We start from the raw sequence: 57,671 nt of genomic DNA on the forward strand, positions 1-57,671 counted from the left end.
GCCCTCCCGCCACAATACGGTTTTGTCGTTTTAGAGAATAACTCCAGCACTGTCTTGGTTCATCCCTTACGGATTTCATCCTTTGACTTTGGTTCTGGAGATTTTTTATGTCTGCTATTTTTGCACGTTCCTTTGCAGCCGCTGCGCTGTCCGTTTTTGCTTTCTTTTCTGTGGCTCACGCCGCTTCCCACGAGATGTCTCATGAGATGTCGATGACTCCGGCTGGGGCCGCCGAAATTTATCACGGTCACGGTGTCATAAAGAAAGTGACCGCCGATTCCATTTCTATCGCCCACAAACCTATCGCTGCTCTTAACTGGCCCGCAATGACGATGACCTTCAGCCTGCCTGATGCGGGTTCATTGCCGACGGTGAAAGCAGGTGACACGGTTGATTTCACCTTTAGCCAGCAGGCTGAAGGGTACCAACTCGCCTCCGTTACGCCGACTAAGTAACCGAGGCCGCCATGAAACAACATTCCCTGAGCTTATGGCTCGGCGGGGTGCTGGTTGCTGCGTCTGTCTCTGCCGCTCATGCGGCAGAGTTCAGCCTGCAACAGACCCTGGCCGCGGCCGTTCACTATTCCGCAGAACTTTCTGCTAACCGTAATCAGAGTAATGCCCTGAATGCGATGGCGGATTCTGCTCGCCAGTTACCCGACCCAAAACTGAAATTTGGCATTGAAAACGTCCCGGTACAGGGCAGCAACAGCCACCGTTTTACCCGAGAAGGCATGACCATGCAGCGTATCGGTATCATGCAAGATTACGTCAGCGAGGATAAACGCGACCGCAAAGCAGAAACGATTCTGGCTCAGTCAGCCAGCAGTGTCGCAAAAGCTGAGGTGATTCGCGCGACGCTGCAAAGATCGGCCGCCCAGGCGTGGCTGGATTTAGCGTTGTCACAAAAGGTCCTGACGGCTGCACAAAAACTGGTCGCAGAAACCGAGCGCCAGATTGGCGTGCAAAAAGCCACGGTGGCCAGCGGCAGTTCACCGGCATCCAGCGTCATGGATATTCGTATGACGCTTTTAGGCATGCAGGACAAAGTCACCCTCGCACAGCGTGATGTGACGCTGGCTCAGACTCGTTTACTGCAATTAACCGGCGAACAAATTGATAACGCACGTGGCTCGTTACCCCGTTATCAGCGCCTGCCTGCGGACCCTGCTGTTCTTGAGCAAAGCGTCGGGCTGCATCCTGAAGTGATTGAAGCAGCGCGCGAGGCTGATGTTGCCAAAGCGCGTTCGGCTCAGTCTGCGGTAGCCGCGAAGCCGAATGTTGGCGTTGAGGTGTACTACGCTCATCGCGCTGATGATTACGACGACATGGCGGGCGTGATGTTTACCGTTGATTTACCGATGTTTAAATCTCAACGCCAGGACAAAGATCTGGCGGCTGATATGTCGCGATCAATGGAGGCTAACGATCAATTGGCTTTAGCGAAACGCGAGCGCGTGGCTCTGGTTCGTACGCTGGTGGCGCAATATCAGGCCGCTCAAACCCTCTGGCAGCGCCAGCAAGAAGAAATTCTACCTCTGCAACGCCAGCGCCTTTCACTGATTGAAGCGCAATACCGCTCCGGGCAATCCACGCTTTCCGATTTGCTCAATGCCCGCCGCACGCTACTTGATACCGAACTGACCGCGAATAGCGCGGAGAAATCCGTGGCTGAAACCTGGGCCGCTATTCGCTATCTGACGCCACAGGATGAAAACCAATAATGAAAACAATAACGAAGCTCTCTTTAGTCGCACTCGCCATTGCGGGCGCACTCGGCGCGGGGTATTACGCGGGCAAGCAAAGCCACGGCACCCTCGCTCCAGCGGCTCAATCTGAACGGAAAGTTCTCTATTGGTATGACCCGATGACGCCCGGTCAGCGTTTTGATAAACCCGGAAAATCACCGTTTATGGATATGGACCTTGTGCCGCGTTACGCGGATGAAGCCACGGAAGAAGGCGGGGTGACAGTAAGCGCTCGCCAACAGCAGAATCTGGGTATTAAAACGGCGCAGGTTGAGAAGAAAGTGCTGGATTATCAGTTTGATGCATTTGCTACGGTTTCAACAGACGAACGCAGCGTGCAGATAATCCCGGCCAGTGCTAATGGCGTGGTTGAGAAGCTGTTTGTCAATGCGCCACAGCAATTCGTTAAGGCGGGTGAGCCGTTGGCTCAATTATGGATACCAGAGTGGACGGCGGCTCAACAGGAGTATCTGGCCGTGCTCCAGTTGGGCGACAGCGCGTTAACGTCTGCCGCGCGTGAACGCCTGCAACTCCAGTTTATGCCTGCGGAGATTATTCGTCTGGTGGAGAAAACGGGAAAGCCGCAGACGCGTGTCACCGTGCGGGCAAAACAGGCGGGTTATATCAATAAGCTGGATACGCGAGAAGGCGCGCAAGTTGCGGCTACTGCGCCGCTATTTGAAATTGCCAGCCTCAAGTCGGTGTGGATTGTGATTGATTACCCACAAACTCAGGCACAGGTGCTGCAAGTGGGAAGCGAAATTCAGGCTTCATCGGATAGCTGGCCGGGAGAGACTTTCCACGGGCGTGTGAGTGAGTTGCTCCCCAATATGGAAACCACTACACGCACGCTGAAAGCGCGCATTGTGTTGGAAAATTCGCAAATGAAACTCAAGCCGGGCATGTACCTCAATGTCACGCTGGCGAACTCGCCTGTCCTGCCGCCGGTGTTGGCGATTCCTGAAGAAGCACTGATTGAAACCGGAAGTGCCAGCCGGGTATTAGTGACACAGAATGACGGCCATTTTAACCCGGTTAACGTGGTGGTGGGTACGGCTCAAAATGGCTGGGTGGAGATTAAACAGGGGCTGAAAGAGGGCGACAAAGTTGTGACTTCTGGGCAGTTCCTGATTGATTCCGAAGCCAGCTTGCGCAGTGCTTTACCAGAGGAAAAAGCGGCATCCTCTACCGCGCAGGAATACGAGGGAGAGGCTGTGGTGAAAGGGATCGCTGATGACGCAATCACGCTTTCGCATAAGCCTATTCCAGCGCTCAAATGGAGTGCAATGACGATGGATTTTGCGTTGAAATCCGCAACGGATGCTAAGGGCATTAAAGTCGGCGATAACGTGATGTTTAGTTTCACCATGGATGACGAAAATGGTGCAGTTATCACTCATCTGATGCCAATGGCGGGGGCGATGAAATGATTGCTACCGTGATTCGTTGGTCACTCAAAAACCGGCTGCTGGTTTTACTGGCGGCAATCATGATGGCGGCGTGGGGGATTTGGTCACTGCAACGCGCGACGCTTGATGCGCTGCCTGATCTCTCTGATGTGCAGGTGATTATTCGTATCAACTACCCAGGTAAAGCGCCGCAAGTCGTTGAAGATCAGGTTACTTATCCACTCACCACCACCATGCTTTCAGTCCCCGGGGCTAAAACGGTACGTGGCTTTTCGATGTTTGGAGATTCGTATGTTTACATTTTATTTGAAGATGGCACCGACCCTTACTGGGCGCGTTCACGGGTGCTCGAATATTTAAGCCAGGTGCAATCGCAGCTTCCCGCAGAGGCCAAAGCGTCGTTGGGACCAGATGCCACGGGCGTTGGCTGGGTGTATGAATACGCGCTGGTGGACCGAAGCGGGAAACACAGTTTGGCAGATTTACGGGCGCTGCAAGATTGGACGCTTAAGTTCGAGCTAAAAACGGTTCCGAACGTGTCGGAGGTCGCAAGTGTTGGCGGCATGGTGCGGCAATACCAGATAGTGCTCGACCCACAACGGATGCGGGCGCTGAATATCACGCATCAACAGGTGATAGATGCGGTGCAAAGTGCCAACCAGGAAGGGGGCGGTTCGGTCATCGAAATGGGCGAAGCTGAATACATGGTTCGCACCGCAGGATATTTAAAAAACCTCAATGACTTCAAACAAGTCGTTATTACCACACGTGAAGGCATCCCTGTGTTACTGAGCGATGTGGCCACGTTGCGTATGGGGCCGGAAATACGCCGGGGTGTAGCTGAGTTTAACGGTGAAGGTGAAGTCGCTGGCGGCATTATTGTCATGCGCTATGGCAAAAATGCGCTGGATACCATCAATGCGGTAAAAGCCAAACTTCAGAAAATCCAGAAAAGTTTGCCCACGGGTGTCGAAATTGTTCCGGTCTACGACCGCTCGCATCTGATTGAAAACGCAATTGAAACGCTTTCCCATAAGCTTCTGGAAGAGTTTATCGTGGTAGCGATTATTTGTGCCTTGTTCTTATTCCACTTCCGCTCAGCGCTGGTGGCGATGATAACGTTGCCGCTGGGCATATTGGGTGCATTTATTGTCATGCATTACCAGGGCGTGAATGCCAACATCATGTCGCTGGGGGGGATCGCGATTGCCATAGGCGCAATGGTCGATGCGGCCATCGTGATGATCGAAAACATGCACAAAGTGCTGGAGCAGTGGCGGCACGACAACCCGGATAAACAGCCAACAGGCGCTGATTACTGGCGTCTGTCTGAACAGGCTGCAGTGGAAGTCGGGCCTGCGCTGTTTTGTAGTTTGCTGATTATCACGCTGTCGTTTATTCCGGTGTTTTCCCTTGAGGCGCAGGAAGGGCGAATGTTCTCGCCGCTGGCGTTTACTAAAACCTACGCCATGGCGGTGGCCGCAGGCCTGGGGATCACTCTGGTACCAGTTCTGATGGGCTATTTTATCCGTGGAAAAATCCCGGATGAAAAGGCGAACCCTATTAACCGCTGGCTGATTGCGGCTTATGAACCGCTTCTCGACAAAGTGCTAGTGCGCCCAAAAACTACGTTGGTCATTGCCGGGTTAGTGCTGGTGGCGACGCTATGGCCGCTCAGTCGACTCGGCAGCGAATTTATGCCGCCGCTTGATGAAGGTGATTTGCTGTACATGCCTTCGACATTACCTGGTATCTCTGCCCGTGAAGCCGGACATTTACTGCAACAAACCGACAGGCTCATCAAAACGGTGCCCGAAGTGGCGACGGTTTTTGGTAAAGCAGGGCGGGCAGATACTGCGACCGATCCCGCACCGCTAACGATGATTGAAACGACGATTCGTTTTAAACCGCGTGACCAATGGCGACCAGGAATGACGATGGACAAACTGGTGAGTGAACTCGATAGCGTGGTGAAAGTACCGGGCATCGCCAACGTTTGGGTGCCACCGATCCGTAACCGCCTGGATATGCTGGCAACGGGCATCAAAAGCCCGGTGGGTATCAAAGTTAATGGCAACAATATCGCTGCTATTGAGCAAGTTGCCGAGCAAATCGAACGGGTGGTGAAACAGGTTCCGGGTGTGACTTCCGCGCTTGCGGAAAGATTAGGTGGCGGACGCTATGTGGATATCAATATCGACAGACTGAAAGCGGCTCGTTATGGCGTGTCGGTCAAAGAGTTGCAGTCGTTAGTGGCGACGGTGATTGGCGGGCAAAACATTGGTGAAACAATAGAAGGACGTGAGCGCTATCCCATCAATGTTCGTTACCCTCGAGAAATGCGTGATAACGTCCAAAAACTGAAAAACCTACCTGTTATTACGGCAAATGGCAGCCAGATTGCACTCTCTGAACTGGCCGATATCAGCATTACCGACGGACCGCCAATGCTGAAAAGTGAAAACGCGCGTTTATCTAATTGGGTTTATGTCGACCTGCGCGGGCGAGATTTAAAATCGGCGGTGGAAGATATGCAACGTGCCGTTTCACAACAAGTTAAATTACCGGAAGGTGTTTCATTATCCTGGTCAGGGCAATTTGAATATTTAGAACGAGCGAGCGCTAAATTAAGAATAGTCCTACCATTTACGCTTGTTATTATTTTTGTCTTACTTTACGTGACATTCTCGCGCGTGAGCGATGCATTATTAATAATGGGTACCTTACCATTCTCACTTATCGGCGGAGTCTGGTTGCTTTATTTACTGGGATATAATTTGTCGGTCGCGGGCGCTGTAGGGTTTATTGCTTTGGCGGGAGTCGCCGCTGAATTTGGTGTCATTATGGTGCTTTATTTGAATCAGGCGATTGCACGGCATAAAGCACTGGACCCTTTGGGTGGCAAGCCGATGTTAATGCGGGCATTGCATGAAGGTGCGGTGCTGCGCGTAAGGCCAAAAGTGATGACGGTGGCGACGATCATGGCGGGTTTACTGCCTATCATGTGGGGTGACGGTACTGGTTCTGAAGTGATGCGCCGAATTGCTGCGCCGATGATTGGCGGAATGATCACGGCACCGCTATTGTCGATGCTGGTGATTCCTGCAATGTATGTTTTATTAAAAAGAGATAAATAATAGTAAGTTACCCCACCATCTTTTGATTTTCAGATAATGGCTGGGGTAATGTTTTTATCGGCCATTAATTCGACGAAGTTAAACATCTTTAGGAATTTACTACGCGTTTATTTAACTATTGTTCATATATAATTTGTTAGGTTGTATATTGATTTTTGAAGTGGAAATTAATGTGACTCTAACAAAAAGAATTGTCATTTCCTGTATTGTTTTCTTTTCATCGCTAATGATAATGCCAGTCGCACTGGCTAATCAAAGTAGCGTTTTAGGTGATGCCTGGAATACTTTAACGGATAACGTTTCACAAACGTGGAATGAACCGCAACATTATGATTTATACGTGCCTGCCATCACCTGGCATGCGCGATTTGCCTACGATAAAGAAAAAACCGATCGCTATAACGAGCGCCCGTGGGGGATTGGTTTTGGTCAGGACCGTTGGGACGATAGCGGAAATTGGCACGGTTTGTATCTGATGGTATTTAAAGATTCCTATAACAAATGGGAACCGATTGGCGGCTACGGCTGGGAGAAAATCTGGCGTCCGCTGGCTGATGATAACTTCCGTTTGGGACTCGGCTACACGCTGGGCGCCACCGCGCGCGATAACTGGAATTACATTCCGATCCCAGTGATATTGCCGCTGGCCTCTGTGGGTTATGGCCCGGCGACGTTCCAGATGACCTATATCCCAGGAACCTACAACAACGGTAACGTTTACTTTGCCTGGTTACGCTTCCAATTCTGATGCGCGGTAATGGCTGAAATCATGCACAACATGTATCGCTATTATCTGACTTTCAAAAATAAGGGCTACTGCACAGTTTTTAAAAGAGGTAGCAATTTTTAGCACTTTTTCTCAAATCGGGACTGGACAAAATCCACCACAATTGGTGTACTGATGTCCGACACAGCATTTGTGTCGTTTTTCATGTAAAGGTAATTTAGATGTCTAAGATTAAAGGTAACGTTAAGTGGTTTAACGAGTCAAAAGGCTTTGGCTTCATTACTCCGGAAGATGGTAGCAAAGACGTGTTCGTACACTTCTCTGCAATCCAGAGCAATGGTTTCAAAACCCTGGCTGAAGGTCAGCGCGTTGAGTTTGAAATCACTAACGGTGCCAAAGGCCCATCTGCTGCAAACGTAATGCCTATCTAAGGCTTTACCAGTAGAATATAAAAACCCGCTAAGGCGGGTTTTTTTTGTTTTAAATTCAGGAAAATAGATAAATTTTCACAAAGCACATCACGATCATCGTGCTCATCAGCACAGCCGTCCACCCTGCAACACGTTCTTTCATTATTATGCCCCACGCTAATTTTCAACCAGAGTGGCAGACATAAATTAAGCTAACCTTAACGCGAGGTTAATTATTGGCCGTATGCGAGAGAAACTATCCAAAATGCGAGAGCGGTCATGGTGAGTGAGCCTGCGAGATTTAGCAGTATGTTTAGCGCAGCCCATGCAAGTCGACCATCCTGAAGCAAGAAAACCACTTCTGCGGAGAAGGTCGAAAAGGTGGTCAAACCGCCACAAAAGCCGGTAGTGATTAACAATTTCCAGACGGGATCGAGGTGTGTCATGCGAGTAAACAGCGCCAGACCCAATCCGATAATAAATGCGCCCACCAGGTTTGCGGTCAAAGTTCCAACCGGAAGGGCAGCATGCACAGGGTTAAGTCTCATACTCAAAAGCCAGCGCACAACGCTCCCCGTTCCGCCGCCAATGAATACGGCTAATAGCATTTGCAACACAGTAGTTTCCTGTTCGTTCTTATTAAAGTGTTTGAGTGTAACGTCAGCACGGAAAATTTCACACTGGGTATAATGATTTATTCGCAGCCTGGAGAGAAACCACATGAAAGTTGCAATAGGGCAATTTGCCGTGAGTCACCTTTGGCAGGAAAACGTGCAAACATGTCTTCACTATATGGATGCAGCTCATGCTGACGGGGCAGATTTACTTGTTTTACCTGAGGCGGTACTGGCGCGTGACGATAACGACCCCGATTTGTCGGTGAAATCTGCGCAGGCAGTCCATCATGAGTTTATTCAGCCACTTTGCGAGCAAAGCCGCAATAATCAATTGACGACGATTCTGACTCTGCACGTCAAAACGACAGCAGGGCGGGCTGCAAACACCTTACTGGCGATTCGTAAGGGCGAAGTCATTGCCCGTTATCAGAAACTTCATCTTTATGATGCGTTTAATGTACAGGAATCGCGTCTTGTTGATGCCGGTGATACGTTGCCACCGTTGATTGAAGTTGCAGGATTTAAAGTGGGATTGATGACCTGCTACGATCTGCGTTTTCCAGAGATGGCATTAAACCTGGCGTTGGCGGGGGCGGAGGTTTTAGTCCTACCCGCAGCCTGGTTGCGAGGGCCTAATAAAGAAATGCACTGGTCAACGCTTCTGGCAGCACGCGCGCTCGATACAACATGCTATGTTGTGGCCTCTGGCGAGTGCGGTAATAAGAATATCGGGCACAGCCAAATTGTTGATCCGCTTGGTGTGGTGATGGCGGCAGCCAATCAGCGACCCGCTTTGTTTTATGCTGAACTGGAAAGCCAATATTTAAGTGAAGTACGAGCTATGTTGCCGGTGCTAAAAAATCGGCGTTTTGCTTTACCGCATTTGTTATGAGTGATTTTTAACCTGATCTTGATCCAACTTGTTACAGGTTGCTATTGTATCGCACGAGAAAATGACCGTTAATTGTCTCAGTGTATTATTCGCCGTATTCACGGCACGCATGATTAAGAAGGTTGTTATGGGCGAGATTAGTATTACAAAGTTGTTGGTTGTCGGTGCGCTGATTGTTTTGTTATTTGGCACCAAGAAGTTGCGCACCCTCGGTGGTGATCTTGGCGCGGCAATCAAGGGCTTTAAGAAAGCGATGAATGAAGACGAAGCAGGTGCAAAGTCTGCCACCAATACTGATGCAGTCTCTGATCGTATTACGCATAAAGACTGATCAAAACACAGCTTTCGAACAGATATAAAAAAACCGGCATCTCAAATGCCGGTTTTTTTTGCGAGCTGCAAATTAAAAGTAACGATTTGTTACATCGTTATTTTACTTCCATCCCCTTTGCCTGCAGATCCGCATGGTAAGAAGAGCGAACAAACGGGCCACAAGCTGCGTGAGTGAAGCCCATCGCCAGCGCTTCGGCTTTCATCTCTTCAAACTCGTCAGGGCTGACATAACGCTGAACAGGTAAGTGGTGACGGCTTGGCTGCAAATACTGCCCCAGCGTCAACATGGTGACGCCGTGGCGGCGTAAATCACGCATGACTTCTACGATTTCAGCATTTGTTTCGCCTAAACCGACCATCAAGCCTGATTTAGTCGGGATATCCGGATGCGCTTCTTTAAAACGCTCCAGTAGCTTCAGCGACCAGTTATAGTCAGCGCCAGGACGAACCTTACGATAGATGCGAGGTACGTTTTCCAGGTTGTGGTTGAACACATCTGGCGGCGTAGCGGTCAGAATTTCCAGAGCTTTGTCCATCCGTCCACGGAAATCCGGGACTAATGTTTCAATTTTAATGCTCGGATTTTTTTCACGGATTGCGCTGATGCAATCAGCAAAGTGTTGCGCGCCACCGTCGCGTAAATCATCACGGTCAACAGACGTGATAACCACATAGCGTAACGCCATGTCAGCGATAGTTTGAGCAAGCTTGCCGGGTTCGTTGGCATCGGGTGCGACAGGGCGACCATGAGCAACATCGCAAAACGGGCAGCGACGGGTACAGATTGCGCCAAGGATCATAAAGGTCGCGGTGCCGTGGTTGAAACATTCTGCCAGGTTAGGGCAGGAAGCCTCTTCACACACCGAATGCAGACCATTCTTGCGCATTGCCGCTTTGATACCCTGAATTCGGGTCGAATCAGATGGAAGTTTGATCTTCATCCATTCTGGTTTTCTTAACAGCTCCTGGCGCTCAGTCACCACGTTTTTAACCGGGATCAGAGCCATTTTATCGGCGTCGCGGTACTTGACGCCGCGCTCCATTACAATGGGTTTACTCATATCGTACGTGTTCCAGTTGCTGAAAAAAAATCAGGCTAATCGAATGTTTTATTTATCAACTATTTTTTAATAGCGCGCGCAGTATATCATCACTGGAGGGGATAAATCAGCCTGACTGAGCAGTAAACGGGGAAAGAATTGTAAATGAGTTGTTGGTTTGTGCGCTTTTCTACGTTAACGAACTGAATGTCGACCTCATGCCGGAAGGCGAGAGGTCGATTTCCTATGCTTGCTCAAACTCATCAATGATAGTGTCTATAACTTCCTGCAACACCGCATCACGTGAACTGAGTTTATTGATATGCATGGTAGTCGTGACACTGATTCTGGTAAGCGCTTCACATTCAATCTTCTGAAGCTCGAAGATGTGAGAGTACATTTCATAAATTTTCATTGGCATGAAACCAATGAGGTCACTGGTACTTAACATTGAAGCAATGGTTAAGAAATTATAACTGCTAAAAGTGATGTGACGATTCGGTAAAATTTCGTTAATTAACTGGCGTAAATCTATTAATAGAGCATCCTGCATAATTAAAAAACTGTAATTCATGTTGTGAATATCACCACCTTTAACTATTGACGAAGCAGTAGGGTGATTCTGACGGCAAACCGCCACAATTGAATCGGTATAAAGTTTATAACTGCTAATACCAGAGCTGTGATGGGAATGCGTATCGATGGCTATATCAGCCTGAAATTGTGATAATTGAAGCTCTGTTACAGGGACATTGCGAATGGTTAATTTAGGATTGACTTTCAGAATAGCGGAATAAATTCTCGGCATGAGCAGTGCGCCTACTGACGGGGTGCTCGCGATGGTGATGGTGCGCTCTTTATTGTAGTTATTGTTCACATCTAACGCGCACAGAATCGATTCAAACCCCTGGCTGATGTATTCATGCAAATGAGCCGCGTATGCAGTCGGCGTGACGCCTTGCCCTTTACGGATAAATAATGGGTCAGGAAACGTTGATCTCAGTTTCTGGATAGACTGGCTAATAGCGGAAGGTGTTAAATTTAACACCCTGGCCGCATTAACAATCCCTTTATGGATGTAGACTGCTTCGAAGACGGTCAACAAATTAAGATCGATATTGCGTAATGCTTTGAATGTTGGGTAATTGTCTTCTTGATTTCTTTCCATGATACAAAACTCCATAGCCAGCAAATAACCAGTAAAACTGAATATATATATTCAAAATTTGATGTATATTTATCCGAGTGAAATTATACAAAAGAAGAAATAAAGTAAAGAAATGTTAGCCAGATTAGCATTAAATAACTGCACCTAAAAAGATGCAGTCATCAATAAAATATATATTAAACTTGAATGTATTTGATTGGTGGATTGTTCAATAATTCAATGAATTTATCAATAAGGAGTGGTTGAACATCACTCAGTGAAACCCCCGATCGTAACGAGCTGACTTGCGTCATTTCCAGACCGGCATAGCCGCAAGGATTGATGCGTAAGAATGGACTGAGATCCATATCGATATTCAATGCTAATCCGTGGAATGAGCAACCTTTGCGGATGCGCAAACCGAGCGAGCAAATTTTACGCCCGTCAACATAGACACCGGGGGCATCCGCGCGCGGATAAGCATTGATATTTAATTCCGCCAGAGTGTTAACCACGGTTTGCTCAAGAATAGTCACCAGTTCCCGAACCCCGAGTTTACGGCGCTTGAGGTTGAGCAGCACGTACATCACTTGCTGGCCTGGCCCGTGATAAGTCACCTGGCCGCCTCTGTCGCTCTGAATAACGGGGATATCACCGGGCACCAGAACATGTTCAGCTTTCCCTGCCTGGCCCTGGGTAAATACGCGTTCATGCTCCACTAACCAGATTTCATCTAGAGTGGTTTCATCGCGGGTATCGGTGAATTCATGCATCGCCTGCGAAACAGGTTCGTAGGGTTGCAGGCCAAGTTGGCGGATTTGAATAGTATCTTGAGACAAAACATCGTCTCCGGCAGGTTGAAAAGTGAAGGGAATATATCACATGCCCGACCAGAAGGCCGGGCGTGGTGTGAATTACAGCACCATACGAACGATTTCGATGTTACCCAGTTCTTGATACAGGGTTTCAACTTGCTCGATATGGGTCGCATTAATGGTAATAGAGACAGAATGGTAGTTACCTTTGCTGCTCGGTTTTACCTGAGGGGTGTAGTCACCGGGTGCGTGGCGCTGCACCACCTCGACGACCAAATCAACCAGCTCGGGTTTCGCCAGACCCATCACTTTGTAAGTAAAGGAAGTCGGGAATTCGAGCAATTCTTTCAGATTGGTTTGCATGGTAGCTCCAGCGTTACGGCATTAAAAATAATAACTCCCGCTGAGCGGGAGTTGCTTTGATTCTTAGTATATGGGGATGGCTTCCACTCTTTCAAGTGTTCAATTATTAACCAAACCAATGATGGAACATCAATTTGATATAATCAATGATTCGGCTGAAGAAGTTACCCTCTGGCATTTCCTGAAGCACGACCAGCGGACGCTGTTCAATAGTCTTGCCATCCAGCTGGAAGTTGATGGTGCCGACCACCTGGTTTTTCTGCAATGGAGCGTGCAGTTCAGTGGTGTTAAGCACATAGCTGGCTTTCAAATCTTTCATACGACCACGCGGGATCGTCAGGTAAACGTCTTTATCCACACCCAGCGATGCACGGTCGTTGTCGCCAAACCAGGCTGGCTCTGAAGCAAATTCTTTACCGGCTTTTAGCGGCGATACAGTTTCAAAGAAACGGAAGCCCCAGGTCAGCAGTTTTTTACTTTCGGTTTCGCGGCCTTTATAGGTGCGTCCGCCAAGTACGGCAGAAATCAGGCGCATTTGCCCTTCGGTTGCCGAAGCTACCAGGTTGTAACCCGCAGCGTCGGTATGACCGGTTTTGATGCCGTCAACTTGCAGGCTGGTATCCCACAGCAAGCCGTTACGGTTTGTCTGGCGAATATTGTTAAAGGTAAATTCTTTTTCTTTATAGATAGAGTATTCGTTCGGTACATCACGAATTAATGCCTGACCAATTAAGGCCATATCGCGCGCTGAGCTGTACTGACCTTCAGCATCCAGGCCGTGCACAGTCTGGAAGTGCGTGTTTTTCAGGCCAAGAGCGGAAACATAGCTGTTCATTAGGCCAACGAACGAATCCTGGCTACCCGCTACGAAATCGGCCATTGCCACGCAAGCATCGTTGCCGGATTGCAGGTTGATACCACGAATCAGCTGAGAGACAGGAACTTGCATACCTGGCTTCAGGAACATCAAAGAGGAGCCTTTAAATACCGGATTACCGGTTGCCCATGCATCCTGACCAACAGTCACAATCGAGCTTTCGTTAAATTTACCGGCTTTCATGGCCTGGCCGATGACGTAGCTAGTCATCATTTTGGTCAGGCTGGCAGGATCACGGCGGGTGTCAGCGTTGGACTCAGCCAAAACCTTACCTGAGTTGTAATCAATCAGGATATACGCTTCTGCGTCAATCTGCGGCACACCTGGAATCATAGTTTTGATATTCAGGTCGTCAGCGTGTGCGGCGGTTATTGCCGTAAGGGTCAGGGCCGTAGTAAGCGCCAGGCGTTTAACAAAACGAAAAGAAGGGGCTGTATTCATGATTAGAACAACGACATCCGTGATGGGAATAAAAAAAGTGCCTTACTATAGCAAAAGCGGTTTTTACTGGCATCCGTCTTTGCGCATCATTTGTTAATGAAATTGACATTAACTGACGCAGAGAGGATGCCAGACACAACCGCTTACATAGCGGTTGCGTTAGTGATGAAGGATTGCTGTTGGGCTTCACTCATCAGGCGTTGTTGAAGCGCGCTTGCTTCAGTTTTGCTGGTAAATGGCCCAAGCTGAACACGGTACATCGTCCCATTACTGGAAACCTTGCCCGGTACACCAAATTGCTGGCTCAGTTTTTGCTGCCACTGCGCGGCACGAGCCTGGTCGCTTACGGCTCCAACTTGCACCACATAGCGCCCGGAGGCGGCTGCGGCTGGTGCGGTAACAGGAGCGCTTTGCTGCACAGGAGTTGCGACAACAGCAGGAGTTGGCGCAACTGCTGGAGGGTCATTTTCAATCACGCCCGGAGCCAGTGGCGTTGCTGCACCTAAGAAGCCGCTGCTGCTGACAGGCGCTCCCGTGGTGTCTTCGCTTTGCAAAGTTGAATTGCTAATCGCGCGAACATCACCCTGCGGTGCATCAACGGGGGCGGATGTTGCGCCTCCCATTCCGGTGTTTAAATCCGGACGGGCGGGCAGGGCGTAGGTTTGCTTCGCGATGGTGGTACACACTGTACCAGGCCCGGACATTGTTCCATCCTGCGCCACAATAATCGGGTCGATACGCACTTTGGTGTTGTTGGAATTGTTCAGGCGATCGGCGGCGGCGCGAGACAGTGAAATCACACGGTCATTGCCGTACGGGCCACGGTCGTTGATGCGCACCACAATCATGCGGCCATTCGCGAGGTTTGTGATTCGCGCATAGCTTGGAATAGGCAGCGTAGGGTGCGCCGCGGTTAAAGCATTAGGATCGAATGTTTCGCCAGAGGCCGTCAGGTTGCTACCCGGTTCGGCATCGTAAATCGCAGCAAGACCCGCCTGGCTGAAGTTCGCCGGGTTTTGCACGATTTTGTAGCTCTTACCGTTATTTTCGTAATCCTGGTTAACCGAAGGATTTAACGGTTCAAAGCGCGGGTCTGCGCCGCTTATTTCAACCACCGGGCCATTACACACCGCCGGTTGCGGTTGCTGGTTTACCTGCTGTTGGTCGCCGTCATCAGACGAGCAGCCAGCCAGTATTGCAGCCACTACACAGATCCCTAGCCAACGCTTAACCATTACGCACCTCATCCACTTACACGCTTTTTGATAACATTTTTCTGTGGGTATGTATCGACATGACGATACCAAACCCAGCCATTAGAACGATTAAGGCCGAGCCACCGTAACTTACCAGCGGCAAAGGTACGCCGACCACCGGTAAGATACCACTAACCATGCCAATGTTAACAAACACATATACGAATAAAATCAACATTAGCCCACCAGCCATCACTCGGCCAAATGTGGTTTGCGCACGAGCCGCAATCACCAGGCCACGCATAATCAGCAGCAGATAGAGCGCCAGTAACACCAGAACCCCTACCAGGCCGAGTTCTTCGGCAAGTACCGCAAAGATAAAGTCCGTATGACGTTCGGGTAAAAACTCAAGTTGCGACTGCGTACCATGCAGCCAACCTTTGCCGCGTAAACCACCAGACCCAATCGCAATTTTAGACTGAATAATGTGATAACCCGCACCGAGTGGGTCAGTTTCGGGATCAAGCAGCATCATTACGCGTGCACGTTGGTAATCGTGCATCAGGAAGAACCACAAAATCGGAATGAAGGCGGCGACCAGTAAAACGGCAATACCGATTAGCTTCCAGCTCATACCCGACAAGAACAGCACAAACAGGCCGGATGCAGCGATAAGAATCGACGTACCCAAATCGGGCTGAGCGGCAACCAGCAGAGTCGGCATGAAAATGAGTATCAGCGCGATACCGGTATTTTTCAGCGTTGGAGGACAAACATCGCGGTTGATGAAGCGCGCAACCATCAATGGCACCGCGATTTTGGCGATTTCAGAGGGCTGGAAACGTACGATACCGAGGTCGAGCCAGCGCTGCGCACCTTTGGATATCGCCCCAAACGCATCCACCGCTACCAGTAATATGATGCAAACGATGTACAAATACGGCGCCCAGCCTTCATAAACGCGAGGCGGAATCTGCGCCATTACGATCATCACGACCAGGCCCATCAGGATCTGGCCAATCTTACGCTCCATCATGTCCATATCCTGGCCACTGGCGCTCCAGATAACCAGCGCACTAAAGATAAGCAGCGCCAGGATGGTCACGAGGAAGATTGGGTCGATATGGATTTTGTCCCAAAACGACTTTTTATTTGGATTATCAGTCATGGTTATTGATCCTCTGCACCTGCTGGTGCCGGCGCTTCAGTAGGCAGTACCGTATTGTCATCCCCGAGCATAATGTGGTCGAGGATTTGGCGCATGATGGTGCCTACAGCGGGGCCTGCACCGCCGTTTTCCAGAATCATGGTGACGGAAACCTTTGGATTATCGTAAGGGGCAAACGCGGTCATCAATTTATGATCGCGCAAGCGTTCAGCGATTTTGTGGGCGTTGTAGGTTTCGTTGGCTTTCAGGCCAAAGACCTGCGCGGTCCCTGATTTCGCTGCGACTTTGTACGGTGCGTTGGCAAAGTATTTGTGCGCGGTACCGTTAGGGCGGTTGGCAACGCCGTACATGCCGTCTTTGGCAATTTCCCAGAAACCAGAGTGGATATCGCCAACAGGTGGCTGTACAGGTTGCTGCCACGGAACCTGCTTACCATTCTCAACGGTGCTCATCAGGAAATGAGGAACGCGAACGATGCCGTCGTTAATCAGGATCATCATCGCCTTGCTCATCTGAATCGGTGTTGCGGTCCAGTAGCCCTGGCCGATGCCCACAGGAATGGTGTCACCCTGATACCACGGCTTTTTAAAGCGTTTCAGCTTCCATTCACGCGTCGGCATGTTCCCGGCTCGCTCTTCGGAAAGATCGATACCCGTATAATGCCCGTAGCCAAACTTGCGCATCCATTCGCCCATGCGGTCAATACCCATGTCATAGGCGACCTGGTAGAAGTAGGTATCCGCAGATTCTTCAAGCGCTTTGGTGACATTCAGGCGGCCATGGCCCCATTTTTTCCAGTCACGATACCGTTTTTCTGAGCCTGGTAATTGCCACCAGCCTGGGTCAAACAATGAAGTGTTTTTGGTGATAACACCTGCGCTCAACGCCGAAACGGCCATATACGGTTTCACCGTCGAAGCCGGAGGATATACCCCCTGGGTCGCACGGTTGATAAGCGGCGTATTCGGGTCGTTAAGTAAACCGGAATAGTCTTTGCTTGAGATACCGTCGACGAACAGGTTCGGGTTATAACTCGGCATTGAAACCAGCGCCAGAATGCCACCCGTGCGCGGATCAGTCACTACGACTGCGGCGCGACTACCCGCCAGTAAAGTTTCAATATAATTCTGTAGCTTAAGGTCGATAGTCAGATAAATATCGTGCCCGGCCTGCGGAGGAACTTCTTTGAGCTGACGAATCACGCGGCCACGGTTGTTGACTTCAACTTCCTCATAACCGGTTTGACCGTGTAGAACTTCTTCGTAGTAGCGTTCGATTCCCAGCTTGCCAATGTCGTGCGTGGACGCGTAGTTTGCCAGTTTGCCGTCTTTATCCAGACGCTCAACGTCTTTATCGTTGATTTTGGAAACGTAGCCAATAACGTGGGTCAACGCCGAGCCGTATGGGTAGAAACGGCGTTTATAGCCTTTCACTTCAACGCCGGGGAAGTGGTACTGATTCACGGCAAAACGCGCAACCTGCACTTCTGTGAGGTTAGTTTTGACCGGAATGGAGGTGAAGCGATGGGAACGCGCGCGTTCTTTCTTAAAGTTAACAATATCTTCGTCGGTTAAATCAACCACCGAGCGCAGGGCTTCAAGCGTAGCCTGAACGTCATCCACCTTTTCCGGCATCATTTCCACCTGGTATATGGTGCGATTGAGTGCCAGTGGTGTGCCATTGCGGTCGTAGATAATACCGCGGCTAGGTGGGATTGGGACCAGTTTGATTCGGTTTTCGTTGGAGCGAGTCTGGTAGTCGGTGTAACGGACGATTTGCAAATTATAAAGGTTGGCGACCAGCACACCGCTTAGCGCCAAAATACCAAGAAACGCGACTAACGCCCGGCGCACAAATAGCGCAGACTCAGCTGAATAGTCGCGAAAAGAATTCTGTAATTTCATCCGCAGCTTTGTTCTACCTGACGATATCTACTCACGGTGATAGGGATGGTTGGTCGTAATGCTCCACGCGCGGTACAGGCTTTCGGCAACCAGCACCCGCACTAAAGGGTGAGGCATTGTCAGATTCGAAAGCGACCAACTTTGTTCTGCGGCAGCTTTGCATGCCGGGGCAAGACCTTCCGGGCCGCCAATCAGCAGGCTGACATCTCGACCATCCTGTTTCCAACGTTCAAGCTGCACGGCAAGGTGCGGCGTATCCCAAGGTTGACCTGGGATATCCAGCGTGACAATACGGTTGCCCTTGCCGGCGGCAGCCAACATCATTTCGCCTTCTTTTTCGAGAATGCGTTTGATATCGGCATTTTTGCTACGTTTGCCCGCAGGAATTTCTACCAATTCAAATGGCATATCCTTTGGAAAACGACGCAGGTACTCGGTAAAGCCGGTTTGTACCCAGTCAGGCATTTTAGTGCCGACTGCGACTAGTTGCAGCTTCACGCATTAACCCCAGAGCTTTTCCAGTTCGTACAGTTGACGGCTTTCTTCTTGCATCACATGAACGATAACTTCGCCAAGATCAACAACTACCCAGTCAGTCGCGTTAATGCCTTTCACACCCAGCGCGTCAAAACCTGCTTTGCGGGATGATTCTACGACGTGTTCTGCGATAGACATAACGTGGCGATTAGAAGTACCGGTACAGATAATCATGCAATCAGTGATGCTTGATTTACCCTGAACATCCAGAGCAACGATGTCCTGGCCTTTGAGGTCGTCGATTTTATCGACGATGAAATCTTGAAATTCTTTACCCTGCAAGTGTTCCCCCTGGGAGAAGTAGAGTGTGTTCGATGGTGCCCGCATAAAAACCCATTGAATAGGGCAGTTTTACTGATAAGTCGGCAATGCGGCGCTCAAAGCGGGGTATCATCCCACCGAGTGGCCTGGTTTGCATCGCCATTTTTGTAAAACTATTTTGGAAAGTCATGCTTGCGGGCAGGAAATTATGGCAGCGGAGCATAACAGCCTGGACTGTAGTGTCAATGGTTGACGACAACTGTAACCCATTCAACTCACGATGATGGGTAATAAACAGCACGATTATTAAGGGTTCTGAGCGTCGTGAAGCTATCGTTAATCTCTATGCAACTCCATGCTCCTTGCTCAATGACAAAATGCCACAGGGAGGCAGGCGGCATGTTGAGCAACGTCGCGATAAACAAACTTAGCACGCCCTGATGGCTCACAATCAGAACATTCTCTTCTGTTGGCTGCACTAAAAGAGAGGATGCGAATCCGCAAACACGCTGCGAGAAACGCTGGAAACCTTCGCCATTATTTGGCACCACGTTCTGCCAGTCATTGCACCATGCGGCGTAGTTTTCTGCATCCAGGCGTTGTAAATCGCGATGGTGGCGCATTTCCCAATCGCCAAAATTCATCTCATTGAGTCGAGGTTCGGTAATGACGGGGAGTTCGCGCTGCTGGAGAATCAACTGTGTCGTATGTTGTGCGCGGCAAAGTTCACTGCAAAGCACTTTATCGAACGCAACATCATTTAACATATTGCCGACGGCTTCAGCTTGCGAGATGCCTCTCTCCGTCAGCGGAGTTTCGGAAATACCGCTGTATAAACCCTCTAAATTTGCCTGGGTTTGCCCATGGCGCACTAACCATAATTTCATCTCATCCTCCGCAGGCATCAGTGTATCATTGCGTTTCTTGTTTTGAGGTCAGTTTTATTGGGGGATATATGGCATTGAGTAGCCAGCACGGTGGCAATATTATACAAGCGGCTGCCGCGATTGGCGTGGATGCAAACTCGCTCACTGACTTTAGTGCGAATATCAATCCGTTAGGTATGCCTGATTCCTTAAAACGGGCGATTACCGAAAACCTGGCATTGGCTGAGCGCTACCCCGACGTTGAGTACCGTGCTCTGCATCAGGCGTTGGCTCATCATCATAAAATCCCGGCAGAATGGGTGCTGGCAGGAAATGGTGAAACGGAGCTGATTTTTAATCTGGTTCAGCAACTTTCTCCACGCACAGCATTATTGTTGACGCCCGGATTTGCCGAATATCGCCGGGCGTTAACTCGGGTCGGCTGCGAGATAGTCGATTTTCAGCTTTCTGAAGAACAGGGCTGGCAGCCTGATGAATCCTTACTCAGCGCATTAACGCCCGATCTCGATTGCCTGTTTCTGTGCACGCCTAATAACCCAACCGGACTTTTGCTCGATAACGTTTTGCTTCTGGCTATCGCGCAGCGTTGCCGTGAAAACAGTATTGCGCTGATCGTTGACGAGGCCTTTCTCGACTTTTTGCCTGATGAACCCGGTTTAATTCCCCAGCTTTCAAACTTCCCTCAGCTTTACGTTTTGCGTTCGCTCACCAAATTCTTTGCCATCGCCGGGCTGCGTCTTGGTTACCTGGTCAGCGCGGATACCGTAACCGTTGGGCGGATTCGTACACTCAGAGAACCCTGGACGATTAATGCGTTTGCCGCATTGGCCGGAGAGGTGATCCTCAACGATCGTGATTACATTGAAGCGAGTTATCGCTGGTTGAGTGCTGAACAACCCCGGCTGTATAACGGGTTGAGTGAATTACAGGGGATTACGGTCTGGCCGCCAAGGGCGAATTATATCTTCCTGCGTTGCGATATTGACGGGTTAGAGTTGCAACGGGTGTTGCTGGAAAAGAATATTTTGATTCGCCATTGCGCAAATTACCCTGGACTGGATGCACGTTATTACCGGGTGGCAATTAAAAGCCAGTTGGATAACGATAAGTTACTGGATGCGTTGCGGCGCATACTTAGCGATAAAGCTGGTGCTGGCGAATAAATTCAGCCACGGCCGGGGGGAGGAGGTCATCGCAGGGAAGGTGCTGCTCAAGGCGCTGGCGAATGGCAGTCGCAGAAATATCCACCATTGGCGTCTGCGCGAGGTAAATTTTACCTGCAGGATGGCTGTGGAGTTGTTCAACGGACGTGGTCTGATGTTCATCCAGCCATTGTTGTTCTGCGGGAGTCTTCATCGACAAAGAATATCCCGGACGCTGGCAAACTAATAAATGGCATAACGTCAGCAAAGTTTCCCAGCGGTGCCAGCGTTGCAGACTTAGCAACGAATCCTGACCCACAATAAATGCCAGCGGCTGCTCAGCGCCAATTTCTGCGCGCAGTTGTTCGAGCGTTTCTACTGTGTACGAGGGAGTTTCACGCCTGAGTTCGCGGTCATCGAGCCTGAAAAGGGGATTTCCCTCGATGGCGAGTTCGACCATTTTTTTGCGCTGTTGGCTGTTTGCCAGCGGCTGCGGGCGATGTGGCGGCACGTTGTTTGGCATGATGGTCACTTGCTGTAACACGACCTGTTTTGCCAGTGCTTCAACCGGTTTTAAATGCCCGTAATGAATGGGATCGAAAGTCCCGCCATACAGGGCAGATAAACGCGATTCATTGTTAGCCATCAATAAAAATTTCCGGCAAAGCTTTATGACAAAGCAGCAGGGAAAGCCCTTCAAGCTCAGCCCAGACGGATTGCCCGTAATCTTTTTTCAGCGTCATTTCGATTTGGCTGAGCAAGCGCACAGCCTGGAAAAGCTGCTCTGCCGATAAACGATTGAGTGCTTCGGTAACGAGTGCGCGGCGGTTTTGCCATACACGTTGCTGATCAAACAAAGTCCGCAGCGGTGTCTGCGCCGACTGGCGTTTAAGATTAACCAGTTGCAGCAATTCACGCTGGATAGTGCGCAGCAAAATGACCGGCTCACTGGCTTCGAGGCGCAACTGTTGCAGGATATGCAACGCACGCTTACTTTTACCCGCAAGAATCGCATCTACCCAATGGAACGGGGTGAAATGCGCGGCATCATTAACAGCCTGCTCGACGCGAGGCAGTGTCAACGTTCCATCCGGCCAAATTAATGACAGGCGTTCCAGTGCCTGTGACAGCGCCAGTAAGTTGCCTTCATAGCAGTAGCAAAGTAGCTGGTTGGCAGCCTCATCCAGATTCAGGTTCATCTGTTTGGCTCGTTGGGCAACCCAACGCGGCAATTGTGCTTGTTCAGGCGTCTGACAAGTGACTATCACACTACGGTCAGCCAGTTTCGTCAGCCACGCGGCATTTTCCTGCGCTTTGGTGAGTTTGTTACCGCGCACCATCAGCAATATGTCGTCGTGCAGCAGGGAAACCAGCATTTCGAGTTGTGTGTTGATAGCCGCGTTGGGGCCATTTTCTGGCAACAAAAGCAGGAGTGTTTGACGGCTGGCAAACAGGCTTAACGCCTGGCAAATGGAGAACAGATCTTGCCAGTCGGTACTGGCATCAATCTGAACAGTATGATGTTCTTCAAAAGCCTGAGTACTTGCCGTTTGACGAATAGCATCCTGGCTTTCCTGAAGTAATAGCGGATCGTTACCGAGCAGCAGATACGCCGCGCGCAGCCCTTCGTTGAGCTGCGCGCGGAGTTGTTCAGGGTACAACCGAATCATTTGCTACCAGATGTGGCCGGAAGCGTTGCCGACGTACGCCCGGTGGATGCTGCAGGAGTTGAAGTTGTATCTTTAACCGGTTTTTCGGCCTCTTCAGTCTCAGCAACATCAGCCACGCGCACGCTCATCAGCTTACGGATCAGCTGTTGCGCGGCAGTGGTATACATCTCTTTGATAAGCAAATCTTGCTCAGCATCTTTTGCCAGAGCAGTCAGTGGGTTATCGAAGAATGATTTATACACTTTGGCACTGATCGGATAAATGTCGTGGCCCGGGATCAACACTTGTGCTGAAACCGTCATGACCATTTGATACTCCGCAGTACGCCCATCCTGGAAGATAGATGCGGTATCCTGGCCAATCCCACTGCCCAGCAAACGCAGCGATGGAATATCCTTGCGAACACCCGTACCGGTATCTTCCACAATCGTGACGCCGTTCAGGCGTAACTGAGAGCGAACTTCACGTGCCAATGGGCCGTTGGGATCACCTGAGTTCAGGATCAATGTTTTCATTTGATCCGGAACCTGCGTGCTGCCACGCAGATGAAAACCACACCCGGCGGTGACAAGCACCGCCAAAGTAACTAACAAGCTGACAAAGGGATGTCGCACGGTTCCTCCTGCGCTTAGCCCACAACCAGATTGAGCAGTTTGCCCGGAACGTAAATCACTTTACGTACGGTCACACCCTCAAGATATTTCGCAACCAGATGTTCCTGACCTGCGCGCTCCTGCACTTGTTCCTGCGTAGCATCTGCTGGAACAGTGATTTTGCCGCGAACTTTACCATTCACTTGCACCACAACCAGCAGTGAGTCTTCAACCATTGCTGATTCATCAGCCTGCGGCCACGGTGCATTGTCGATATCGCCTTCACCACCCAGAGATTGCCACATATCGAAGCAAACGTGCGGGGTGAACGGATAAAGCATGCGAACGACCGCTAACAGAGCTTCGTTCAGCAATGCACGATCCTGATCGCCATCCTGCGGTGCTTTCGCCAGTTTGTTCATCAATTCCATGATGGCAGCGATAGCGGTGTTAAAGGTCTGACGACGACCGATATCATCGGTCACTTTTGCGATAGTTTTGTGAACATCGCGGCGCAATGCTTTTTGATCTTCGCTCAGTGCTGCAACGTCAAGCGTTGGAGAAGCACCACGGCTAGTGTGTTCATATGCCAGTCTCCAGACACGTTTCAGGAAGCGGTTTGCCCCTTCAACGCCGGATTCTTGCCATTCCAGAGTCATATCAGCTGGTGATGCAAACATCATGAACAAGCGAACAGTATCGGCGCCGTAACGTTCAACCATGACCTGCGGGTCGATGCCGTTGTTTTTCGACTTCGACATTTTGCTCATGCCAGCATAGACCAGTTCATTGCCCTGCGCGTCAGAGGCTTTGATAATACGGCCTTTCTCATCACGTTCTACAATCGCATCAACCGGGGAAACCCAGTTCCGCTCACCGTTAACACCGGTGTAATAGAAGGCGTCAGCCAGTACCATACCCTGACACAGCAGCTGTTTGGCAGGCTCGTTAGACGTCACCATGCCCGCATCGCGCATCAGTTTGTGGAAGAAGCGGAAGTAGAGCAGGTGCATGATGGCGTGTTCGATGCCACCAATATAGATATCAACTGGCAGCCAGTAGTTAGCCGCTTTCGAGTCCAGCATGCCTTTGTCGTACTGCGGGCAGGTATAACGCGCGTAGTACCAGGAAGATTCCATAAAGGTATCGAAGGTATCGGTTTCACGCAGCGCAGGTTTGCCATCAACGGTGGTTTTAGCCCACTCAGGATCCGCTTTAATTGGGCTGGTGATGCCGTCCATCACAACATCTTCAGGTAGGATAACCGGCAGTTGATCTGCAGGCGTTGGCATTACGGTGCCGTCTTCCAGAGTCACCATTGGAATTGGTGCGCCCCAGTAACGCTGACGGGAAACACCCCAGTCGCGCAGACGATAGTTAACTTTACGCTCACCCACACCTTTAGCTGCCAGTTTATCGGCAATTGCGTTAAAACCGTTCTGGAAGTCCAGACCGTCAAACTCGCCAGAGTTGAACAGCACGCCTTTTTCGGTCATTGCAGCAGCGGTCAGGTCCGGCTCGCTGCCGTCAGCATTCAGAATAACCGGTTTGATTTGCAGCCCGTATTTGGTTGCAAATTCCCAGTCGCGCTGGTCGTGGCCTGGAACTGCCATTACCGCGCCTGTGCCGTATTCCATCAAGACGAAGTTAGCGACCCAAACTGGAACAGCTTCGCCAGTCAATGGGTGAATAGCGTTAACGCCAGTCGCTACGCCTTTCTTCTCCATGGTTGCCATTTCAGCTTCGGCAACCTTGGTGTTACGGCATTCATCAACGAATTCAGCCAGTTCAGGGTTGTTCAACGCCGCTTGTTGCGCGATGGGATGACCCGCAGCCACAGCCAGGTAAGTCACACCCATGAAGGTGTCCGGGCGGGTGGTGTAAACAGTCAGTTTTTCAGCACTATTTTCAACGTCGAAAGTAATTTCAACGCCTTCAGAACGGCCAATCCAGTTACGTTGCATGGTTTTGACCTGATCAGGCCAATGGTCCAGCGTATCCAGATCGTTTAACAGTTCGTCTGCGTAGGCAGTGATTTTGATAAACCACTGTGGGATTTCTTTGCGTTCAACTTTGGAGTCACAACGCCAGCAGCACCCGTCGATAACCTGTTCGTTTGCCAGAACAGTCTGGTCGTTCGGGCACCAGTTAACCGCGGAGGTTTTTTTGTAAACCAGGCCTTTGTTGTAAAGCTGAGTGAAGAATTGCTGTTCCCAACGGTAATATTCCGGGGTACAGGTCGCCAGCTCGCGGCTCCAGTCATAACCAAAGCCCAGCGTTTTGAGCTGGTTCTTCATGTAATTGATGTTGTCGTAAGTCCACGGCGCAGGTGCGGTGTTATTTTTTACCGCCGCCCCTTCAGCGGGCAGACCGAACGCATCCCAGCCGATTGGCTGCAGAACGTTTTTGCCCAGCATGCGCTGATAACGCGCGATAACGTCACCGATGGTGTAGTTACGAACGTGGCCCATGTGTAGTCGACCAGAAGGATAGGGGAGCATCGAGAGGCAGTAATACTTCTCTTTGCCTTCGTCTTCGGTTACTTCAAAAGTACGCTTCTCTTGCCAGTGAAGCTGTACGTTGGATTCTATCTCTTCCGGGCGATATTGCTCTTGCATGGCAGCCAGTGGTCCTGTGATGAAAGACAGCTACAGGTTGTAGCTTTAACTATTAAATTTCAGATCGGCATAGCATAGCCGATAAGACAGCGGCAAAACAGCCTTTCGACAGCCTGTGTGGGCATTTCTCATTTGCAGTTATTTACCTTGCTTGTGGGCAAACTAACAAAGTGTCAGCCGATTAAGGTCTACTATTAGAGTAGGTTACACGACACTGAACGCAGGAATCTCTTCAAGGAGGCAGGCAGACGATGAACAAGGTTGCTCAATTTTACCGTGAACTGGTGGCCTCACTCACCGAACGGTTACGTAATGGAGAGCGCGATATTGACGAACTGGTCGCCAGCGCGCGTAAACGCATGAACGAAACCGGGGAGTTGACCCGTACCGAAGTTGATGAAGTAACGCGCGCAGTACGCCGTGATTTAGAAGAATTTGCTCGTAGTTACAATGAAAGCCAGGGTGAATTTACCGACAGCGTTTTTATGCGCGTCATTAAAGAAAGTCTGTGGCAGGAACTGGCGGATATCACCGACAAAACGCAGCTTGAGTGGCGTGAGGTTTTTCAGGATCTGAATCATCACGGTGTTTATCACAGCGGTGAAGTGGTGGGATTGGGGAACCTGGTCTGCGAAAACTGCCATTTCCATCTGGCGATTTATACTCCCGATGTTTTGCCCGTTTGCCCGAAATGCGGGCATAACCAGTTCAGCCGTCGGCCATTCGAGCCTTAATTCTCACGAACCAGCGAAGGAACCGCAATGCAACGTCCGTTTCTGGCCAGAAAAATACTGGCCCTTTTCCTCACCACGCTGCTGATGCCAACGACGGTATCAGCAGTTCAAATCCTCAAATACTCCGATCACGAACCGCTGGGCGGAATGCGCACCAGCTTCATTAAAGATGTGTTCTTTGCCGAAATTGAGAAGGAATCGCAGGGCCGCCTGAAAGTTGACGCTCACTGGAACAGTGAACTGGCTCGTAGTTATGATGCTCTGGGCGTTGTAAAAGAAGGGACGGTTGCTGATATGGCAATCGTGGTGCCTGAATACACGCCGAAAGAATTCCCCTTGCAGCAGATATTCAAAAGTTTCCCCGTTGGGCCAACGGGCGCTCGTCAGGTTGAATTTTTCCGCAAGGCTTATGCCACCATTCCTGCCTTTCAGGCGGAAGTTGCCCGGCAAAATGTGGTTAATCTCTTTTTGGCAACCGGCTATCCCGTCGCATTCTTTAGCACTAAACCGCTGAATAAACTCGACGATATTACCGGTCAAAAGTGGCGCTCTGCTAGTTTCTGGCATCAGGACTTCCTGAAAAATAGCGGTGCAATTCCCGTTTCTATGCCGTGGGGTGAGGGGATTTATGATGCGCTTAAAGCGGGGAGCCTGGATGGGCTAATGGTCAACGTAGACAGTGGATATGAACTCAACGTCCATAAAACGGCGCCAAATGTTTTGATCTCTAAAGATCTGTGGCTTGGGCACGTTTATATGCTGGTGATGAATAAAGATACGTGGAACAAGCTTGTCGACGAGGATAAACAAGCGATTCAGCGAGCAGCGTCCAAAGCTTATCAAACCCTGGGCTCGGTAATGGACAGCAGTTTCGACAGTATGGTGGGTGAACTTGCTCACAATGGAGTGAAAATCCGTCAACTGAGTTCAACTGAAGTCGCTCATTGGGAGAGTGCAACCCAATACCAGCAAGTGCAGGAAAAGTGGGTTAAAGAACAAGAGAGCAAGGGCGTGAAAGAAGCTGGTCCGACGATGGATAAAGTCACTGCGCTACTGAAAGAATCGATGAAATAAAAGTGCTTTACGCAATGCCTGCACAATCACAAAAGGGTTGTGCAGGCATTTCTATGATTAGTGCAGGATTTTCGCCAGGAAGTCTTTCGCACGTTCGGACTGTGGATTATTGAAGAAATCCTCTTTGTTAGAGTCTTCGACAATTTTCCCTTCATCCATAAAGATCACGCGATTCGCCACTTTACGGGCAAAGCCCATCTCGTGCGTCACCACCATCATTGTCATCCCTTCGTGTGCCAGCTCTACCATAACGTCCAACACTTCGTTGATCATCTCAGGGTCAAGTGCTGAGGTTGGTTCATCAAACAACATCGCTACCGGGTCCATACACAACGCACGGGCAATGGCGACACGCTGCTGCTGGCCGCCGGATAGCTGTGCCGGGAACTTATCGGCATGAGCCGTCAGCCCAACACGCTCCAGCAGTTTCAGACCTTTTTTACGTGATTCATCTTTGTTGCGTTTCAGCACTTTCACCTGCGCTAACGTCAGGTTTTCAATAATCGACAAATGTGGGAACAGCTCAAAGTGTTGGAACACCATACCGACGTGCGAGCGTAACTCAGCCAGATTGGTTTTCTTATTATTCACCTGGGTGCCGTTCACCACAATTTCGCCTTTCTGCACAGGCTCCAGCCCATTCACAGTTTTAATCAGCGTTGATTTACCTGAGCCAGACGGTCCGCAAACCACCACGACTTCGCCCTTTTTCACTTCTGTTGAGCAGTCGGTTAGCACCTGAAAGTGGCCATACCATTTAGAAACATTTTTCAGGGAGATCATTACACTGTCCTTTTCTTCAAATAGCTGACCAAAAGCGAAGCGCTCAAACTGATTGCGAAATACACGGCACCGGCGAACAAGATCATTTCAACCTGGGTCCCGTCGCGCTCGCCAATCGTCGATGCGGTACGGAAGAAATCAGCCAGGCTCAACACATAAACCAGCGACGTATCCTGGAACAGTACGATGCCTTGAGTAAGCAGCAACGGCACCATGGCGCGGAACGCTTGCGGCAGGATGATCAATTTCATTGACTGCCAGTGCGTCATTCCCAAAGCCAGCGCGGCGTTGGACTGCCCACGCGAAACGCTCTGAATACCCGCGCGGATAATCTCTGAATAGTAAGCGGCTTCAAACATAGAAAACGCCACCATCGCGGAAATTAAGCGAATGTCGGTTTGAGGTGAAAGCCCCAATACTTTCTGCAAGAATCCAGGCACCACCAGGTAGAACCACAGCAAAACCATGACGAGCGGAATAGAACGGAAAACGTTGACGTAAGCACTGGCAAACCAGGCTACTGGCTTAATCGGAGACAGGCGCATCACCGCGAGAAGCGTTCCCCACACAATACCGAAGATAACCGCCGTCACCGTGATTTTCAGGGTGATGATCAGCCCCTGCATCAGGTAAGGCATGGCGGGAAGAATGGACGTCCAGTCAAAATCGTACATTATTATTTGCCTCCCATATTGCCAGGCAGGCGAACTTTGCGTTCAACCACATACATCACCAACATAATCACGGCGTTAATCAGTACATACGCCAGCGTGATGGCAGTAAAGGATTCATAGGCGTGCGCGGAATAATCCAGCAATTTACCCGCCTGAGCGGCCATGTCGACCAGACCAATAGTTGAAGCGATGGCCGAGTTTTTCACCAGGTTCATCATTTCAGATGTCATTGGCGGCACAATCACGCGGTAGGCATTCGGCAACAGAACATAACGATAGGCTTGCGGCAACGTGAGGCCCATCGCCAGTGCAGCATTTTTCTGCCCGCGTGGTAGCGATTGAATCGCGGCGCGAACCTGTTCGCAAACACGAGCGGCGGTAAACAAGCCAAGGCAAATCATCGACGACAAGAAGAATTGGACATTCGGGTCGAGTTCAGACTTAAACCACATGCCGAGATTTTCGGGCAGTAACTCAGGCACCACTAAGTACCAGGTAAAGAACTGCACGATAAGCGGCACGTTACGGAAGAGTTCAACATACAGCGTGCCAATCCCCGACAACCATTTATTCGGGACAGTACGCAAGATGCCGAATAATGATCCGACGAGGAAAGCGATGATCCATGCGCAGATGGACAGGGCGACAGTGACCTGGAAACCATTCCAGATCCAGCCCAAATAGGTGGTGTTGCCGAACGGGGCGGGCTGTAAAAATATTCCCCAGTTCCAGTCTATAGACATAACGTACTCCGAGAAAAAATTGAGGGTAGCGAGTTACGCTACCCTCGAAGATTGATGAGAAGCTTGTACCCGTATTTCAGGTCGTTGCCTGAAATTTTTGGGTACTTTCACGCCGGATGGGGAACGGCCATCCGACGCATAGTCTGTCCGAGCTTCAGTTCGTCAATCGGGAGGGCTGGGTCATCCCGGCCCCTGGTTCTAGTTAGTTTAGGGCTTTATCGTTTGGTGCTTTGAACAGAGCTTTCATGTCGTCAGAAAGTGCAAAGTTCATGTTGATGTTTTTCGGTGGAATTGGATTCATAAACCACTTATCAAACCATTTCGCCGCTTCACCAGAAGTCTGTGCCTGAGCGATGGTGTCATCCATCAACTTCTTAAACTCTGCGTCGTCTTTACGCAGCATACAGCCGTATGCTTCGCGGGATTGCGGAGTGCCTAGAATTTCCCAGTTATCCTGTTTCTTCGCTTTAGCACGTTCACCCGCCAGCAGAGCATCGTCCATCATAAAGGCAACGGCGCGACCGCTTTCCAGAGTACGGAACGAGTCACCGTGGTCTTTGGCGCTGATAATGCGCATGTCCATTTTCTTCTCTTCGTTCAGCTTGTTGAGCAGAACTTCAGAAGTGGTACCGGAAGTCACAACGACCGCTTTACCTTTCAGGTCAGCGAAATCTTTGATCGGGCCGCCTTTCTTAACCAGCAAACGCGTACCGACGACGAAGATAGTGTCAGAGAATGAGGCTTGTTTCTGGCGCTCGAGGTTGTTAGTGGTGGAACCACACTCAAAATCAAAGGTGCCGTTTTGCAGCAATGGAATACGGTTCTGAGAAGTAATCGGGATCAACTTAACGTGCAGGTCAGGCTTGTTGAGCTTTTTCTTTACGGCTTCAACGATAGCGTTGGAGTAATCCTGAGAATAGCCGACCACTTTCTGTTGGTTATCGTAGTAGGAGAAAGGAACGGAAGACTCACGGTGGCCGACCACAATAACGCCGTTAGCAGCGATTTTCTCAAGCGTACCTTGTTGAGCCGCCGGTTTAGCATCTTCGGCATGTGCGATACCTGCACCTAAACCTAATACCAGCAACGCTGAGGTTAGTTTACGTAATTGCATTACCAACTCCTTTTTTATGCCACAGGGCATTGATACCTGATGTGTGTTGTTTGTTGTTGTGTGTTACTAAAACAGGGTGAAACTTGTTCTTTTGTTAACATTTAACCTAGCTGAATGTAAAGATTTTGCTATCCAGATGTTTGTTTTTGCGAAGCGTGCCGCACCGTTTAAAGGCAAAAATGTTCCGTTGCACTACTTTGGTGCTCGTAATGTCATTGTTTGGTGCAGCTCAATGCTTCGTGCTGTCCATAGGGCGCAGGCTCAGCATTTTGTAGGCTTCTGAGGGATAATTATTTGCAAAGGTTGTGCCAGAAATGAAAAAGGCCAGCAATGGCTGGCCTTTTTAGGTGATGCAGAATCAGGATTTACGACGGGTACGAAGTGCCAGTAAAACAGAGGCAAAGCCAAATATTAACGTCAGTCCCCACAGCGGCCAGTCGCCAAAGCGTGCATATGGCGTAATACCGCGCGTTGGCGTGACCTTCGCTTCCAGAACCTGACGAGTAAACTGCGGGATCATCGCATCAATGTCGCCATTAGCGTTAATGACCGCAGTAATACCATTATTTGTACTACGCAACAGTGGGCGACCCAATTCCAGCGAACGCATACGCGCCATCTGGAAATGCTGCCACGGGCCAATAGACTTACCAAACCATGCATCGTTTGAAATGGTCAGTAGGAAATCGGTGTCCGGGCGGAAATTATCGCGCACCTGTTCGCCAAGAATAATTTCATAGCAAATTGCTGGCGTGAGCTTGATTCCGTTGGATGAAAGCTGCGGCTGTAAATATGGTCCACGGCTGAACGACGACATCGGCAAATCAAAGAATGGAGCAAGTGGGCGCAGGATAGATTCCAGCGGAACAAACTCGCCAAACGGCACAAGGTGATTCTTGTTGTAACGGTCAGCGCTGTTGTAGCTGTACTGATTCCCTTCGCCGAGCGTGATAATGGTGTTGTAAGTATCGTAACGGTTCTGCTTATTCAAACGTGCGTCGACAATACCGGTGATCAATGAGCTGTGCTTAGAGCGCAGCAGATCGTCCATCATCGTCAGGAATTGCTGCTGGTTTATCTCGAGATCCGGAATGGCGGATTCAGGCCAGATAATCAGCTGGGAATTACCCATCTGCGGCTGAGTTTTATCGAGATAAATTTTCAGCGTATTCAGTAGCTGGTTTTCATCCCATTTCAACGATTGAGGAATGTCACCCTGAACCATCGCCACGTCTACGGTGCGCTCAGTTTGTGGTTGATACCATTGAATTGAGCGCAACGGCCATGGGAGCAGCAGCAGGGCAGCGGCAATCACCGCCGGGCGCCAGTTACGTTCGTGCAGCGCAAACACCAACAGACCGCTAATAATCATCAGCAGGAAGGTGACGCTTTCGACGCCCAGAATCGGCGCGATGCCTTTCAGCGGGCCATCAATCTGGCTATAGCCAAACTGCAACCACGGGAAGCCGGTTAACACCCAACCGCGCAGGAACTCGGTGAGTTGCCATAACATCGGAGCGGCAATGGCGACGCGCCACCACGTTGTTTTTGGGCAAAGCTTACTGAGAAATCCGCCAAACAAACCGGTATATAACGAGAGATAAGCGGCAAGTAAGACGACTAAAAAGACGTTAATCGGGCCTGGCATACCGCCAAACTGCGCGATACTGACATATACCCAGTTAATGCCTGAGCCAAATAGCCCCAGTCCCCAGAAGAAACCAATCCACGCACTTTGAATCGCACGACGATTAAGAGTCAGCCCCTGAAGCCCTGCTAAAGAAACTATCGCAGCAGGCCAAAAATCGTAAGGGGAGAAAGCCAGCGTTCCGCAGGCACCAAAAAGCAGCGCCAGCAGCAGACGCACGCGCTGGCGTTGAAGGAGTAGGGCTATAGCCATCTTTGAATTAATCTTCCAGTTTCGGTTGCGGCGAGTCGTCCGGAATTCTGACATGAACCTGAATCACGCGGCGGCTATCTGCCATCGCGACTTTGAACTGATAACCATCTATTTCAATGGTTTCGCCACGAGCAGGTAGGTGGCCAAAGGCCTGCATAACGAGTCCACCAATGGTGTCCACTTCGTCATCATTGAAATGGGTAGCAAAGGTGTCGTTGAAATCTTCGATTGAGGCCAGTGCGCGAACCGTCCAGGTATGGCGGCTTAGCTGGCGGAAATCGCCGTCTTCTTCGTCGTCGTACTCATCTTCGATTTCCCCGACAATCAGTTCGAGAATATCTTCGATGGTGACAAGCCCGGAGACGCCGCCAAACTCATCAATCACTATCGCCATATGGTAGCGCTGCTGACGAAACTCTTTGAGCATCCGGTCAACACGCTTACTTTCCGGCACAACAACTGCCTGTCGTAACACTTTTTCCATGCTAAATGGCTCAGTATCGCTGCGCATAAACGGCAGCAGATCTTTAGCCATCAGAATCCCTTCGATATGATCTTTGTCTTCACTGATCACCGGGAAGCGGGAGTGTGCCGATTCGATGATCACATCGAGGCATTCGTCCAGCGTCTGGTTGTGTTTGAGCGTTACCATTTGAGAGCGAGGGATCATGATGTCGCGGACGCGTTGGTCGGCGATATCCATGACGCCTTCGAGCATGTCGCGGGTATCTTGATCGATAAGATCGTTTTGCTCAGAATCACGGATGAGTGTCAGCAGATCGTCACGGTTTTTAGGTTCACCGTGGAATAGCTGGTTGAGAATCAGGGAAAAGAATCCCTTCTTACTGGCAGGTGTGTCACTGTTTTGGGAATTGTCGTCGCTCATGGCGTTAGGTTTGTGGCCCCTCGGTTAATTAATAGATAGCAGGCAGTTAATGGCTCGCTGCCTGCACTTGATGCGTTACGGTAATCATTTACTGTAGCGACTATTCTTTCTCGGCAATGTACGGATCAGCATACCCAAGAGCAAGCATTATCTCTGTTTCCAGGGATTCCATCTCTTCGGCTTCTTCATCTTCAATGTGATCGTAGCCAAGCAGATGCAGACTGCCGTGGATAACCATATGCGCCCAATGCGCATCCAACGGTTTTTGTTGTTCTTTCGCTTCTTGTTCCACGACTTGACGACAAATAATCAGATCGCCCAGTAACGGAAGTTCAATACCTGGAGGGGCTTCAAACGGGAACGAAAGCACATTTGTGGATTTATCTTTCCCACGGTAAGTGAGGTTCAAATCGTGGCTTTCAGCGTCGTCAACCAGGCGAATCGTGACTTCTGATTCTTCCTGGAATTGCGGAATGACCGCATCAAGCCATGTCTGAAATTGCACTTCTGTAGGCAGGCCGCTTGCTTCTTCACATGCGACCTGTAAATCCAGTATTACCTGACTCATTTACTCTCCTGGGCGGCGGCGTTTATCGCCATCGCTTCTCGCTTGCGTTCTGCCGCGAGTTCATCTTTACGCACCTGTTCAGCGTTTTCCCACGCTTCATAGGCATTAACAATACGTGCCACAACCGGGTGGCGCACAACGTCTTCACTATTAAGGAAGTTAAAGCTGATTTCATCGACTTCAGCCAGCACCTCAATGGCGTGGCGCAGGCCTGATTTAAGATTTTTTGGCAAGTCGATTTGGGTTACGTCGCCGGTAATTACCGCTTTGGAGTTAAAACCAATACGCGTCAGGAACATCTTCATCTGTTCGATGGTGGTGTTCTGGCTTTCATCCAGAATGATGAACGCGTCGTTGAGCGTACGGCCACGCATATAAGCCAGCGGGGCGACTTCAATCACGTTACGTTCTATCAGCTTCTCAACGCGCTCAAAGCCGAGCATTTCAAACAAAGCGTCATATAACGGGCGCAAATAAGGGTCAACTTTCTGGCTTAAATCACCCGGTAGGAAACCAAGTTTTTCACCGGCTTCAACCGCTGGACGAGTTAGCAAAATACGGCGAATATCCTGACGCTCCAGCGCATCCACAGCGGCTGCAACCGCGAGGTAAGTTTTACCCGTCCCCGCAGGGCCAACGCCGAAAGTTATGTCGTGGTCCAGAATGTTCGCGATGTATTGCGCCTGGTTCGGCGTACGCGGCTTGATAACACCACGTTTAGTTTTGATATTTACCGCTTTACCGTATTCAGGAACACTTTCAGCAGACTGTTCAAGAACGCGTATTTCTTTTATGGCGAGGTGAATTTGCTCAGGCGTGATGTCCAGAATTTCGCCACGCATTGGCGCGGTATCAACATACAGATTGCGCAGAATATCTGCGGCTGCATTGACCAGAATCGGGCGACCCGTGAGCTTGAATTGATAGTCACGACGGTTGATCTCGATCCCCAGACGACGTTCAAGCTGCTTGATGTTGTCATCAAATGGGCCACACAGGCTTAGCAGACGCGCATTGTCTGCGGGTTCTAGCGTAATTTCACGTGTTTCGATATTCAAACTTATCCTCGGGGTCGCAAAGGGCCAGTTGAAGGTGTCGCTGCAAGAGTGCAGGCCATAAAAAGATTATTTACGGCGAGGGCTGATGGCGCAAGCCTGCTTTTCGATATTTGGGTGGATGCTTCCGAATGCAAGTGAAAACTATGAAAATGCCCATCGGGTCACGGCGTTAGCGAACCCGCGGGCATTAAGGGGAACTACGGCTGATAAATCCCGACGCCGATTTCGTTCTCTTTACGTGTGCGGGCAATCACTGACTCTGGAGATTGCGCAATACGCAGCCCCATCTCATCTTCGGTGCGAACCACTTTCCCGCGTAGGGAGTTGTTCGTCGCAACCTCAGTGATTTCCACATCAACAAATTTACCGATCATATCCGGGGAGCCTTCAAAGTTCACGCCGCGGTTGTGTTCGGAACGTCCGGTCAGCTCCATAATGTTTCTGCGTGAGGTACCTTCGACAAGGACACGCTGGATAGTGCCAACCATCTTACGGCTATATTCCATGGCCTGTTGGTTGATACGCTCTTGCAGAATATAGAGGCGCTGCAATTTCTCTTTTTCTGGCACGTCATCCACCATATCGGCGGCTGGTGTGCCCGGGCGAGAAGAAAAGACGAAGCTGTAGCTCACGTCAAAATTCACATCGCCAATAACCTTCATAGTTTGCTCGAAGTCCTGCTGGGTTTCGCCAGGGAAGCCGACGATAAAGTCAGAGCTAATCTGGATGTCAGGACGAACCGCCCGCAGCTTGCGGATAATCGATTTGTATTCCAGTGCTGTATGGGTACGCCCCATCAGATTTAATACGCGATCGGAGCCACATTGAATAGGCAGGTGCAGGAAGCTCACCAGCTCAGGCGTATCACGATAAACTTCGATGATATCGTCAGTGAATTCAATTGGATGGCTGGTGGTGAAACGAATGCGGTCAATACCGTCAATCGCAGCCACCAGGCGCAACAATTCAGCGAAGGAACAGATGCCGCCATCAAAAGATGGGCCACGATAAGCATTCACATTCTGGCCGAGTAAGTTAACTTCACGTACACCTTGTGCGGCGAGTTGCGCGATTTCAAACAACACATCATCACATGGGCGGTTCACTTCCTCACCGCGCGTATAAGGCACCACGCAGTAAGTACAATACTTGTTACAGCCTTCCATAATAGAAACGAATGCTGTCGGGCCGTCAGCTTTGGGTTCTGGCAGGCGGTCAAACTTCTCGATTTCCGGGAAGCTAACATCAACAATTGGGCTGCGGTTGCCGCTCACTTTATTGATCATTTCCGGCAGGCGGTGCAGTGTCTGCGGCCCGAAAACGATATCAACATAGTGCGCACGGCTACGAATCAGCTTGCCTTCCTGGGAAGCAACGCAGCCGCCAACGCCAATAATGATATTGGGATTTTTGCGCTTTAAGAGTTTCCAACGGCCAAGCAGATGGAACACTTTTTCCTGGGCTTTTTCACGGATAGAGCAGGTATTGAGCAGCAATACATCTGCTTCTTTTGGGTTATCCGTAAGCGTATAGCCATGCGTGCTATTCAGCAGATCGGCCATCTTCGATGAATCGTATTCGTTCATCTGACAGCCCCAGGTTTTGATATGGAGTTTTTTTGTCATCGACTTGCCATTGCTCAGTTAAAGCCAGGAATTCAGGCGGCGTATTGTAATGCTTTGGCCTTGATGTGACCAGCCTACGAAACTTGCGTAAAAATCCGGTAGAATCAGCATAGACAATTTAAGGACTAAATCATCATGTTGAACCAGTCAATCGACGTCGCGATAGTCGGCGGAGGCATGGTCGGTGCGGCCGCAGCTCTTGGTCTCGCGCAAAATGGTTTCCGGGTCGCGGTGATTGAGCATCAGGCTCCGGCAGCCTTTGACGCAACAAGCCAACCCGATGTGCGTATTTCGGCTATCAGTAGTGCCTCGGTCGGGTTGTTGAAATCACTTGGCGTTTGGGATGTGATTCGCTCAATGCGCAGTCATGCTTATCGCCAGCTCGAAACCTGGGAATGGGAAAGCGCTCATGTGAGCTTTAATGCGCAGGAGCTTGGGTTGCCGGAACTTGGCTATATGGTGGAGAACTCGGTGCTGCAACTCGCGCTGTGGCAGGCGCTGGAGGCACATTCTAACGTCACATTACTCTGCCCGGCGCAACTGGCCGGTATGCACGGCGAGGCGGGGCAGTGGACGCTACAGTTCGCTGATGAACAGACTTTGACGGTGCCGATGGTGATTGGCGCAGATGGCGCGAATTCGCAGGTTCGTCGCTGGGCGGGAATCGGTATTCATGCCTGGGAATATCGGCAGTCTTGCATGTTGATTACCGTGAAATGCGAGCAATCTCCAGGCGACAGTACCTGGCAGCATTTTACGCCGAGCGGGCCGCATGCGTTTTTACCGTTATTTGATCATTGGGCTTCGCTGGTGTGGTATGACTCGCCGGCCCGAATTCGCCAGTTGCAGAATATGACGATGCCGCAATTGCAAAAAGCGATTGAAACGAGCTTCCCTCAACGTTTAGGAAAAGTCACTCCGGTTGCCTGCGGCGCATTCCCGCTGACGCGCCGCCATGCATTGCAGTATACGCAGCAAGGTCTGGCGTTGATTGGTGATGCCGCTCATACCATTCACCCGTTAGCCGGTCAGGGCGTTAATCTCGGTTATCGTGATGTGGAAGCATTGCTTGATGTGATGATTAATGCGCGTAGTTATGGCGAAAACTGGGCGCAAGCGCGTGTATTAAAACGCTACCAGACACGTAGGCAGGCAGATAATTTCCTGATGCAAAGCGGCATGGATCTTTTCTATGCGGGATTCAGCAACAGTTTAGGGCCGCTGCGAGTGATTCGTAATCTGGGACTTATGGCCGCCGAGCGCGGTGGTGTTCTTAAACGTCAGGCGTTGAAGTATGCGTTAGGGTTATGAGTTAGCGGCTGTATAGTTTTACCCAGGTCGGATTAGCGCAGCGACATCCGACGTATCTATATTTACCAAACGCAGAAAAGCAAAAAGCTCGCCGAAGCGAGCTTTTCATTTTTGGCTGGGGTACGAGGATTCGAACCTCGGAATGCTGGTATCAGAAACCAGAGCCTTACCGCTTGGCGATACCCCAAAAATATGGTGGCTACTACGGGAATCGAACCTGTGACCCCATCATTATGAGTGATGTGCTCTAACCAGCTGAGCTAAGTAGCCTAATTTTAAAACTATTTCTTCGACTGAATGCTTTTTCGACTGGCTGGGGTACCTGGATTCGAACCAGGGAATGCCGGTATCAAAAACCGGTGCCTTACCGCTTGGCGATACCCCAACTTAGGGCGCACAAAACTAACGTGCTATGTCGAAAACTGCTATATCAAAAAAATTGGCTGGGGTACCTGGATTCGAACCAGGGAATGCCGGTATCAAAAACCGGTGCCTTACCGCTTGGCGATACCCCATCCGTGCAACGCGTTAAAATGGTGCGGGAGGCGAGACTTGAACTCGCACACCTTGCGGCGCCAGAACCTAAATCTGGTGCGTCTACCAATTTCGCCACTCCCGCGCTAAAAAAAGAATAATGGTGGCTACTACGGGAATCGAACCTGTGACCCCATCATTATGAGTGATGTGCTCTAACCAGCTGAGCTAAGTAGCCTTCTTTTTTCTGCGTAACCTTATCGGCGTTGCGGGGCGCATTATGCGTAGTTGGCCTTCTAGCGTCAACAATTTTTTCCCGAAAATTGGTGTAAATTGTCTGTTTGATTAGCTTACGAACAGCTTGGTGCAATATTCGTCAATTATCGGTTATTTCGTGGTTTTATCTGAGGGAAAAGCCCGGATAAGCGGTGAGGAATCTTGCAGAAACAAAAACGGGCCCGCAGGCCCGTGTCGTTAATTTTGTTTGCTTATTTGTAAGCTGACTGGTGAACACCCACCGCACGGCCTGATGGATCATTCATTGTTTTGAAGGCTTCATCCCATTCAATGGCCTTAGCAGAAGAACAGGCAACAGATGGGCCACCAGGAACGCAATGGGCAGCACTTGGCAGCGGGAATAATTCTTCAAAGATTTCACGATACAAATACGCTTCTTTAGAACCTGGCGTGTTGTACGGGAAACGGTAGCTTGCGGTTTCCAGTTGTTGATCGGTGACCTGAGCCGCAGCCACTTCTTTTAACGTGTCAATCCAGCTGTAACCTACACCATCAGAGAATTGCTCTTTCTGACGCCATGCAACGCTTGCTGGCAGATAAGATTCAAAACATTCACGCAGGATATGTTTTTCCATTTTGCCGTTGCCGCACATTTTGTCTTTCGGGTTGATGCGCATTGCAACATCGAGGAATTTCTTATCCAGGAACGGTACGCGAGCTTCCACGCCCCAGGCTGACATCGCTTTGTTGGCACGAGCGCAGTCAAACATATGCAGCGATTGCAGCTTACGTACGGTTTCTTCGTGCAGCTCTTTATCGTTTGGCGCTTTATGGAAGTACAGGTAGCCGCCAAACACTTCGTCAGAACCTTCACCAGACAGCACCATTTTAATGCCCATTGCTTTGATTTTACGGGACATCAAATACATTGGAGTCGAGGCGCGAATAGTGGTCACATCGTAAGTTTCGATGTGATAGATAACGTCACGAATTGCATCCAGACCTTCTTGCACTGTGAAATGGATTTCGTGGTGAACGGTACCCAGATGGTTTGCCACCTCTTGCGCAGCTATCAGATCAGGCGAACCGACCAGACCGACCGCAAAGGAGTGCAGCTGCGGCCACCAGGCTTCAGAGCGTTCTTCATCTTCTACACGGCGGGCGGCAAATTTCTTGGTGATAGCGGAGATAACAGATGAATCCAGACCACCAGAAAGCAAAACGCCGTACGGTACGTCAGACATCAGATGGCTTTTTACGGAATCTTCCAGCGCCTGACGCAATTCGTTTTTGTCAGTAACGTTGTCTTTGACCGCATCATATTCAAACCAGTCACGCTGATAATAACTGCGGATTTCACCGTCTTTGCTCCACAGGTAACTACCTGCAGGGAATTCTTTGATGGTACGACAAACCGGCACCAGCGCTTTCATTTCAGAAGCCACATACATGTTGCCGTGTTCGTCATGGCCCATATACAACGGGATGATGCCGATATGGTCGCGGCCAATCAGATAAGCGTCCTGCACTTCGTCATACAGAACGAAAGCAAACATACCTTGCAGGTCATCCAGAAACTCTGGGCCTTTCTCCTGATAAAGCGCCAGGATAACTTCGCAGTCAGAACCGGTCTGGAATTCGTAACGGTCGCCGTATTCCGCGCGCAGGGCCTGATGGTTGTAGATTTCGCCGTTAACCGCTAATGCGTGAGTTTTTGCTTTGTTGTAAAGCGGCTGAGCGCCTGCGTTTACATCAACAATAGAGAGACGTTCGTGAGAAAGGATGGCTTTTTCATGTGCATAAACACCGGACCAGTCTGGCCCACGGTGGCGCATCAGGCGTGATAACTCGAGCGCTTTCTTACGCAATTCGACCGCATCGGTCTTGATATCCAGAACACCAAAAATTGAACACATAGAACTCTCTCCGTAATGCTTCTTTGAGCCATTAAATTGTTTTTACCCTTCATACTTCAAGTTGCAGATGCGTTGTCTGCATTCAGTCACCCGAATCACTTACTCCAGTAAGCTCATCGGGATTCCTTCACTTGCCGCCTTCCTGTAACTCGAATTATTTTGGGTAATAGCTGCGTTGCATGAATATGAAAATGCGCAATCATTGACGGGAATGCAAGCCCTTTAGTCTTTATGGGATAAATAGTTCAATGGCGATTGTTGATTACTGAAAAATGATGATGAAATAAGCGAAATTATTAGTGGATCGACAATTTTTGGTGAAATCGTCAGGCTGGCATTCAGAGAAGGGGAAAAAGATTGTTGAATCGGCAAAACGCCCGGCGAAAACCGGGCGAATCATTAATTAGATGATATCGACTTCTGCAACCGACGGGTAAATCCAGGAAGGGCGGAACGGCATAGCATCAATGTCGTTGAGCGTCGAAACACCAGACAGCACCAGAATGGTTTCTAAACCCGCCTGGAAGCCAGCAAGAATATCGGTACGCAGATTATCGCCAACAATCACGGTATGTTCCGAATGCGCCTGCATTTTATTGAGGGCAGCGCGAATGATCCATGGGCTTGGCTTGCCCACGCAGAACGGTTTGCGGCCGGAAATTTTCTCTATACCGGCGCAGAGCGCACCACAAGCCGGATAATAACCACGGCCATGGGTGTCGGGGTTAGTCGCAATAAAGCGTGCGCCATTCGCCACAAAATAAGCGGCTTTGTGCATCATTTCCCAATTATAGGAACGTGTCTCGCCAACAATAACAAAGTCTGGGTTGATGTCGGTGATAGTGAAACCGGCTTTATACAGCTCATGAATCAATGCACCTTCACCTACCACGTAGGCTTTTTTCCCTTCCTGGCGACGCAAGAAATCGGCAGTTGCCATTGCTGAGGTATAAAAAACGCTATCCGGGACATCAATACCGGCAGAAGCAAAACGGTTTGCCAGATCCTGCCCTGTTTGCGACGGGTAATTCGTCAGCAGGACGAGCGGCATACCCTTTTCCATGATGCGGCCCAGGAATTCATTCGCACCGGGTACGGCAACGTTGTCGTGCATCAGCACGCCGTCAATATCACAAATTACATTCTGAATGGTCATTGATTACTCTGGCTCAAATTTCTGGCTCACATTTCAGGAAGGCGTAACTATAGCGCAAAAAGCACAGCGACTGGATTAACTCTCCAGCAACCGCTGAAGCAACACGCCATTGAGCATTGAGCGTTTTACCAGCGCAAAGGCACCAATGGCAGAACGGTCATCCAATTTTGAGCACACAACAGGCAGGTTTTTGCGGAAGGCTTTCAACACCTGCGTATTAATGCAGCCTTCAATAGCCGGGAGAAGCACTTTTTCGGCTTCAATGATTTCCCCGGCAATTACGACTTTCTGCGGGTTGAACAGGTTAATCGCAATTGAAATGGCTTTACCCAGGTGACGGCCAACATGTTCAATCACTTCACAGGCCAGCGCATCGCCTTTATTAGCGGCTTTGCAAATCGCCTTAATGTCACACTCTTCAAGCGTCAGGCGGCTGTTATAGCCTTGTTCAAGCAAATGGCGCACACGATGTTCAATCGCAGCATTGGCGGCAATGGTTTCCAGGCAGCCAAAGTTCCCGCAATGGCAACGTTCACCTAAAGGATCGACCTGGATGTGACCAATTTCGCCGACGTTACCGTTACGACCAATAAAAATGCGACCGTTTGAAAGAATACCGGCTCCCGTACCACGGTGAACACGCACCAAAATGGAGTCATCGCAGTCGTGAGTTGCACCAAAGTAGTGCTCTGCAAGCGCCAGGCTGCGGATATCGTGGCCGACGTAACAGGTGACTTTGAACTGTTTTTCAAGGCTATCGACTAACGACCAGTTATTGACCTCGATATGCGGCATATAGCGAATCACGCCGCTATCAGGATCCACCAGGCCCGGCAGAATCACGGAGATAGCAATCAGTTCACGCATTTTGCGCTGATATATTTCGATAAACTGAGAAATGGCGTTCAGTAGCGCGTGCTCGAGCGTTTCCTGGGTGCGTTCTGGCAGAGCATAATGCTCTTCGGCCAACGGTTTTGCGCTGAGGTCGAACAGGGTGATGGTGGCATCATGGCGGCCAAGGCGCACGCCAATCGCATTGAAATTGCGGGTTTCGGTGATAATGGAGATAGCGCGGCGGCCCCCGGTGGAAGCCTGTTGATCCACTTCTTTGATCAGTCCGCGCTCAATTAACTGGCGAGTAATTTTTGTGACGCTGGCCGGTGCAAGCTGGCTCTGCTCGGCAATCTGAATACGAGAGATTGGCCCATGTTGGTCAATCAGGCGATATACCGCCGCGCTATTCAGCTGTTTTACCAGATCGACATTACCAATTTGAGCCTGTCCGCCAGTCGTCATGCCTTAATTACTCAGTTACGACCTCGTTACCATTAACAAAGGTCTTGGTGATTTTAAAATCGCGGGTAAATGTCGTCAGGTTGGCGACTTTCCCAGCTTCGATAGTCCCTAATTGCTGGTCTACACCCATCGCACGGGCAGGGTAGAGCGTCGCCATCCGCAAGACTTCGTCTAAGGCGATGCCGGCATGCTCGACCAGGTTACGTACCCCTTCAATCATCGTCAGGGCAGAACCGCTCAGCGTACCGTTCTCATCTACACATAAACCATCACGGTAGTATATTGTTTTTCCTGCGAAAATGAACTCATCTATATTTGCGCCCGCCGGAGCGGTGGCATCAGTCACCAGGCACAGCTTGTCGCCTTTGACCTTTTTCGCAGTACGAATGTTCGCATAATCCACATGTAAACCATCGGCAATGATACCGCAGTAAACATCTGGCTCATCAAAAATTGCACCTGCAAGCCCGGGTTCGCGGCCAGTAATGTACGGCATGGCATTGAAAAGGTGGGTTGCGAAGGTGATACCTGCACGGAAACCGACTTTGGCTTCTTTAACCGTCGCATTGGAGTGCCCGGCGGAAACGATAATGCCGGATGCAACCAGTTTACTGATGACTTCTGGCGCAACCATTTCGGGTGCCAGAGTCACTTTGGTGATGACGTCTGCATTCTCGCAGAGGAAATCGACCAGTTCTGCATCTGGTTTACGCACGAAACTTGGGTTGTGCGTGCCTTTTTTCACCATGTTCAGCCATGGGCCTTCAAGATGCAGACCGAGCGCCTGGTTCTGATACTTAGCCAGGTATTCGCGCATGACTTTCACGCCTTGCTTCATCAGGTCATCGCTGGCCGTGATAAGTGTTGGCAGGTAGCTGGTGCAGCCAGAACGCTCGTTGGCTTTCTGCATGATTTCCAGCGTGTCAACCGTCACCGCATCAGCGGAATCGTTGAACTGCACACCACCGCAGCCATTCAATTGCACATCAATAAAACCGGGGGCGATGATTGCACCACCCACATCACGAGTCTCTATACCCGCTGGGAGATCTGAGCGCGGGCAAACGCGTTCAATCAGGCCGTTCGCGATAACAATCGCGTGATCATCAAGAATTTCATGGCCGGTATGAATCCGACCGTGAGTTAATGCAAACATAGTTACCCCCGGTTATGACTATTACTTAAAGATCTTTGATATTTTCTGCTTCAAGTTCATTGAAGTACTTCAGCGTTTTCACTTTGAGTTCCATCGTGGATGGCTCATCACAAACAACCACTGCTTTAGGGTGCAGTTGCAGACAGCTAATGGTCCACATGTGATTCACGTTACCTTCCACAGCCGCTTGCAGCGCTTGCGCTTTCAAATGGCCCAGAACCAAAATCATCACTTCTTCGGCGTCGAGCAGAGTACCTACGCCAACGGTCAGTGCGTATTTTGGAACTTGAGAAACATCACCATCAAAGAAACGGGAGTTTGCTACACGAGTGTCATGAGTCAGGGTTTTGATACGGGTACGAGATGCCAGAGAAGAAGCAGGTTCGTTGAATGCGATATGACCGTCGTTGCCCACACCACCCATGAACAGGTGAATTTTGCCGTATGAACGAATTTTCTCTTCATAACGACGGCATTCTGCGTCAACATCTTCGGCGTTGCCATTCAGCAGATTGATGTTTTCTGCTGGGATATCAACGTGGTCAAAGAAGTTGCGGTGCATAAAGGTGTGATAGCTTTCTGGATGCTCTTTTGGCAAGCCAACGTATTCATCCATGTTAAAGGTGACGACGTTTTTAAAGCTAACCTGGCCCGCTTTGTGCATCTCTACCAGCGCTTTATACGCTTCAAGAGGCGTACCGCCAGTTGGCAGGCCCAGCAGGAAAGGACGATCTGCGGTTGGGTTAAACGCATTGATACGTTTAACGATATGGCGCGCTGCCCATTTGCCAACTTGAGCTGGGGTAGCCAGGGGAATCAGTCTCATCATTCACCTCATAAGTTAATAAAAACGATATTAGCCAAATTGATTGCCCGAACCCTTAAAGGGTAACTCAGTTTCAAACCTGCGATGACGGGATCAATCTGTCTTGATTTTTCGGATGATAAAATAAGTTTTAGTCGATAGCTAGCCAAAGGGGAGTGCAATAACAATATTTGGTGATTTTAATCACAAAAAAAGGGTGTTTAATTTGCGATACGAATTAATTTTTCACACACTCAGAAGGTTGGTGAATCTTCGCCATGCTTTCAAGGTTTGTTAAACAATAATAAAACTGCTTTGAACGAGCCTTAACGGGGTCTCATAGGGGGAATTGACGTGAGTATTCTAGGTTATATGCAAAAGGTTGGCCGTGCGCTGATGGTGCCGGTAGCCACGCTACCAGCCGCAGCCATATTAATGGGTGTTGGTTACTGGATTGACCCGGTTAGCTGGGGTGGTGATAGCGCATTAGCTGCGTTGTTCATCAAATCTGGTGCTGCAATTATTGATAACATGGGTGTGCTGTTTGCCATTGGTGTGGCTTACGGTATGTCTAAAGATAAAGATGGTGCTGCTGCACTAACCGGCTTTGTCGGTTTCCTGGTTTTGACAACGCTCTGCTCTCCAGCCGCTGTTTCCATGATCAAACATATTCCGTTAGATCAGGTGCCGTTTGCGTTCTCTAAAATCCAAAACCAATTTGTCGGTATTCTGGTCGGGATTATTTCCGCCGAGTTGTACAACCGCTTTAGCAGCGTTGAGCTGCCGAAAGCATTGTCCTTCTTCAGCGGACGTCGCCTGGTGCCGATCATCACTTCCTTTGTGATGATCGCGGTTGCCTTCATCATGATGTTTATCTGGCCGGTCGTGTTTAGTGGCCTGGTGAACTTCGGTGAGCACATCCAGAAAATGGGTTCTATCGGCGCAGGTGTGTATGCGTTCTTTAACCGTTTACTGATTCCAGTTGGTCTGCACCACGCCCTGAACTCCGTGTTCTGGTTCGATGTTGCCGGTATCAACGACATTCCTAAGTTCCTTGGCGGTGCTAAATCTATCGCTGAAGGTACGGGTATTGTTGGTATTACTGGTCGTTACCAGGCTGGTTTCTTCCCAATCATGATGTTCGGTCTTCCAGGTGCTGCGCTGGCAATTTACCACTGCGCGCGTCCTGAAAATAAAGCCAAAGTATTGGGTATCATGATGGCAGGTGCGTTTGCTGCCTTCTTTACTGGTATCACTGAACCGTTGGAATTCTCCTTCATGTTCGTGGCTCCCGTTCTGTATCTGATTCACGCAGTGCTGACCGGTATTTCCGTATTCATCGCAGCAAGCATGCATTGGATTGCAGGTTTCGGCTTCAGTGCGGGTCTGGTGGATATGGTGCTTTCTTCCCGTAACCCACTGGCAACTCACTGGTACATGCTGATTCCGCAAGGCCTTGTGTTCTTCGTGATTTACTACGTTGTGTTCCGCTTTACTATCAACAAATTCAATCTGTTGACTCCAGGTCGTGAACTGGCTGTTGCAGGTGATGAAGCTGATGGTCAGGACGTGAATGTCAGCACCAACACCAATCAGGATGTTTCTGAGCTGGCTCGTCAGTACATTGCGGCTGTAGGTGGTTCTGCAAACCTGACAGGTATCGACGCGTGTATCACTCGTCTGCGCCTGAACGTGAAAGACTCTTCACTGGTGAACGAATCTCTGGCTAAACGCCTGGGTGCCACCGGTGTTATCCGTCTGAACAAAACCAGCGTGCAAATCATCGTCGGCTTTGTGGCTGAGAAAATTGCTAACGCAATGAAAACAGTAGGCGACGTTGCTGCTGCTCCGGCTGCCGCTTCTGCGACCGCTGCGCCAGTCGCTGCTGCAAAACCACAGGCAGTTCCAAACGCTGTAACCATCGCGGCACTGGTTTCACCAGTAACGGGTGATGTGGTAGCGCTGGAGCAGGTTCCTGATGAAGCTTTCGCCAGCAAAGCGGTAGGTGATGGTGTTGCTGTTAAGCCAACTGAGAAAACAGTTGTCGCACCAGCTGCCGGTACTATCGTGAAAATCTTCAATACTAACCATGCGTTCTGTCTGGAAACCGAAAAGGGTGCTGAGATCGTTGTCCATATGGGCATTGATACCGTCGCGCTGAACGGACAAGGCTTTACTCGCCTGGTAGAAGAGGGTGCTGAAGTGGTTGCAGGCCAGCCGATTCTGGAAATGGATCTTGATTTCCTGAACGCCAATGCTCGCTCCATGATTAGCCCGGTTGTTTGCAGCAATATCGACGACTACAGCGGTCTGGTTATCCAGGCGCAAGGTTCCGTCGTTGCAGGCCAAACGCCTCTGTATGAAATTAAAGGCAAATAATCGCTCCTGAGTTATGTACCCAAAATAATGCGAGTTGCATCGCGGCGGCAAGAGAACGAGTCCCGATGAGCTTAGTGTACTAAGTGATTCGGGTGAGTGAACATAACCAACAAAGATGCAACTTGAAGTATGAAGGGTAAGATTGTGCCTTTAGCGGCTGGGGAGTCTTTTCTCCAGCCGCTTTTTTATGGCTTCCGCCGACCCTTCCCAATCCCCTTATTTATTCAACAAAAGGTTGTTTCCGACGCTTGCTTATAAGATCATGGGCGGATAACTAAAGTTTTTGCACAGAGGAACCCGCGATGAGTGAGGCCGAAGCCCGCCCAACTAACTTTATTCGCCAGATTATTGATGAAGATTTGGCCAATGGTAAGCACACCAGCATTTGCACCCGTTTCCCGCCAGAGCCAAACGGCTATCTGCACATCGGCCATGCAAAATCCATCTGCCTGAATTTTGGTATCGCGCAAGATTATCAAGGCCAGTGCAACCTGCGTTTCGATGACACCAACCCGGTAAAAGAAGACATCGAATACGTTGATTCCATTAAGCACGATGTTGAATGGCTCGGTTTCCAGTGGTCCGGCAACATCCGTTATTCCTCTGATTATTTCGACCAGCTGTTTAACTACGCGGTTGAGCTTATCAATAAAGGTCTGGCGTATGTCGATGAACTGACTCCGGAACAAATCCGTGAATATCGCGGCTCATTGACCTCTCCTGGCAAAAACAGCCCATATCGCGACCGCACCGTTGAAGAAAACCTCGCGCTGTTTGAGAAAATGCGTAACGGTGAGTTTGCTGAAGGGACTGCGTGCCTGCGTGCGAAAATCGACATGGCTTCGCCGTTTATCGTCATGCGCGATCCGGTTATTTACCGTATCAAGTTTGCCGACCACCACCAGACCGGCAGCAAGTGGTGCATCTACCCGATGTACGACTTCACCCACTGCATTTCCGATGCGCTGGAAGGCATTACGCACTCCCTGTGTACGCTGGAATTCCAGGACAACCGTCGCCTGTACGACTGGGTGTTGGATAACATCACTATTCCTGCGCACCCGCGTCAGTACGAGTTCTCACGCCTGAATCTCGAATACTCCATCATGTCCAAGCGCAAGCTGAACCTGCTGGTGACTGAGAAGGTTGTAGAGGGTTGGGATGACCCACGTATGCCGACCATCTCTGGTCTGCGTCGTCGTGGTTACACTGCCGCTTCTATTCGTGAATTCTGTAAGCGCATTGGTGTGACCAAGCAAGACAACACCGTTGAAATGGCTGCCCTGGAATCTTGTATCCGTGACGACCTGAACGAGAACGCGCCGCGTGCGATGGCGGTTCTGGATCCGGTAAAAGTTATCATTGAAAACTTCCCGCAGGGCGAAGTTGAAATGGTCACGATGCCTAACCATCCTAACAAACCAGAGATGGGTAGCCGTCAGGTGCCGTTTAGCCGTGAAATCTACATCGACCGCGCTGACTTCCGTGAAGAAGCCAACAAACAGTACAAGCGTCTGGTGCTGGGCAAAGAAGTTCGTCTGCGTAATGCATATGTGATTAAAGCCGATCGTGTTGAGAAAGATGAAGCAGGGAACATCACCGTGCTGCATTGCTCCTACGATCCGGACACATTAAGCAAAGACCCTGCTGATGGACGTAAAGTGAAAGGTGTAATTCATTGGGTCAGTGCTGAACATGCATTGCCGGTTGAAATCCGTCTTTACGACCGTTTGTTCAGCGTGGCGAACCCTGGGGCTGCTGAAGATTTCTTGGCCACAATTAACCCGGAATCTCTGGTCATCAAGCAAGGTTTTGTCGAGCCAAGCCTGAAAAATGCCGAAATCAGCAAAGCGTATCAGTTCGAGCGCGAAGGTTATTTCTGCCTGGATAGCCGTTATACAACAGCTGAAAAACTGGTGTTTAACCGTACCGTCGGGCTGCGTGATACCTGGGCCAAAATGGGCGAATAACCCTAAGGTTACATGGTCAATGTATGACAAAAACGCCGCAAATCGCGGCGTTTTTTTTTCGCTTTAGAATCATCTGGTTAAACATTTCTTCACATTCGCGTTGCGAATTAATGTTATTTGCGCTCCTCACTGCAAAATTTTCACGGTCAATATCGGAACATTAATAATTCTTTGTTTAATTATGTGAGCGCTCTCATGTAGAGTTTTGTATGTTAATAATTTCAATTATCCAGATAAAACTCTTGAGTCGTCATTTGTTACAAATACTCATAAATTATGTGCTCTCTGTCATAATATCGGAATGAACTCTTACAAAGTCGTTGATAATTCGCGTCGCGAAAAATAGTCTTAAGGAAGCAGTAATGCGGGCAAATATTCATAACCGCTTTAGCCGTTAGGCATTTTTACTTTTTTCGCTACATGACGTCTTTTAACGTCCAGCGATTATTTATTCGTCAAAGAGGAATTTTCTATGCGTACGTTTAGTGGCAAACGTAGTGCGCTGGCGCTTGCAATCGCAGGTGTTACGGCTCTTTCAGGATTAGTGGTCATCCCTCAGGCAACGGCAGCAGGTTTTATTGATGATTCAACGCTGACCGGCGGCGTTTATTACTGGCAGCGTGAGCGTGACCGTAAAGACGTCACAACGGGTAAATACGAAACTAACCTTGCGCACTCCACATGGAACGCAAACCTGGACTTCCAGTCAGGTTATGCCGCAGACATGTTTGGTCTGGACGTTGCGGCCTTTACTGCTATCGAAATGGCAGAAAACGCTAACAGCGGTCACCCAAACGAAATCGCATTCTCCTCTTCTAACAAAGCTTATGACGAAGATTATTCCGGCGATAAGAGCGGCATCAGCCTCTATAAAGCAGCGGCTAAATTCAAATACGGCCCGGTATGGGCGCGTGGTGGTTACATTCAGCCAACCGGTCAAACTCTGTTAGCACCACACTGGAGCTTCATGCCTGGTACTTACCAGGGCGCAGAAGCTGGTGCAAACTTTGACTATGGCGATTCTGGTGCGTTGAGCTTCTCCTACATGTGGACCAACGAGTATAAAGCTCCGTGGCACCTGGAAATGGACAAGTTCTATCAGAACGATAAGAACACCAAAGTTGAATACTTACATTCACTTGGCGCGAAATATGACTTCAAAAATAACCTGATTCTTGAGGCCGCATTTGGCCAGGCTGAAGGTTATGTTGATCAGTATTTCACTAAGGCGAGCTACAAATTTGATATCGCGGGCAGCCCGTTAACCACCAGCTACCAGTTCTACGGCACGCGTGACAAAGTTTCTGACGGTAGTGTGAACGATCTGTACGACGGCACCGCATGGTTGCAGGCATTGACTCTCGGATACAGAGTCGGCCAGGTTGATTTGCGCCTTGAAGGAACCATGGTTAAGGCTGATGGCCAACAGGGCTACTTCCTACAGCGTATGACGCCAACCTACGCCTCTTCCAACGGTCGTCTTGATGTGTGGTGGGATAACCGCTCTGACTTCAACGCCAACGGTGAAAAAGCGGTATTTGCAGGCGCGATGTATGACCTGAGCAACTGGAATCTTGCGGGTTGGGCGGTGGGCGCTTCTTATGTTTACGCATGGGATGCCAAACCAAGCTCCAAACCAACCACAGACGGTTACTACGATGCGGATAACCGCCTGAAAGAATCTGCGTACAGCCTTGATGCGTTGTATACCGTTCAGGATGGCCGTGCGAAAGGCACTCTGTTCAAACTGCACTTCACTCAGTACGACAACCATTCCGACATCCCAAGCTGGGGCGGTGGTTACGGCAACATCTTCCAGGATGAGCGTGACGTGAAATTCATTGTTATCGCACCGTTCACCATCTTCTGATTCGAATCCGGGCGTGAAAACGCCCGGTTTTCTTAAGGATATCAAGCATGAAAAAAATCGTTCTGACAGTGGTGATGGCGTTAGGTTTGAGTGCGTGTGCGCAGCAACAACCTAAAACGGCTCCGGAAGATACGAAACTAAAACAAGCGTATAGCGCCTGTATTAACACCGCAGAAGGTAATCCGGATAAAATTCAGGCCTGCCAAAGCGTGTTGAATGTACTGGCTCAGGAAAAAGAGCATCAGGATTTCGCGAAGAAAGAAACGGTTCGTACCCTGGATTACCAGAACTGTATTCAGGCGACCCGCACGGGTAATGATCAGGCGGTAAAAGCTAAATGCGATAAAATCTGGCAAGAGATTCGCGCTAACAACAAATAATGGTAGTGCGTAAGCCATAAAAAAACCGGTGAGTGTCCTCACCGGTTTTTTTATGCATGGCTCCTGAATCAGAAGCCAGAATATACGGATTACCTTTCGCTGATTTCGTGTGCGTTTTCATCAGTACGGCAATCACCTTCAGCGCAGTGACCGTAAAGGTACAGGCTGTGGTTAGTCAGACGAATGCCATGACGTGTTGCGATTTCGCGCTGGCGGGCTTCGATTGAATCATCACTGAATTCAATAACCTTGCCGCAATCCAGACAGATCAGATGGTCATGGTGATGCTGCTGCGTCAGTTCGAATACGGATTTGCCGCCTTCGAAATTATGACGAGTCACAATGCCTGCATCATCAAACTGGTTGAGTACACGATATACGGTGGCGAGACCAATCTCTTCACCCATATCAATCAGACGTTTATAGAGGTCTTCCGCACTGACGTGGTGGTTCACCGGCCCCTGCAACACTTCAAGGATTTTTAATCGCGGAAGCGTGACTTTCAAGCCGGCTTTCTTTAATGCGGTATTATTGTCAGTCATGCGGAAATTGTCCTGTTGCTTAACGATTCGCTCGGACTCAGGGTGAGCGTTAAGATGAATGCGTCTCATTATAGAACTGCCACTTCTAAATGGGAACCGCAAGTATTATGCATAATCAAGCTAAAAAATGGCGGCTGAGTCGCGATTTGTTTGCCTTGCTAGCTTTTTGATCAGGAGGTCATTGTACAGGGACAAACTGAAAAGTTAAAAATTTGTAGCAATTATTTTAATCGATAATATCTATCAATGTGACGCAACCCGTTTAAAAGCTGCGTCACATCCAGAATCAGGCGTTGATGATATCAGCCAGGTTCAGCTCGTCAGAAACTTGCTTGACCCATTTCTGAACGCGTTCAGCCGTCAGTTCTGGTTGACGATCTTCATCGATAGCCAGACCGACAAAGTGATCGTCGTCAGCCAGGCCTTTAGAGGCTTCGAAATGGTAGCCCGCAGTTGGCCAGTGACCGACGATAGCTGCGCCGCGTGGCTCAATGATGTCGCGGATAGTACCTAACGCGTCACAGAAGTATTCTGCGTAATCTTCCTGGTCGCCACAGCCGAACAGAGCAACCAGTTTGCCATTGAAATCAACTTCTTCCAGCGTCGGGAAGAAATCATCCCAGTCGCATTGTGCTTCACCGTAATACCACGTTGGGATGCCGAGAAGCAGAATATCGAAGCCTTCCAGGTCTTCTTTGCTGCTCTTAGCAATGTCATGCACCTCAGCAACTTCTTTACCGAGCTGTTTTTGAATCATTTTCGCGATATTTTCGGTGTTACCAGTGTCGCTGCCGAAAAAAATGCCTACGATTGCCATGAGTAAAATAACCTCTTGATACTTAATGGTATGGTGGCTGCTATTTGGCCACAGATAGGGCAATCATAGCAGAACACTTCGTGGTGCGGAAACTGCTATCGCCCCGGTGTGCACAGACTGCAACATTGCATACCAGGACATAGCACTAAAACTAACTGAGATGCTGCTTCAGTTGTGCGAGTAGTATCTCTTCAATCAGCTCACTACGGCTGATATTGCGCGCTTCAGCCAGTTGGTTGAGAGCATCTACCGCATCGTTATTGAGCTTTAGCTCCACTCGCTTCAGGCCGCGTACTTTATCGCGCTTGAGTTGATTGCGTTTGTTGATACGCAATTGCTCATCACGCGTTAGCGGATTTGTTTTTGGTCGCCCCGGGCGACGCTCGTCCGCGAACAGATCTAATGTAGTACGGTCCGTTTGTTCTTTTGCCATGATTAGACTACTGACAGGGAATTCAGGTGGCACTGAGCGGGGTGCTCTGGCGCAATTTAGCGCGCAATCATACATCAGCATGGCTTGCGCGCCAACGCGTTAGCCGCAACTTGCGGCCAGTCGGTTTGTTTTTAATCAGTTTGCTGCGGATTCATCAATATAACGATGAATTGCGCGCAAAACAGCATCAGGTTTTTCGGCGTGAACCCAATGACCAGCACCGGCAACCACATGCGCACGGGCCTGTGGGAACTGCGAAAGCAGCTGTTCGCGGTGAGATTCGTCAACATAAGGAGATGCACCCCCGCGAATAAACAGCGCCGGTTCGTTCCAGGCAGGGATGTTTTTCCATCCGACAATATTCTCATATTGCTCCCACAGCACCGGCACATTGAATTTCCATTCGCCATCGGCAAAGGATTTCAGCAAAAACTGAATCACGCCCTCTTCATCAAGATGCTCGCGCATAATGACGGCGGCTTGCTGGCGAGTTTTAACGTCTGCCTCGGTAACTGCATTAATCGCTGCAAAAATCTCATCGTGGCGACGCACTTGATAATCCACCGGGGCGATATCAATCAGCACTAATTTATCAACACGTTCCGGGGCGATGGCGGTTAACGCCATTGCCACTTTCCCGCCCATAGAATGGCCGATAATAATGGCTTTCTTAATGCCATATTCATCAAGTGTTTCAACCACATCCTGCGCCATCGCAGAGTAGTTCATTTCTTCGCTACGCGGCGATAACCCATGATTGCGCAGATCAATCTGCAATAGCGAATGATCCTGTCCAAGGTCACGGGCCAGCACGCCGAGGTTATCAAGGCTACCAAAAAGACCGTGAATAAGGACGATGGGAGAATTACTAGTCAATTGTTGCGCAGTTTGCAGGCGAGCATTCAATTTCATGGCAAAGTTCTTTTTTTTTACTTCGTGAGGTTAGGGTATCATAACGGCATTCTGCCGCACTGCCGCAAATTTCCAGTTTAGTCTGACTTTGTGGGGTGACAAAAGCTTGGCGCTACCCGAGGTTGGGATTTGTCCTTATAATCCCAACAACTTGTATTCAGAAAAGATATCGCACTGGATTAAGATGAAAACAATTGAAGTTGATGACGAGCTCTATCGCTACATTGCCAGCCACACGCAGCACATTGGTGAAAGCGCGTCCGATATTTTACGGCGCATGTTGAAATTTACCGCCGGTCAAACTCCTGCTACACCTGCATCTACCGGCCAGACGGCGGCAACTGCTGCACCTGCCCCGGAAGCCAAACCTGTAAACAAAGCACGCGATCGTGTTCGTGCGGTGCGTGAATTGCTGCTGTCTGATGAATATGCGGAGCAAAAGAAAGCCGTTAACCGTTTCATGATGGTGCTTTCGACTCTGTATACCTTAGATGCTCATGCTTTTGGTGAAGCGACCGAGTCGCTTCACGGTCGCACCCGTGTCTACTTTGCAGGTAACGAGCAAACGCTGCTGCAAAACGGTAACCAGACCAAACCTAAGCATGTCCCAGGTACGCCATACTGGGTTATCACCAATACCAATACAGGCCGTAAATGCAGCATGATCGAACACATCATGCAATCAATGCAATTCCCGGCGGAATTGATTGAAAAGGTTTGCGGCACAATTTAACACCTCGCGTCAGAAGGAAAGGCCAATGGCTAACCACCCTCGTGCAGGACAACCGGCACAACAGAGCGATTTGATTAACGTAGCCCAACTGACGGCCCAGTATTACGTGCTGAAGCCTGAAGTGGGGAATAGCGAACACGCGGTGAAGTTCGGAACTTCCGGCCACCGTGGTAGTGCGGCACGTCATAGTTTCAATGAACCTCACATTCTGGCGATTGCTCAGGCGATTGCTGAAGATCGTGCAAAAAATGGCATTACCGGGCCGTGCTACGTTGGCAAAGATACCCACGCGTTATCTGAACCTGCGTTTATCTCCGTGCTCGAAGTGTTGGCTGCAAACGGTGTGGATGTCATTGTGCAACAGGCAAATGGCTACACGCCAACGCCTGCCATCTCGCACGCTATTCTGACGCATAACAAAAACGGTGGCGCACTGGCCGATGGTATTGTCATCACGCCTTCGCACAACCCGCCGGAAGATGGTGGTATCAAATACAATCCGCCAAATGGTGGTCCGGCTGATACCAACGTCACCAAAGTGGTTGAAGATCGCGCCAACGCATTGTTGGCCGCGGGTCTGAAAGATGTAAAACGCATCTCTCTGGATAAAGCCTGGGCAAGCGGTCACGTACAAGAACAAGATCTGGTGCAGCCGTTTATCGAAGGGCTGGTGGACATCGTTGATATGGCCGCCATCCAGAAATCGGGTCTGAAATTGGGTGTTGATCCGCTCGGCGGTTCCGGTATCGAATACTGGCAGCGCATAGCGAAACACTACAATCTGGATCTGACGATTGTTAACGATCATGTCGATCAAACCTTCCGCTTTATGCATCTGGATAAAGATGGCGCTATCCGCATGGATTGCTCCTCCGAATGCGCAATGGCGGGTTTGCTGGCGCTGCGTGACAAATTCGATCTGGCATTTGCTAACGACCCGGATTACGACCGCCACGGTATCGTCACGCCTGCTGGTCTGATGAATCCGAACCATTATCTTGCAGTTGCGATTAACTACCTGTTCCAGCATCGCCCACAGTGGGGCAAAGACGTTGCAGTCGGTAAAACGCTGGTTTCTTCAGCAATGATTGACCGCGTGGTCAACGATTTAGGCCGTAAACTGGTAGAAGTACCGGTTGGTTTCAAATGGTTTGTTGATGGTTTGTTTGATGGCAGCTTCGGTTTTGGCGGCGAAGAGAGCGCCGGGGCATCATTCCTGCGTTTCGACGGCACTCCGTGGTCTACCGACAAAGACGGCATCATCATGTGCTTGCTGGCGGCCGAAATCACTGCCGTTACCGGCAAAAATCCGCAGCAGCATTATGACGAACTGGCAGCCCGTTTCGGCGCGCCTAGCTACAACCGTCTGCAAGCTTCTGCCACTTCTGCGCAGAAAGCGGCGTTGTCTAAACTCTCCCCAGAAATGGTGAGCGCCAGCACCCTGGCAGGCGACCCGATTACCGCACGCTTAACGGCAGCTCCGGGTAACGGCGCATCCATTGGCGGTTTGAAAGTGATGACCGACAACGGCTGGTTTGCAGCCCGTCCGTCTGGTACTGAAGATGCCTACAAAATCTATTGCGAAAGTTTCTTAGGCGCGGAACACCGCCTGCAAATTGAGAAAGAAGCGGTAGAGATTGTCAGCGAAGTGCTGAAAAACGCGAAGTAATTCGTAGAACTGAAAAAGGCGCCGTTGAGGTGCCTTTATTGTTTGTAGAATCTACAACATAAACCGATAACCAATCCCCGTTTCCGTCAACAAATGCGCCGGGCGCGCCGGATCGCTTTCCAGCTTCTGGCGCAAATGTCCCATATAAATGCGCAAATAGTGACTGTGTTCCACGGCATTTGGCCCCCAAACCTGGTTGAGCAACTGGCGCTGTGTCAGCACTTTTCCATGGTTATTGAGCAGGGTAGCAAGCAGGCGAAATTCGATAGGTGTGAGGTGGATTTCGGTGCCATCGCGGGTAATGCGACGGTTGGCGAGATCAACGCTGATATTTGAAAACTGATAAACCGGATCGGGCTGCGCAAGGCTTGCATGGCGACGTAGGACGACACGCAGTCGCGCTTGCAGTTCACCGATCCCAAACGGTTTGCTGAGATAGTCATCAGCTCCGGCATCCAGCGCGTCAATCTTCACTTGCTCATCGCTACGCGCGGAAAGCACCACAATCGGCGTCTGGCTCCACTG

54 protein-coding genes and 6 tRNA genes (2 of these 60 cut by a window edge) are annotated in these 57,671 nt (G+C 49.9%); 19 read left to right on the forward strand and 41 right to left on the reverse strand.

The features are described 5' to 3' along the window. The 7 genes from AC0IWZ_RS04950 to cspE form a co-directional block, all read left to right on the forward strand. On the forward strand, positions 1–41 hold the end of the coding sequence (locus AC0IWZ_RS04950; RefSeq protein WP_471677972.1) for a hypothetical protein. The gene continues 313 nt to the left of window position 1, outside the view; the window shows 41 of its 354 coding nt (coding positions 314–354); its start codon lies beyond the left edge, outside the window; the stop codon is at positions 39–41. A gap of 66 nt (positions 42–107) precedes the next feature. Next, a complete protein-coding gene (locus AC0IWZ_RS04955; protein WP_051873642.1) occupies positions 108–455 on the forward strand; it encodes a copper-binding protein in 348 nt (115 codons plus the stop codon). 11 nt (positions 456–466) lie between these two features. Next, on the forward strand, positions 467–1,723 hold the full coding sequence (locus AC0IWZ_RS04960; RefSeq protein WP_034493968.1) for a TolC family protein: 1,257 nt from the start codon (positions 467–469) through the stop codon (positions 1,721–1,723). Next, on the forward strand, positions 1,723–3,177 hold the full coding sequence (locus AC0IWZ_RS04965) for an efflux RND transporter periplasmic adaptor subunit (protein ID WP_471677970.1): 1,455 nt from the start codon (positions 1,723–1,725) through the stop codon (positions 3,175–3,177). The genes AC0IWZ_RS04960 and AC0IWZ_RS04965 overlap by 1 nt, the downstream gene beginning before the upstream one ends. After that, positions 3,174–6,293, forward strand: coding sequence for an efflux RND transporter permease subunit (locus AC0IWZ_RS04970; protein ID WP_471677968.1), 3,120 nt, complete (start codon positions 3,174–3,176; stop codon positions 6,291–6,293). Before AC0IWZ_RS04965 ends, AC0IWZ_RS04970 begins: the two co-directional genes overlap by 4 nt. Positions 6,294–6,483: 190 nt before the next feature. Then, the gene (pagP, locus tag AC0IWZ_RS04975; protein ID WP_281629741.1) at positions 6,484–7,041 is read left to right on the forward strand and encodes a lipid IV(A) palmitoyltransferase PagP; all 558 of its coding nucleotides are present in this window, start codon (positions 6,484–6,486) and stop codon (positions 7,039–7,041) included. Between the two features lie 200 nt (positions 7,042–7,241). Next, positions 7,242–7,451, forward strand: coding sequence for a transcription antiterminator/RNA stability regulator CspE (gene cspE, locus AC0IWZ_RS04980; RefSeq protein WP_004100146.1), 210 nt, complete (start codon positions 7,242–7,244; stop codon positions 7,449–7,451). A gap of 212 nt (positions 7,452–7,663) precedes the next feature. Here the strand turns inward: cspE and crcB are convergent, their stop codons facing one another. Further along, positions 7,664–8,047, reverse strand: coding sequence for a fluoride efflux transporter CrcB (gene crcB, locus AC0IWZ_RS04985; RefSeq protein WP_471677966.1), 384 nt, complete (start codon positions 8,045–8,047; stop codon positions 7,664–7,666). Positions 8,048–8,150: 103 nt separating this feature from the next. Between crcB and AC0IWZ_RS04990 the strand changes: the two genes are divergently transcribed. After that, on the forward strand, positions 8,151–8,939 hold the full coding sequence (locus AC0IWZ_RS04990; protein WP_471677964.1) for a deaminated glutathione amidase: 789 nt from the start codon (positions 8,151–8,153) through the stop codon (positions 8,937–8,939). A 127-nt stretch (positions 8,940–9,066) separates the two neighbouring features. Continuing rightward, entirely contained in the window at positions 9,067–9,270 is a 204-nt protein-coding gene (gene tatE, locus AC0IWZ_RS04995) for a twin-arginine translocase subunit TatE (RefSeq protein WP_034493977.1), read from the forward strand. A gap of 97 nt (positions 9,271–9,367) precedes the next feature. Here the strand turns inward: tatE and lipA are convergent, their stop codons facing one another. From lipA to AC0IWZ_RS05050, 11 genes are all read right to left on the reverse strand, one after another. Then, positions 9,368–10,333, reverse strand: coding sequence for a lipoyl synthase (gene lipA / locus AC0IWZ_RS05000; RefSeq protein WP_034493979.1), 966 nt, complete (start codon positions 10,331–10,333; stop codon positions 9,368–9,370). Between the two features lie 223 nt (positions 10,334–10,556). Then, entirely contained in the window at positions 10,557–11,480 is a 924-nt protein-coding gene (locus AC0IWZ_RS05005) for a YbeF family transcriptional regulator (protein ID WP_034493981.1), read from the reverse strand. 176 nt (positions 11,481–11,656) lie between these two features. Beyond that, positions 11,657–12,298 carry a lipoyl(octanoyl) transferase LipB gene (gene lipB / locus AC0IWZ_RS05010; RefSeq protein ID WP_471677962.1) on the reverse strand — a complete coding sequence of 214 codons (642 nt, stop codon included), beginning with the start codon at positions 12,296–12,298 and terminating at the stop codon, positions 11,657–11,659. Positions 12,299–12,373: 75 nt separating this feature from the next. After that, positions 12,374–12,637: a DUF493 family protein YbeD gene (gene ybeD / locus AC0IWZ_RS05015; RefSeq protein ID WP_034493985.1), complete on the reverse strand. Its 264-nt coding sequence runs from the start codon at positions 12,635–12,637 to the stop codon at positions 12,374–12,376. A 106-nt stretch (positions 12,638–12,743) separates the two neighbouring features. Continuing rightward, a complete protein-coding gene (gene dacA, locus AC0IWZ_RS05020) occupies positions 12,744–13,955 on the reverse strand; it encodes a D-alanyl-D-alanine carboxypeptidase DacA (RefSeq protein ID WP_034493987.1) in 1,212 nt (403 codons plus the stop codon). A 143-nt stretch (positions 13,956–14,098) separates the two neighbouring features. Then, positions 14,099–15,190: an endolytic peptidoglycan transglycosylase RlpA gene (gene rlpA / locus AC0IWZ_RS05025; protein ID WP_471677960.1), complete on the reverse strand. Its 1,092-nt coding sequence runs from the start codon at positions 15,188–15,190 to the stop codon at positions 14,099–14,101. 16 nt (positions 15,191–15,206) lie between these two features. After that, positions 15,207–16,319, reverse strand: coding sequence for a peptidoglycan glycosyltransferase MrdB (mrdB, locus tag AC0IWZ_RS05030; protein ID WP_034493991.1), 1,113 nt, complete (start codon positions 16,317–16,319; stop codon positions 15,207–15,209). 2 nt (positions 16,320–16,321) lie between these two features. After that, positions 16,322–18,223 carry a peptidoglycan DD-transpeptidase MrdA gene (gene mrdA, locus AC0IWZ_RS05035; protein WP_034493993.1) on the reverse strand — a complete coding sequence of 634 codons (1,902 nt, stop codon included), beginning with the start codon at positions 18,221–18,223 and terminating at the stop codon, positions 16,322–16,324. Between the two features lie 27 nt (positions 18,224–18,250). Then, complete coding sequence (rlmH, locus tag AC0IWZ_RS05040; RefSeq protein ID WP_034456714.1) at positions 18,251–18,721, reverse strand: 23S rRNA (pseudouridine(1915)-N(3))-methyltransferase RlmH; 471 nt, start codon at positions 18,719–18,721, stop codon at positions 18,251–18,253. Between the two features lie 3 nt (positions 18,722–18,724). Further along, positions 18,725–19,042 (reverse strand): ribosome silencing factor, encoded by a 318-nt coding sequence (gene rsfS, locus AC0IWZ_RS05045; RefSeq protein ID WP_034493995.1) that lies wholly within the window; start codon positions 19,040–19,042, stop codon positions 18,725–18,727. A 254-nt stretch (positions 19,043–19,296) separates the two neighbouring features. Beyond that, positions 19,297–19,908 carry an adenosylcobalamin/alpha-ribazole phosphatase gene (locus AC0IWZ_RS05050; protein WP_034493997.1) on the reverse strand — a complete coding sequence of 204 codons (612 nt, stop codon included), beginning with the start codon at positions 19,906–19,908 and terminating at the stop codon, positions 19,297–19,299. A gap of 68 nt (positions 19,909–19,976) precedes the next feature. Between AC0IWZ_RS05050 and cobD the strand changes: the two genes are divergently transcribed. Beyond that, positions 19,977–21,071, forward strand: a complete 1,095-nt coding sequence (gene cobD, locus AC0IWZ_RS05055) for a threonine-phosphate decarboxylase CobD (protein ID WP_471677958.1) — start codon at positions 19,977–19,979, stop codon at positions 21,069–21,071. On the opposite strand, the gene nadD is transcribed toward cobD, so the two are convergent. From nadD to leuS, 4 genes are read right to left on the reverse strand one after another with little or no spacing between them, the layout of a single operon-like run. After that, the gene (gene nadD / locus AC0IWZ_RS05060) at positions 21,043–21,696 is read right to left on the reverse strand and encodes a nicotinate-nucleotide adenylyltransferase (RefSeq protein ID WP_034494001.1); all 654 of its coding nucleotides are present in this window, start codon (positions 21,694–21,696) and stop codon (positions 21,043–21,045) included. The two genes, cobD and nadD, sit on opposite strands and share 29 nt — an antisense overlap. After that, positions 21,689–22,720, reverse strand: a complete 1,032-nt coding sequence (gene holA, locus AC0IWZ_RS05065; RefSeq protein WP_471677956.1) for a DNA polymerase III subunit delta — start codon at positions 22,718–22,720, stop codon at positions 21,689–21,691. Before holA ends, nadD begins: the two co-directional genes overlap by 8 nt. Further along, the gene (gene lptE, locus AC0IWZ_RS05070) at positions 22,717–23,334 is read right to left on the reverse strand and encodes an LPS assembly lipoprotein LptE (protein ID WP_259267329.1); all 618 of its coding nucleotides are present in this window, start codon (positions 23,332–23,334) and stop codon (positions 22,717–22,719) included. Before lptE ends, holA begins: the two co-directional genes overlap by 4 nt. Positions 23,335–23,348: 14 nt before the next feature. Next, positions 23,349–25,931, reverse strand: coding sequence for a leucine--tRNA ligase (gene leuS / locus AC0IWZ_RS05075; RefSeq protein ID WP_034494007.1), 2,583 nt, complete (start codon positions 25,929–25,931; stop codon positions 23,349–23,351). A gap of 251 nt (positions 25,932–26,182) precedes the next feature. Here leuS and AC0IWZ_RS05080 point away from each other — a divergent pair, with 251 nt between their 5' ends. Next, positions 26,183–26,665 (forward strand): zinc ribbon-containing protein, encoded by a 483-nt coding sequence (locus tag AC0IWZ_RS05080; protein WP_034494009.1) that lies wholly within the window; start codon positions 26,183–26,185, stop codon positions 26,663–26,665. Positions 26,666–26,692: 27 nt separating this feature from the next. Next, complete coding sequence (dctP, locus tag AC0IWZ_RS05085; protein WP_471677954.1) at positions 26,693–27,739, forward strand: TRAP transporter substrate-binding protein DctP; 1,047 nt, start codon at positions 26,693–26,695, stop codon at positions 27,737–27,739. Between the two features lie 57 nt (positions 27,740–27,796). On the opposite strand, the gene AC0IWZ_RS05090 is transcribed toward dctP, so the two are convergent. The 9 genes from AC0IWZ_RS05090 to miaB form a co-directional block, all read right to left on the reverse strand. Then, complete coding sequence (locus AC0IWZ_RS05090) at positions 27,797–28,522, reverse strand: amino acid ABC transporter ATP-binding protein (protein WP_034494013.1); 726 nt, start codon at positions 28,520–28,522, stop codon at positions 27,797–27,799. Then, positions 28,522–29,196: a glutamate/aspartate ABC transporter permease GltK gene (gltK, locus tag AC0IWZ_RS05095; RefSeq protein ID WP_034494015.1), complete on the reverse strand. Its 675-nt coding sequence runs from the start codon at positions 29,194–29,196 to the stop codon at positions 28,522–28,524. The genes AC0IWZ_RS05090 and gltK overlap by 1 nt, the downstream gene beginning before the upstream one ends. Before the next feature lie 2 nt (positions 29,197–29,198). Further along, positions 29,199–29,939 (reverse strand): amino acid ABC transporter permease, encoded by a 741-nt coding sequence (locus AC0IWZ_RS05100; RefSeq protein WP_034494016.1) that lies wholly within the window; start codon positions 29,937–29,939, stop codon positions 29,199–29,201. A 202-nt stretch (positions 29,940–30,141) separates the two neighbouring features. Then, on the reverse strand, positions 30,142–31,053 hold the full coding sequence (locus AC0IWZ_RS05105; protein WP_034494018.1) for an amino acid ABC transporter substrate-binding protein: 912 nt from the start codon (positions 31,051–31,053) through the stop codon (positions 30,142–30,144). A 358-nt stretch (positions 31,054–31,411) separates the two neighbouring features. Next, positions 31,412–32,953 (reverse strand): apolipoprotein N-acyltransferase, encoded by a 1,542-nt coding sequence (gene lnt, locus AC0IWZ_RS05110; protein WP_471677952.1) that lies wholly within the window; start codon positions 32,951–32,953, stop codon positions 31,412–31,414. Between the two features lie 7 nt (positions 32,954–32,960). Continuing rightward, positions 32,961–33,839, reverse strand: coding sequence for a CNNM family magnesium/cobalt transport protein CorC (gene corC, locus AC0IWZ_RS05115; protein ID WP_034494022.1), 879 nt, complete (start codon positions 33,837–33,839; stop codon positions 32,961–32,963). 100 nt (positions 33,840–33,939) lie between these two features. Continuing rightward, a complete protein-coding gene (ybeY, locus tag AC0IWZ_RS05120; protein WP_034494024.1) occupies positions 33,940–34,407 on the reverse strand; it encodes an rRNA maturation RNase YbeY in 468 nt (155 codons plus the stop codon). Further along, complete coding sequence (locus AC0IWZ_RS05125; protein ID WP_471677950.1) at positions 34,404–35,465, reverse strand: PhoH family protein; 1,062 nt, start codon at positions 35,463–35,465, stop codon at positions 34,404–34,406. Before AC0IWZ_RS05125 ends, ybeY begins: the two co-directional genes overlap by 4 nt. A gap of 197 nt (positions 35,466–35,662) precedes the next feature. Then, positions 35,663–37,090, reverse strand: a complete 1,428-nt coding sequence (gene miaB / locus AC0IWZ_RS05130; protein ID WP_034494027.1) for a tRNA (N6-isopentenyl adenosine(37)-C2)-methylthiotransferase MiaB — start codon at positions 37,088–37,090, stop codon at positions 35,663–35,665. Between the two features lie 135 nt (positions 37,091–37,225). Between miaB and ubiF the strand changes: the two genes are divergently transcribed. Next, positions 37,226–38,401 carry a 3-demethoxyubiquinol 3-hydroxylase gene (gene ubiF / locus AC0IWZ_RS05135; protein ID WP_471677948.1) on the forward strand — a complete coding sequence of 392 codons (1,176 nt, stop codon included), beginning with the start codon at positions 37,226–37,228 and terminating at the stop codon, positions 38,399–38,401. A 112-nt stretch (positions 38,402–38,513) separates the two neighbouring features. On the opposite strand, the gene AC0IWZ_RS05140 is transcribed toward ubiF, so the two are convergent. The 11 genes from AC0IWZ_RS05140 to nagB form a co-directional block, all read right to left on the reverse strand. Further along, positions 38,514–38,588, reverse strand: a tRNA-Gln gene (locus tag AC0IWZ_RS05140). Positions 38,589–38,594: 6 nt separating this feature from the next. After that, a tRNA-Met gene (locus tag AC0IWZ_RS05145) sits at positions 38,595–38,671 on the reverse strand. 40 nt (positions 38,672–38,711) lie between these two features. After that, positions 38,712–38,786: transfer RNA gene (locus AC0IWZ_RS05150), tRNA-Gln, on the reverse strand. Positions 38,787–38,841: 55 nt separating this feature from the next. Beyond that, positions 38,842–38,916: transfer RNA gene (locus AC0IWZ_RS05155), tRNA-Gln, on the reverse strand. A gap of 19 nt (positions 38,917–38,935) precedes the next feature. Next, positions 38,936–39,020: transfer RNA gene (locus AC0IWZ_RS05160), tRNA-Leu, on the reverse strand. Positions 39,021–39,036: 16 nt separating this feature from the next. Next, positions 39,037–39,113, reverse strand: a tRNA-Met gene (locus AC0IWZ_RS05165). Positions 39,114–39,363: 250 nt separating this feature from the next. Beyond that, a complete protein-coding gene (gene asnB, locus AC0IWZ_RS05170; protein WP_115630141.1) occupies positions 39,364–41,028 on the reverse strand; it encodes an asparagine synthase B in 1,665 nt (554 codons plus the stop codon). A 403-nt stretch (positions 41,029–41,431) separates the two neighbouring features. Then, positions 41,432–42,184, reverse strand: coding sequence for an HAD-IIA family hydrolase (locus AC0IWZ_RS05175; RefSeq protein WP_034494033.1), 753 nt, complete (start codon positions 42,182–42,184; stop codon positions 41,432–41,434). 75 nt (positions 42,185–42,259) lie between these two features. Beyond that, positions 42,260–43,480 carry a DNA-binding transcriptional regulator NagC gene (nagC, locus tag AC0IWZ_RS05180; RefSeq protein ID WP_034494034.1) on the reverse strand — a complete coding sequence of 407 codons (1,221 nt, stop codon included), beginning with the start codon at positions 43,478–43,480 and terminating at the stop codon, positions 42,260–42,262. A 7-nt stretch (positions 43,481–43,487) separates the two neighbouring features. After that, the gene (nagA, locus tag AC0IWZ_RS05185; protein WP_471677946.1) at positions 43,488–44,636 is read right to left on the reverse strand and encodes an N-acetylglucosamine-6-phosphate deacetylase; all 1,149 of its coding nucleotides are present in this window, start codon (positions 44,634–44,636) and stop codon (positions 43,488–43,490) included. A 25-nt stretch (positions 44,637–44,661) separates the two neighbouring features. Continuing rightward, positions 44,662–45,462 (reverse strand): glucosamine-6-phosphate deaminase, encoded by an 801-nt coding sequence (gene nagB / locus AC0IWZ_RS05190; RefSeq protein ID WP_034494036.1) that lies wholly within the window; start codon positions 45,460–45,462, stop codon positions 44,662–44,664. 333 nt (positions 45,463–45,795) lie between these two features. Between nagB and nagE the strand changes: the two genes are divergently transcribed. The 4 genes from nagE (at position 45,796) to chiQ (ending at position 52,040) form a co-directional block, all read left to right on the forward strand. Continuing rightward, positions 45,796–47,820, forward strand: a complete 2,025-nt coding sequence (gene nagE, locus AC0IWZ_RS05195) for an N-acetylglucosamine-specific PTS transporter subunit IIBC (protein ID WP_034494037.1) — start codon at positions 45,796–45,798, stop codon at positions 47,818–47,820. A gap of 302 nt (positions 47,821–48,122) precedes the next feature. Then, on the forward strand, positions 48,123–49,790 hold the full coding sequence (gene glnS / locus AC0IWZ_RS05200) for a glutamine--tRNA ligase (RefSeq protein WP_034494038.1): 1,668 nt from the start codon (positions 48,123–48,125) through the stop codon (positions 49,788–49,790). Positions 49,791–50,262: 472 nt separating this feature from the next. Beyond that, positions 50,263–51,660: a chitoporin ChiP gene (gene chiP, locus AC0IWZ_RS05205; protein WP_034494039.1), complete on the forward strand. Its 1,398-nt coding sequence runs from the start codon at positions 50,263–50,265 to the stop codon at positions 51,658–51,660. 47 nt (positions 51,661–51,707) lie between these two features. Next, entirely contained in the window at positions 51,708–52,040 is a 333-nt protein-coding gene (gene chiQ / locus AC0IWZ_RS05210) for a ChiQ/YbfN family lipoprotein (protein ID WP_034494040.1), read from the forward strand. 89 nt (positions 52,041–52,129) lie between these two features. Here the strand turns inward: chiQ and fur are convergent, their stop codons facing one another. From fur to ybfF, 4 genes are all read right to left on the reverse strand, one after another. Beyond that, positions 52,130–52,582, reverse strand: a complete 453-nt coding sequence (fur, locus tag AC0IWZ_RS05215; protein ID WP_034494041.1) for a ferric iron uptake transcriptional regulator — start codon at positions 52,580–52,582, stop codon at positions 52,130–52,132. Positions 52,583–52,868: 286 nt separating this feature from the next. Next, positions 52,869–53,399 (reverse strand): flavodoxin FldA, encoded by a 531-nt coding sequence (fldA, locus tag AC0IWZ_RS05220; protein ID WP_034494043.1) that lies wholly within the window; start codon positions 53,397–53,399, stop codon positions 52,869–52,871. 151 nt (positions 53,400–53,550) lie between these two features. Further along, positions 53,551–53,832, reverse strand: coding sequence for a LexA regulated protein (gene ybfE, locus AC0IWZ_RS05225; protein WP_034494044.1), 282 nt, complete (start codon positions 53,830–53,832; stop codon positions 53,551–53,553). Positions 53,833–53,967: 135 nt separating this feature from the next. Next, entirely contained in the window at positions 53,968–54,744 is a 777-nt protein-coding gene (gene ybfF / locus AC0IWZ_RS05230) for an esterase (RefSeq protein WP_034494046.1), read from the reverse strand. A 184-nt stretch (positions 54,745–54,928) separates the two neighbouring features. On the opposite strand from ybfF, the gene seqA reads away from it, so the two are divergent. Both seqA and pgm read left to right on the forward strand, forming a co-directional pair. Next, positions 54,929–55,477, forward strand: coding sequence for a replication initiation negative regulator SeqA (seqA, locus tag AC0IWZ_RS05235; protein ID WP_034494048.1), 549 nt, complete (start codon positions 54,929–54,931; stop codon positions 55,475–55,477). A gap of 25 nt (positions 55,478–55,502) precedes the next feature. Next, a complete protein-coding gene (pgm, locus tag AC0IWZ_RS05240; RefSeq protein WP_034494049.1) occupies positions 55,503–57,146 on the forward strand; it encodes a phosphoglucomutase (alpha-D-glucose-1,6-bisphosphate-dependent) in 1,644 nt (547 codons plus the stop codon). A gap of 51 nt (positions 57,147–57,197) precedes the next feature. On the opposite strand, the gene kdpE is transcribed toward pgm, so the two are convergent. Beyond that, positions 57,198–57,671, reverse strand: partial view of a two-component system response regulator KdpE gene (gene kdpE / locus AC0IWZ_RS05245; RefSeq protein ID WP_034494051.1) — the 3' portion only. The gene runs 204 nt beyond the window's last position; 474 of the gene's 678 nt are visible here — the last part of the coding sequence; its start codon lies off the right edge, out of view — the gene reads right to left on this strand; its stop codon occupies positions 57,198–57,200.

The organism is Buttiauxella sp. AC142, from assembly GCF_979253435.1.

Excerpts from the sequence above, each read along its gene's own strand:
- ubiF (WP_471677948.1), top strand. The coding sequence starts at position 37,226 with ATGTTGAACCAGTCAATCGACGTCGCGATAGTCGGCGGAGGCATGGTC.
- glnS (WP_034494038.1), top strand. The coding sequence starts at position 48,123 with ATGAGTGAGGCCGAAGCCCGCCCAACTAACTTTATTCGCCAGATTATT.
- ybeD (WP_034493985.1), bottom strand. The coding sequence starts at position 12,637 with ATGCAAACCAATCTGAAAGAATTGCTCGAATTCCCGACTTCCTTTACT.
- nadD (WP_034494001.1), bottom strand. The coding sequence starts at position 21,696 with ATGGCTAACAATGAATCGCGTTTATCTGCCCTGTATGGCGGGACTTTC.
- cobD (WP_471677958.1), top strand. The coding sequence starts at position 19,977 with ATGGCATTGAGTAGCCAGCACGGTGGCAATATTATACAAGCGGCTGCC.
- tatE (WP_034493977.1), top strand. The coding sequence starts at position 9,067 with ATGGGCGAGATTAGTATTACAAAGTTGTTGGTTGTCGGTGCGCTGATT.
- seqA (WP_034494048.1), top strand. The coding sequence starts at position 54,929 with ATGAAAACAATTGAAGTTGATGACGAGCTCTATCGCTACATTGCCAGC.
- fldA (WP_034494043.1), bottom strand. The coding sequence starts at position 53,399 with ATGGCAATCGTAGGCATTTTTTTCGGCAGCGACACTGGTAACACCGAA.
- lipA (WP_034493979.1), bottom strand. The coding sequence starts at position 10,333 with ATGAGTAAACCCATTGTAATGGAGCGCGGCGTCAAGTACCGCGACGCC.
- ybfE (WP_034494044.1), bottom strand. The coding sequence starts at position 53,832 with ATGGCAAAAGAACAAACGGACCGTACTACATTAGATCTGTTCGCGGAC.
- holA (WP_471677956.1), bottom strand. The coding sequence starts at position 22,720 with ATGATTCGGTTGTACCCTGAACAACTCCGCGCGCAGCTCAACGAAGGG.
- AC0IWZ_RS04960 (WP_034493968.1), top strand. The coding sequence starts at position 467 with ATGAAACAACATTCCCTGAGCTTATGGCTCGGCGGGGTGCTGGTTGCT.
- mrdA (WP_034493993.1), bottom strand. The coding sequence starts at position 18,223 with ATGAAATTACAGAATTCTTTTCGCGACTATTCAGCTGAGTCTGCGCTA.
- AC0IWZ_RS04970 (WP_471677968.1), top strand. The coding sequence starts at position 3,174 with ATGATTGCTACCGTGATTCGTTGGTCACTCAAAAACCGGCTGCTGGTT.
- AC0IWZ_RS05105 (WP_034494018.1), bottom strand. The coding sequence starts at position 31,053 with ATGCAATTACGTAAACTAACCTCAGCGTTGCTGGTATTAGGTTTAGGT.
- corC (WP_034494022.1), bottom strand. The coding sequence starts at position 33,839 with ATGAGCGACGACAATTCCCAAAACAGTGACACACCTGCCAGTAAGAAG.
- leuS (WP_034494007.1), bottom strand. The coding sequence starts at position 25,931 with ATGCAAGAGCAATATCGCCCGGAAGAGATAGAATCCAACGTACAGCTT.
- AC0IWZ_RS05080 (WP_034494009.1), top strand. The coding sequence starts at position 26,183 with ATGAACAAGGTTGCTCAATTTTACCGTGAACTGGTGGCCTCACTCACC.
- asnB (WP_115630141.1), bottom strand. The coding sequence starts at position 41,028 with ATGTGTTCAATTTTTGGTGTTCTGGATATCAAGACCGATGCGGTCGAA.
- rlpA (WP_471677960.1), bottom strand. The coding sequence starts at position 15,190 with ATGGTTAAGCGTTGGCTAGGGATCTGTGTAGTGGCTGCAATACTGGCT.
- miaB (WP_034494027.1), bottom strand. The coding sequence starts at position 37,090 with ATGACAAAAAAACTCCATATCAAAACCTGGGGCTGTCAGATGAACGAA.
- dctP (WP_471677954.1), top strand. The coding sequence starts at position 26,693 with ATGCAACGTCCGTTTCTGGCCAGAAAAATACTGGCCCTTTTCCTCACC.
- AC0IWZ_RS05175 (WP_034494033.1), bottom strand. The coding sequence starts at position 42,184 with ATGACCATTCAGAATGTAATTTGTGATATTGACGGCGTGCTGATGCAC.
- chiQ (WP_034494040.1), top strand. The coding sequence starts at position 51,708 with ATGAAAAAAATCGTTCTGACAGTGGTGATGGCGTTAGGTTTGAGTGCG.
- AC0IWZ_RS04955 (WP_051873642.1), top strand. The coding sequence starts at position 108 with ATGTCTGCTATTTTTGCACGTTCCTTTGCAGCCGCTGCGCTGTCCGTT.
- ybfF (WP_034494046.1), bottom strand. The coding sequence starts at position 54,744 with ATGAAATTGAATGCTCGCCTGCAAACTGCGCAACAATTGACTAGTAAT.
- AC0IWZ_RS05005 (WP_034493981.1), bottom strand. The coding sequence starts at position 11,480 with ATGGAAAGAAATCAAGAAGACAATTACCCAACATTCAAAGCATTACGC.
- nagC (WP_034494034.1), bottom strand. The coding sequence starts at position 43,480 with ATGACGACTGGCGGACAGGCTCAAATTGGTAATGTCGATCTGGTAAAA.
- lnt (WP_471677952.1), bottom strand. The coding sequence starts at position 32,953 with ATGGCTATAGCCCTACTCCTTCAACGCCAGCGCGTGCGTCTGCTGCTG.
- AC0IWZ_RS05090 (WP_034494013.1), bottom strand. The coding sequence starts at position 28,522 with ATGATCTCCCTGAAAAATGTTTCTAAATGGTATGGCCACTTTCAGGTG.
- gltK (WP_034494015.1), bottom strand. The coding sequence starts at position 29,196 with ATGTACGATTTTGACTGGACGTCCATTCTTCCCGCCATGCCTTACCTG.
- ybeY (WP_034494024.1), bottom strand. The coding sequence starts at position 34,407 with ATGAGTCAGGTAATACTGGATTTACAGGTCGCATGTGAAGAAGCAAGC.
- cspE (WP_004100146.1), top strand. The coding sequence starts at position 7,242 with ATGTCTAAGATTAAAGGTAACGTTAAGTGGTTTAACGAGTCAAAAGGC.
- nagB (WP_034494036.1), bottom strand. The coding sequence starts at position 45,462 with ATGAGACTGATTCCCCTGGCTACCCCAGCTCAAGTTGGCAAATGGGCA.
- chiP (WP_034494039.1), top strand. The coding sequence starts at position 50,263 with ATGCGTACGTTTAGTGGCAAACGTAGTGCGCTGGCGCTTGCAATCGCA.
- dacA (WP_034493987.1), bottom strand. The coding sequence starts at position 13,955 with ATGAATACAGCCCCTTCTTTTCGTTTTGTTAAACGCCTGGCGCTTACT.
- AC0IWZ_RS05050 (WP_034493997.1), bottom strand. The coding sequence starts at position 19,908 with ATGAAATTATGGTTAGTGCGCCATGGGCAAACCCAGGCAAATTTAGAG.
- nagA (WP_471677946.1), bottom strand. The coding sequence starts at position 44,636 with ATGTTTGCATTAACTCACGGTCGGATTCATACCGGCCATGAAATTCTT.
- AC0IWZ_RS05100 (WP_034494016.1), bottom strand. The coding sequence starts at position 29,939 with ATGTCTATAGACTGGAACTGGGGAATATTTTTACAGCCCGCCCCGTTC.
- pgm (WP_034494049.1), top strand. The coding sequence starts at position 55,503 with ATGGCTAACCACCCTCGTGCAGGACAACCGGCACAACAGAGCGATTTG.
- fur (WP_034494041.1), bottom strand. The coding sequence starts at position 52,582 with ATGACTGACAATAATACCGCATTAAAGAAAGCCGGCTTGAAAGTCACG.
- AC0IWZ_RS04965 (WP_471677970.1), top strand. The coding sequence starts at position 1,723 with ATGAAAACAATAACGAAGCTCTCTTTAGTCGCACTCGCCATTGCGGGC.
- mrdB (WP_034493991.1), bottom strand. The coding sequence starts at position 16,319 with ATGACTGATAATCCAAATAAAAAGTCGTTTTGGGACAAAATCCATATC.
- AC0IWZ_RS04990 (WP_471677964.1), top strand. The coding sequence starts at position 8,151 with ATGAAAGTTGCAATAGGGCAATTTGCCGTGAGTCACCTTTGGCAGGAA.